The organism is Streptomyces sp. NPDC004732, from assembly GCF_040609235.1.
GTDB lineage: Bacteria > Actinomycetota > Actinomycetes > Streptomycetales > Streptomycetaceae > Streptomyces.
The window spans coordinates 1-55,971 of sequence record NZ_JBEXJR010000001.1 but is presented as its reverse complement, the minus strand read 5'-3'; the positions used below and the strand labels follow the sequence as shown (position 1 = coordinate 55,971).

At 70.9% G+C, this 55,971-nt stretch carries 55 protein-coding genes and 2 pseudogenes (1 of these 57 only partly in view); 33 read left to right on the top strand and 24 right to left on the bottom strand.

Annotated elements, in window-relative coordinates:
• From ABZV77_RS00285 to ABZV77_RS00260, 6 genes and pseudogenes are all read right to left on the bottom strand, one after another.
• Positions 1-588: the 5' portion of an MOSC domain-containing protein gene (locus ABZV77_RS00285; RefSeq protein WP_356248685.1), read on the bottom strand. 81 nt of this gene lie to the left of the window's left edge; the window shows 588 of its 669 coding nt (coding positions 1-588); its start codon is at positions 586-588; its stop codon lies off the left edge, out of view.
• Positions 589-665: 77 nt separating this feature from the next.
• A complete protein-coding gene (locus ABZV77_RS00280; protein WP_356248683.1) occupies positions 666-1,286 on the bottom strand; it encodes an urease accessory protein UreD in 621 nt (206 codons plus the stop codon).
• A 125-nt stretch (positions 1,287-1,411) separates the two neighbouring features.
• Complete coding sequence (gene ureG / locus ABZV77_RS00275) at positions 1,412-2,095, bottom strand: urease accessory protein UreG (RefSeq protein WP_356248681.1); 684 nt, start codon at positions 2,093-2,095, stop codon at positions 1,412-1,414.
• Between the two features lie 103 nt (positions 2,096-2,198).
• Positions 2,199-2,955: pseudogene (locus ABZV77_RS00270) on the bottom strand (urease accessory UreF family protein).
• The gene (locus ABZV77_RS00265; protein ID WP_356250216.1) at positions 2,846-3,328 is read right to left on the bottom strand and encodes a hypothetical protein; all 483 of its coding nucleotides are present in this window, start codon (positions 3,326-3,328) and stop codon (positions 2,846-2,848) included. The pseudogene ABZV77_RS00270 and the gene ABZV77_RS00265 overlap by 110 nt, the downstream one beginning before the upstream one ends.
• A gap of 160 nt (positions 3,329-3,488) precedes the next feature.
• Positions 3,489-4,415 carry a serine protease gene (locus ABZV77_RS00260; protein ID WP_356248679.1) on the bottom strand — a complete coding sequence of 309 codons (927 nt, stop codon included), beginning with the start codon at positions 4,413-4,415 and terminating at the stop codon, positions 3,489-3,491.
• 1,008 nt (positions 4,416-5,423) lie between these two features.
• Between ABZV77_RS00260 and ABZV77_RS00255 the strand changes: the two genes are divergently transcribed.
• Complete coding sequence (locus ABZV77_RS00255; RefSeq protein ID WP_356248678.1) at positions 5,424-5,840, top strand: hypothetical protein; 417 nt, start codon at positions 5,424-5,426, stop codon at positions 5,838-5,840.
• Between the two features lie 69 nt (positions 5,841-5,909).
• Here ABZV77_RS00255 and ABZV77_RS00250 read toward each other — a convergent pair.
• Positions 5,910-6,233: pseudogene (locus ABZV77_RS00250) on the bottom strand (transposase); the annotation flags it as partial.
• A 434-nt stretch (positions 6,234-6,667) separates the two neighbouring features.
• On the opposite strand from ABZV77_RS00250, the gene pcaC reads away from it, so the two are divergent.
• The 3 genes from pcaC to ABZV77_RS00235 are packed head-to-tail and all read left to right on the top strand — an operon-like array spanning position 6,668 to position 9,473.
• A complete protein-coding gene (pcaC, locus tag ABZV77_RS00245; RefSeq protein ID WP_356248676.1) occupies positions 6,668-7,975 on the top strand; it encodes a 4-carboxymuconolactone decarboxylase in 1,308 nt (435 codons plus the stop codon).
• Positions 7,976-8,030: 55 nt separating this feature from the next.
• Positions 8,031-8,663 carry an MBL fold metallo-hydrolase gene (locus tag ABZV77_RS00240; RefSeq protein WP_356250089.1) on the top strand — a complete coding sequence of 211 codons (633 nt, stop codon included), beginning with the start codon at positions 8,031-8,033 and terminating at the stop codon, positions 8,661-8,663.
• A 30-nt stretch (positions 8,664-8,693) separates the two neighbouring features.
• Entirely contained in the window at positions 8,694-9,473 is a 780-nt protein-coding gene (locus ABZV77_RS00235; protein WP_356248674.1) for an exodeoxyribonuclease III, read from the top strand.
• A gap of 20 nt (positions 9,474-9,493) precedes the next feature.
• Here the strand turns inward: ABZV77_RS00235 and ABZV77_RS00230 are convergent, their stop codons facing one another.
• The 3 genes from ABZV77_RS00230 to ABZV77_RS00220 form a co-directional block, all read right to left on the bottom strand.
• Positions 9,494-11,299 carry an SGNH/GDSL hydrolase family protein gene (locus tag ABZV77_RS00230; protein WP_356248672.1) on the bottom strand — a complete coding sequence of 602 codons (1,806 nt, stop codon included), beginning with the start codon at positions 11,297-11,299 and terminating at the stop codon, positions 9,494-9,496.
• Between the two features lie 81 nt (positions 11,300-11,380).
• Positions 11,381-12,040 (bottom strand): response regulator transcription factor, encoded by a 660-nt coding sequence (locus ABZV77_RS00225; protein WP_356248670.1) that lies wholly within the window; start codon positions 12,038-12,040, stop codon positions 11,381-11,383.
• Positions 12,037-13,269, bottom strand: a complete 1,233-nt coding sequence (locus ABZV77_RS00220; protein WP_356248668.1) for a sensor histidine kinase — start codon at positions 13,267-13,269, stop codon at positions 12,037-12,039. The genes ABZV77_RS00225 and ABZV77_RS00220 overlap by 4 nt, the downstream gene beginning before the upstream one ends.
• A 133-nt stretch (positions 13,270-13,402) precedes the next feature.
• Here ABZV77_RS00220 and ABZV77_RS00215 point away from each other — a divergent pair, with 133 nt between their 5' ends.
• Positions 13,403-14,359, top strand: coding sequence for an ATP-binding cassette domain-containing protein (locus ABZV77_RS00215; protein WP_356248666.1), 957 nt, complete (start codon positions 13,403-13,405; stop codon positions 14,357-14,359).
• Positions 14,356-15,168 (top strand): ABC transporter permease, encoded by an 813-nt coding sequence (locus ABZV77_RS00210; protein WP_356248664.1) that lies wholly within the window; start codon positions 14,356-14,358, stop codon positions 15,166-15,168. Before ABZV77_RS00215 ends, ABZV77_RS00210 begins: the two co-directional genes overlap by 4 nt.
• Positions 15,169-15,198: 30 nt before the next feature.
• Here ABZV77_RS00210 and ABZV77_RS00205 read toward each other — a convergent pair whose 3' ends face one another.
• From ABZV77_RS00205 to ABZV77_RS00185, 5 genes are all read right to left on the bottom strand, one after another.
• Positions 15,199-15,624, bottom strand: coding sequence for a hypothetical protein (locus ABZV77_RS00205; protein WP_356248662.1), 426 nt, complete (start codon positions 15,622-15,624; stop codon positions 15,199-15,201).
• Positions 15,621-16,232, bottom strand: a complete 612-nt coding sequence (locus ABZV77_RS00200) for a PRC-barrel domain-containing protein (protein ID WP_356248660.1) — start codon at positions 16,230-16,232, stop codon at positions 15,621-15,623. The genes ABZV77_RS00205 and ABZV77_RS00200 overlap by 4 nt, the downstream gene beginning before the upstream one ends.
• On the bottom strand, positions 16,229-16,375 hold the full coding sequence (locus ABZV77_RS00195; protein ID WP_356248658.1) for a hypothetical protein: 147 nt from the start codon (positions 16,373-16,375) through the stop codon (positions 16,229-16,231). The genes ABZV77_RS00200 and ABZV77_RS00195 overlap by 4 nt, the downstream gene beginning before the upstream one ends.
• Positions 16,376-16,486: 111 nt before the next feature.
• On the bottom strand, positions 16,487-16,897 hold the full coding sequence (locus ABZV77_RS00190) for an ATP-binding protein (protein WP_356248656.1): 411 nt from the start codon (positions 16,895-16,897) through the stop codon (positions 16,487-16,489).
• A gap of 102 nt (positions 16,898-16,999) precedes the next feature.
• The gene (locus ABZV77_RS00185) at positions 17,000-18,166 is read right to left on the bottom strand and encodes a PP2C family protein-serine/threonine phosphatase (RefSeq protein WP_356248654.1); all 1,167 of its coding nucleotides are present in this window, start codon (positions 18,164-18,166) and stop codon (positions 17,000-17,002) included.
• Positions 18,167-18,275: 109 nt separating this feature from the next.
• Between ABZV77_RS00185 and ABZV77_RS00180 the strand changes: the two genes are divergently transcribed.
• From ABZV77_RS00180 to ABZV77_RS00130, 11 genes are all read left to right on the top strand, one after another.
• The gene (locus ABZV77_RS00180) at positions 18,276-18,782 is read left to right on the top strand and encodes a MarR family transcriptional regulator (RefSeq protein WP_356248652.1); all 507 of its coding nucleotides are present in this window, start codon (positions 18,276-18,278) and stop codon (positions 18,780-18,782) included.
• 184 nt (positions 18,783-18,966) lie between these two features.
• A complete protein-coding gene (locus tag ABZV77_RS00175; RefSeq protein WP_356248650.1) occupies positions 18,967-19,848 on the top strand; it encodes an STAS domain-containing protein in 882 nt (293 codons plus the stop codon).
• Positions 19,845-20,252 (top strand): STAS domain-containing protein, encoded by a 408-nt coding sequence (locus ABZV77_RS00170; RefSeq protein WP_356248648.1) that lies wholly within the window; start codon positions 19,845-19,847, stop codon positions 20,250-20,252. Before ABZV77_RS00175 ends, ABZV77_RS00170 begins: the two co-directional genes overlap by 4 nt.
• A 19-nt stretch (positions 20,253-20,271) precedes the next feature.
• On the top strand, positions 20,272-20,715 hold the full coding sequence (locus ABZV77_RS00165) for an anti-sigma regulatory factor (protein WP_356250087.1): 444 nt from the start codon (positions 20,272-20,274) through the stop codon (positions 20,713-20,715).
• Positions 20,712-21,722: a SpoIIE family protein phosphatase gene (locus ABZV77_RS00160; protein WP_356248646.1), complete on the top strand. Its 1,011-nt coding sequence runs from the start codon at positions 20,712-20,714 to the stop codon at positions 21,720-21,722. Before ABZV77_RS00165 ends, ABZV77_RS00160 begins: the two co-directional genes overlap by 4 nt.
• A complete protein-coding gene (locus tag ABZV77_RS00155; RefSeq protein ID WP_356248644.1) occupies positions 21,719-23,005 on the top strand; it encodes a PP2C family protein-serine/threonine phosphatase in 1,287 nt (428 codons plus the stop codon). Before ABZV77_RS00160 ends, ABZV77_RS00155 begins: the two co-directional genes overlap by 4 nt.
• 72 nt (positions 23,006-23,077) lie before the next feature.
• Positions 23,078-23,521 (top strand): DUF6278 family protein, encoded by a 444-nt coding sequence (locus ABZV77_RS00150; RefSeq protein WP_356248643.1) that lies wholly within the window; start codon positions 23,078-23,080, stop codon positions 23,519-23,521.
• 114 nt (positions 23,522-23,635) lie between these two features.
• Positions 23,636-24,379, top strand: a complete 744-nt coding sequence (locus tag ABZV77_RS00145) for an amino acid ABC transporter ATP-binding protein (RefSeq protein ID WP_356248641.1) — start codon at positions 23,636-23,638, stop codon at positions 24,377-24,379.
• 13 nt (positions 24,380-24,392) lie between these two features.
• Entirely contained in the window at positions 24,393-25,301 is a 909-nt protein-coding gene (locus ABZV77_RS00140; RefSeq protein ID WP_356248639.1) for a glutamate ABC transporter substrate-binding protein, read from the top strand.
• 9 nt (positions 25,302-25,310) lie between these two features.
• Positions 25,311-25,955: an amino acid ABC transporter permease gene (locus tag ABZV77_RS00135; RefSeq protein ID WP_356248637.1), complete on the top strand. Its 645-nt coding sequence runs from the start codon at positions 25,311-25,313 to the stop codon at positions 25,953-25,955.
• Positions 25,952-26,821, top strand: coding sequence for an amino acid ABC transporter permease (locus ABZV77_RS00130; RefSeq protein ID WP_356248635.1), 870 nt, complete (start codon positions 25,952-25,954; stop codon positions 26,819-26,821). Before ABZV77_RS00135 ends, ABZV77_RS00130 begins: the two co-directional genes overlap by 4 nt.
• Before the next feature lie 36 nt (positions 26,822-26,857).
• On the opposite strand, the gene ABZV77_RS00125 is transcribed toward ABZV77_RS00130, so the two are convergent.
• The 3 genes from ABZV77_RS00125 to ABZV77_RS00115 all read right to left on the bottom strand — a co-directional run bounded on the left by ABZV77_RS00125 (position 26,858) and on the right by ABZV77_RS00115 (position 30,668).
• Complete coding sequence (locus ABZV77_RS00125) at positions 26,858-28,474, bottom strand: CocE/NonD family hydrolase (RefSeq protein ID WP_356248633.1); 1,617 nt, start codon at positions 28,472-28,474, stop codon at positions 26,858-26,860.
• Between the two features lie 116 nt (positions 28,475-28,590).
• On the bottom strand, positions 28,591-29,706 hold the full coding sequence (locus ABZV77_RS00120) for an Ig-like domain-containing protein (RefSeq protein ID WP_356250085.1): 1,116 nt from the start codon (positions 29,704-29,706) through the stop codon (positions 28,591-28,593).
• A gap of 206 nt (positions 29,707-29,912) precedes the next feature.
• Entirely contained in the window at positions 29,913-30,668 is a 756-nt protein-coding gene (locus ABZV77_RS00115) for a hypothetical protein (RefSeq protein ID WP_356248631.1), read from the bottom strand.
• 104 nt (positions 30,669-30,772) lie between these two features.
• On the opposite strand from ABZV77_RS00115, the gene ggt reads away from it, so the two are divergent.
• Positions 30,773-32,602, top strand: coding sequence for a gamma-glutamyltransferase (gene ggt, locus ABZV77_RS00110; RefSeq protein ID WP_356248629.1), 1,830 nt, complete (start codon positions 30,773-30,775; stop codon positions 32,600-32,602).
• Between the two features lie 56 nt (positions 32,603-32,658).
• On the opposite strand, the gene ABZV77_RS00105 is transcribed toward ggt, so the two are convergent.
• Both ABZV77_RS00105 and map read right to left on the bottom strand, forming a co-directional pair.
• The gene (locus ABZV77_RS00105; protein ID WP_356248627.1) at positions 32,659-34,533 is read right to left on the bottom strand and encodes a hypothetical protein; all 1,875 of its coding nucleotides are present in this window, start codon (positions 34,531-34,533) and stop codon (positions 32,659-32,661) included.
• 46 nt (positions 34,534-34,579) lie between these two features.
• On the bottom strand, positions 34,580-35,347 hold the full coding sequence (gene map, locus ABZV77_RS00100) for a type I methionyl aminopeptidase (protein WP_356248625.1): 768 nt from the start codon (positions 35,345-35,347) through the stop codon (positions 34,580-34,582).
• Positions 35,348-35,409: 62 nt separating this feature from the next.
• Here map and ABZV77_RS00095 point away from each other — a divergent pair, with 62 nt between their 5' ends.
• From ABZV77_RS00095 to aroC, 15 genes are all read left to right on the top strand, one after another.
• Positions 35,410-35,661, top strand: coding sequence for a helix-turn-helix transcriptional regulator (locus ABZV77_RS00095; RefSeq protein WP_356248623.1), 252 nt, complete (start codon positions 35,410-35,412; stop codon positions 35,659-35,661).
• A 153-nt stretch (positions 35,662-35,814) separates the two neighbouring features.
• Positions 35,815-37,134, top strand: coding sequence for a hypothetical protein (locus ABZV77_RS00090; protein WP_356248621.1), 1,320 nt, complete (start codon positions 35,815-35,817; stop codon positions 37,132-37,134).
• 216 nt (positions 37,135-37,350) lie between these two features.
• The gene (locus ABZV77_RS00085) at positions 37,351-38,193 is read left to right on the top strand and encodes a nitrilase-related carbon-nitrogen hydrolase (RefSeq protein WP_356248619.1); all 843 of its coding nucleotides are present in this window, start codon (positions 37,351-37,353) and stop codon (positions 38,191-38,193) included.
• On the top strand, positions 38,190-39,473 hold the full coding sequence (locus ABZV77_RS00080) for an aspartate aminotransferase family protein (protein WP_356248617.1): 1,284 nt from the start codon (positions 38,190-38,192) through the stop codon (positions 39,471-39,473). The genes ABZV77_RS00085 and ABZV77_RS00080 overlap by 4 nt, the downstream gene beginning before the upstream one ends.
• 67 nt (positions 39,474-39,540) lie before the next feature.
• Entirely contained in the window at positions 39,541-40,932 is a 1,392-nt protein-coding gene (hydA, locus tag ABZV77_RS00075) for a dihydropyrimidinase (RefSeq protein WP_356248615.1), read from the top strand.
• 472 nt (positions 40,933-41,404) lie between these two features.
• On the top strand, positions 41,405-42,313 hold the full coding sequence (locus ABZV77_RS00070; RefSeq protein WP_356248613.1) for an aromatic prenyltransferase: 909 nt from the start codon (positions 41,405-41,407) through the stop codon (positions 42,311-42,313).
• Between the two features lie 152 nt (positions 42,314-42,465).
• A complete protein-coding gene (gene mvk / locus ABZV77_RS00065) occupies positions 42,466-43,503 on the top strand; it encodes a mevalonate kinase (RefSeq protein WP_356248611.1) in 1,038 nt (345 codons plus the stop codon).
• On the top strand, positions 43,493-44,548 hold the full coding sequence (mvaD, locus tag ABZV77_RS00060; protein ID WP_356248609.1) for a diphosphomevalonate decarboxylase: 1,056 nt from the start codon (positions 43,493-43,495) through the stop codon (positions 44,546-44,548). Before mvk ends, mvaD begins: the two co-directional genes overlap by 11 nt.
• Positions 44,545-45,660 (top strand): phosphomevalonate kinase, encoded by a 1,116-nt coding sequence (locus ABZV77_RS00055; protein WP_356248607.1) that lies wholly within the window; start codon positions 44,545-44,547, stop codon positions 45,658-45,660. Before mvaD ends, ABZV77_RS00055 begins: the two co-directional genes overlap by 4 nt.
• Positions 45,657-46,748, top strand: a complete 1,092-nt coding sequence (gene fni / locus ABZV77_RS00050) for a type 2 isopentenyl-diphosphate Delta-isomerase (protein ID WP_356248605.1) — start codon at positions 45,657-45,659, stop codon at positions 46,746-46,748. Before ABZV77_RS00055 ends, fni begins: the two co-directional genes overlap by 4 nt.
• Positions 46,745-47,803: a hydroxymethylglutaryl-CoA reductase gene (locus ABZV77_RS00045; RefSeq protein ID WP_356248603.1), complete on the top strand. Its 1,059-nt coding sequence runs from the start codon at positions 46,745-46,747 to the stop codon at positions 47,801-47,803. The genes fni and ABZV77_RS00045 overlap by 4 nt, the downstream gene beginning before the upstream one ends.
• A gap of 3 nt (positions 47,804-47,806) precedes the next feature.
• Positions 47,807-48,982 carry a hydroxymethylglutaryl-CoA synthase gene (locus tag ABZV77_RS00040; protein ID WP_356248601.1) on the top strand — a complete coding sequence of 392 codons (1,176 nt, stop codon included), beginning with the start codon at positions 47,807-47,809 and terminating at the stop codon, positions 48,980-48,982.
• Positions 48,983-48,986: 4 nt separating this feature from the next.
• Positions 48,987-49,982 carry a ketoacyl-ACP synthase III gene (locus tag ABZV77_RS00035; protein WP_356248599.1) on the top strand — a complete coding sequence of 332 codons (996 nt, stop codon included), beginning with the start codon at positions 48,987-48,989 and terminating at the stop codon, positions 49,980-49,982.
• A gap of 132 nt (positions 49,983-50,114) precedes the next feature.
• The gene (aroA, locus tag ABZV77_RS00030; protein ID WP_356248597.1) at positions 50,115-51,389 is read left to right on the top strand and encodes a 3-phosphoshikimate 1-carboxyvinyltransferase; all 1,275 of its coding nucleotides are present in this window, start codon (positions 50,115-50,117) and stop codon (positions 51,387-51,389) included.
• Between the two features lie 29 nt (positions 51,390-51,418).
• The gene (gene aroC, locus ABZV77_RS00025) at positions 51,419-52,603 is read left to right on the top strand and encodes a chorismate synthase (protein WP_356248595.1); all 1,185 of its coding nucleotides are present in this window, start codon (positions 51,419-51,421) and stop codon (positions 52,601-52,603) included.
• Between the two features lie 217 nt (positions 52,604-52,820).
• Here aroC and ABZV77_RS00020 read toward each other — a convergent pair whose 3' ends face one another.
• The 4 genes from ABZV77_RS00020 to ABZV77_RS00005 form a co-directional block, all read right to left on the bottom strand.
• Positions 52,821-53,450, bottom strand: coding sequence for a hypothetical protein (locus ABZV77_RS00020; protein WP_356248593.1), 630 nt, complete (start codon positions 53,448-53,450; stop codon positions 52,821-52,823).
• A gap of 47 nt (positions 53,451-53,497) precedes the next feature.
• Entirely contained in the window at positions 53,498-54,727 is a 1,230-nt protein-coding gene (locus ABZV77_RS00015; RefSeq protein WP_356248591.1) for a phage tail sheath C-terminal domain-containing protein, read from the bottom strand.
• Positions 54,728-54,797: 70 nt separating this feature from the next.
• Positions 54,798-55,823 carry a methyltransferase gene (locus tag ABZV77_RS00010; RefSeq protein ID WP_356248589.1) on the bottom strand — a complete coding sequence of 342 codons (1,026 nt, stop codon included), beginning with the start codon at positions 55,821-55,823 and terminating at the stop codon, positions 54,798-54,800.
• A gap of 56 nt (positions 55,824-55,879) precedes the next feature.
• Positions 55,880-55,971, bottom strand: a 92-nt coding sequence (locus ABZV77_RS00005; protein ID WP_356250083.1) for a PhzA/PhzB family protein, incomplete at its 5' end; no start/stop codon positions are given.

Sequence of the window (55,971 nt, the reverse complement as noted above, 5' to 3'; positions counted from 1 at the left end):
GGGAAGCTCGGTCCGCTCCACCGTCAGCGCACGGAACAGCCGGGAGACGGTGACGTCGTGAGAGGGGCGGTGCACGACATCGACGGGGTCCCCCGCACGGATCTCGCCCGGCTCGATCACCCGCAGCATCACCCCGGGGGACGCGGCGCGGGTGAAGCGCGGCAGCCACCGTCGCTCGCCCAGCCAGGCGCCGAAGGTCCGGCACGGGAGGCGCCCTCCGGTCACTTCGAGCACGGCCTCGCGGCCGATGCGCCAGCGCTCGCCGACCAGGGCGTCGCGCAGCTCGATGCCGACAGTGGTGAGGTTCTCGCCGAACGCCCCGTGCGTGAGCCCGCGGCCCAGCTCGCGTCCCCAGCCGTCCAGGTCCTCGCGCGCGAAGGCATAGACGGCGCGGTCGTCGCCGCCGTGGAAGCGCAGGTCGCACACCGTGTCGCCGGACACTCCGCTCGCGCCGACCCCCGCGGGGCCGGGGCGCTCGACCCGTACGGGACCGTCGACCGGCCGCTTGTCGATGCCCGTGGTCCCGGACGGGGCATCGGTGTAGTCGACCGGCCTGGCCCGGCCGACGTTGACGCTCAAGATCTTCATGACGCCGCATCGTACGTCCGCCGGAAGGCACCGCAGGAGCCCGCGGCGCCTCGGGGCGGTTCCGCCCGGCGACCGCTTCAGCCGAGCCGCCGCAGCGCCTCGTCCATGGCCCGGCGCACCAGGAGCGCGGGCTGCGGTTTGTCGTGCGTGAACTCCTGTCGTACGACAATGAGTTGACCCACGGCACGGTGACCGGCGAGTACGGCGGGGCCGTCCCAGCCGCCGGGGGCGCCGGGACCGCAGGACAGCTCCTGGTCGAGCAGGAGCAGGCCCGCGCGGCGCACGGTGAGGCGGCTGGTGAGGTGGCCGGGGGCTTCGCCCGTGCGGCCCAGGACCTGTTCCTCGCGCAGGACGAGGCGGGCGTCGGCGGCCAGGTCGGCGCGGGTGGTCACGCGCAGGTCGCTCTCCCGCACGGAGATCAACTGCTCGGGCAGCCAGCGCAGTTCGGCGCCGCCCGCGACGGTGAGGCGCACGTCGTAATGGGCCGTCGGCTCGGTCTGGCCCGGCAGCGCGATGGTGGCCGCCGCCGAGTCGACGTGGAGCATCGCGCCCTCGTGGGCCGTGGCCTCGACGGTGAGGTGATCACCGCCCAGGGGGCCGCTCATCGCGCCGACGAGTGTCACGCGTGCCGCGGGGCCGCCGGAGCGGGTGCGGCGCAGGGCCAGTGGCCCCTCGCCGTCGAGGACGGGCAGGGCCATGCGGCCGCGGCCGTCGACCCGCGCCTCGATCCGGGAGGTGGCGCGGATGCCCGCGCCACCTGTTCGGGGGGCGGCCCGCCGGGGGTGGCCCGGTTCCGCGCCGGCCCGCTAGGCCAGGTCCACGCTCATTCCGACGCGGTCCACGCCGCGTACTGCTCGCGCACCCACGCGGCGACCGGTCCGACGCCCTCGGTGGAGCGCAGCGACTGGAAGGCGACGGGGAGTTCGGCGCGCTGGTCCTTCGCGTCGGCGGCCATCCGGGCGAGGTCGGAGCCGACGTGCGGGGCGAGGTCGGTCTTGTTCACGACGAGCAGGTCCGCCGTGGAGACGCCGGGGCCGCCCTTGCGCGGGATGTCGTCGCCGCCCGCGACGTCGATGACGAAGATCTGCGCGTCGACGAGGCCCTTGGAGAAGGTCGCCGTGAGGTTGTCGCCGCCGGACTCGACGAGGATGAGGTCGAGCGGTCCCACCTCGTCCTCCAGGTCCTCCACGGCCTCCAGGTTGGCGGAGATGTCGTCGCGGATCGCGGTGTGCGGGCAGGCGCCGGTCTCGACCGCGGTGATGCGCTCGGGCGGCAGGACGGCCTCGCGGAGCAGGAACTCGGCGTCCTCGCGGGTGTAGATGTCGTTGGTGACGACGGCGAGGGACAGTTCGTCGCGCAGGTCGCGGCAGAGCGCGGCGACGGTCGCGGTCTTGCCGGAACCGACCGGGCCGCCGAGCCCTATGCGCAGGGCGCGGCGGCTTCCGTTGGGACGGTGGGCGTCGGCGGACACGGCGGCGGGGCCGTCGTGGGAGTGGTCGAGGTGCATGCTTCTGCTCCTTCAGGTGGTGCCGGTGGTGCGGGTCGTGCGGAAAGAGGGTGTGGTGCGGACAGAAGGTGGGGTGCGGAAACCCGTACGGGTCGCCGTCCCGCTAGGAGGCGAAGAGCCGCACGGGCCACGCCGCGTGGGCCTCCGCGCTGATCTCCAGGAGCGGGGGGCGGACGCCGCGGGCAGCGCGTCGACGCCCTCGTCGACGACGCGTCTCGCGGTCTCGGCGGCCCGGTGCGCCACCTCGTCGACGTCCGGGGCGAGCCGGGCGAGGACCGCCGTGGCATCGAAGGGGTCGAGGCTGAGGAGCCGGACGGTGGCGGTCGCGGGACCGCTGATCCCTTCGTACGCCGAGCAGTACGCGGCGTCCTCTGGGCCGAGTCCGGCGGCGCGGGCGGCGAGCCCGAGCACCACCGGCTGGTGGGCCCCTTGGGGAACTACCGGGCCAGTGCGTCGAGTTCGGGGTGCGGCCAGGTCGCGCGGGCGGCCCGCATCATCTGCCGGCCGAGGCGCCGCGCGGCGGAGCGCAGGGCCGGTGACGGCGTGCGGGCGTCCGCCGCCGCGTCCAGGGCGATCGGGTCTACGCCGAGGGCGGCGGCCGCCGCGAGGGCGGCCGCCACGGGAACGGCCCGGTGATGCCGGGTGGTTGAGGCAGGTCGGGGAGGTAGCCGAGCTGGCGCAGCGCGTCGAGAGTTGAAGACGCGGCGCGTTCGATGTCGCTGGCGCGCAGGTCGGTTCCTGGGGAGCGCTTCACCTTGCTGGCCTTGTCGGGGGCGGGCAGCACGGGGCGCATGCACTGCACGCGGCGTGCCAGGGTTCGATGACCGCGGCCCGCACGCTGGTGGCGGGCGGTACGTGATCGCGGATCTGCTGGGCGTGGGAGGCGCGGGCCCGGTCGTCTTCGGCACGGCGCTCGGCACGGTCGGCATGGGCGGAGCGGGGGACGCCGCCGGTCAGGCTTTCGGGGTCGTATGGGTACACGGTGAGGCTGTAGTCCTCGCCGTTGTAGGTGGCCGGTCCGTCGGGGCTGTCGCCGGGCTCGGGGTGAGGGCGAGGTGGAGGGCTTGGCGGGTGCGGGGTGCGGGGTGCTGTGGTCCAGTGCTCCAGGTGGTAGTGCGGGCGGGGGCCGGCTGGGACGTGCGCGGCGGGTGGTGGGAAGCTGCGGGTGCGTGCGGGGGCCTTGTGCGTGATGATGACCGGGATCAGGCCGAGCGGGGCGAGGGCGTCGAACACCTCGACCGCTCGGGCGCGGTCGCATGACGGCCCGTCACAGTCCGTCTCTCCCTGCGGAGTTCGAGCCCCGGGCAGCGCGGAAGAGGGCTCCCGGCCCGTTCGGGTTCCGGGAGCCCTCACTCATGTGCGGTCGCCAGGGCGGCCTTGGCGAGCGGACCTGCTACTTCGTGCCGACGGGCGAGCGGTGCTTCTGTGTCAGGGTGGGCTTGGGCAGGGTGCAGCCGGGGCGGTTCAGGTCGATCTTGTTGCCGGCGCCGACGCAGGCAACGATGATGTAGGTCTGCTGGGCGTAGCCGATGCTGGGCCGGACGGTGACCTTGCCGTTCTCGTCGACCTCGCACGGGTTGTTGTCCGTGCAGCGCTGGCCGCTCTCATTGATGGTGTTGTTGACGGCGACGACCTTGCCGGTGGCGTCGTCGATCACCGGCGATCCCGAGGTGCCGCCGATGACCTGGCAGGGCTGGGTGTAGCGGAGCGAGTCCTTCCAGGTCCACTGGCCTTCCTTCAGGCGGTACGCGAAGCCGTCCGTGCTGCACCGGTACATCCGCTTCCAGTAGCCGGAGGCGACCGTGATGGCCCGGCCCGTCTGCGGGTGCGCGGCGTCCAGGTCGAGGGCCTTGATGCCGTAGCGGCTCTCGATGTCGCTGTAGGTGCTGGTCAGTTCGTACACGGAGACGTCGGTGTCGGTCATCGTGCCGTACGCGATCTTGCTGGCGCGAACGGTGCCGAGGCTGCCGCCGCTGGCGTTCAGGAGCGTGAAGCTACGGCTCGAGGCCCGGTTGACGATGACCTGCCCGGCGCTGGGGAAGCCTGTCTCCAGGCAGTGGCCGTTGGAGAGCACGAGCGCCTTGTCCGTGGGCTGCGAGCTGGGCACGCGCACCACGGAGCCCGAGCAGTTGCTCAGAGCCACAGTACCCGCGAAGGTCACAGCCTTCGCCTTCACCTTCGCCTGGGTCACCGCGGCGGGTTGCGCCGCGGCCGTACCTTTACCGGACACCGGCGCCTCGGTGCTCACGGCGGACGCGGGTATCGCCGTCGCACCGAGGAGCAGCGCGGTGAAGACGGCACCAACGAGAGGCTTGCTCATGTGGGGTTCCCCTCTGATGACTGTGTGACCGAAGGTCCTTCGGTTTTGTCATGCGCATTTTTGGGGCAACCCACTGCCAGGAGCAAGACCGCGTGCTCTCAAGTACGCGTGTGACGCACCCTCTTGGGCGCACGGCCGCCGGACGCGGCCCCCACGAGTCCCCTCCGCGATCCCCAGCTCCGACGCCGCCCCCTTCCGCCACGGCCACGCGCGAAAGGGCCGCGCGGGGCGCTCCACCCGGCGGGCTCGATGGCTCTCCACCGATCGTCGGTGAACCGGGTGCCGCAGCCCCCTGGAATGGGCCGAGACCCACCTCGGGGCCTTCACCGACGCTCGCAGCATGTCCGTCCTACGGCGCACCACCTCCAGAAGGGTCTGGCTGCGCGGCCAGCCGAAGCGCCGGAAGACCGCTCCGGCCGGACCGTGCTCCTTCAGAAGAGGGTTGTGGCGGTGCGGTTTTCGCGCGGATTGCGACCCTGACAAGGGGCTTTCCTCCGGCCTCGGATGCCGGGCACCAAAGGGCGTTCCTAACGACTCGTAACGAAATAAGCGCGGCATTGCTGTGCAGCATCACGAGGTTTCGCGACCACCTGTGGCTCCCAGCTGCGCATGGTACCCAGGGCGAAAATCCTGTGGCCCCGTAAGGCGTAGCTGGCAGAGTGCCGAAGTGGACGATCAAGAACCTGGCCTCGACACCGGAGCTGCTCAGGATGCTGTCACCGCCGAGCGATCGATGATGGCTGACACGACGCGCGCAGCTCGCCGGATGTCGTTCAACGCTGATGCGCTGACCTATAAACGAGGCAGACCACGGTACCCGGACGCAGTCTTCGACCTGTTGGCAGAGCGCTGCGGGCTGCGGCCCGGTGCGCGGGTGCTCGAGATCGGTGCCGGTACGGGGCCTGGCCACCGAGCCGCTGCTGGCGGCCAGGCGGGTTCGACCTCGCGGCGGCGGCGACAGCGCTGCATTGGCTCGACCCGGCCACATCGACCGCGAAGATCGCCCGGTTGGTGCGTCCGGGCGGCTGGCTGGCGGCGTGGTGGAACGACTTCGGCGACGCCAAGCGGCCGACGCTCTTCCGCGACCGGCTCGACGAGGTCTACCATGACCTGCTGCCCGCCGAGACCGGCTACCGGGACAGCCGCTCGCACGTCCTCGACACCGACCGGTGGCGCAGCCAGTTGACCACGGGCGGCTACTTCGACAATGTCTCCGTCGAGATCATCGAATGGGAGCAGATCCTGACCGCGCAGACCGCACGGGATCAGTGGTCCACGTTCCCGAACATCGCGGAACTCTCCGCGCCCGACTGCGAAGAGTTCCTCACTCGCCTCGGTTCGCTCGTCGACGAGCTCGGCGGCCAGGTCGCAGACCCGCGCCTAACGGTCACCTATACCGCTCAACGCGTCCGAGGCTCGCCGTGACCCACATCCGCAGCGGTCCAGCAGAACACCATGACGAACGCGAAGACCTGTGGGCCACGGCGACACGAGTCACAGCGACAATTTCAGCCGTCGCCAGTAGATGAGGGCACAGCCGAGGGCGACGAAGGCATGGTGGATGTCGTCGCGGATCTCCCAGCGGATGCGCAAGCGGCGAAACCAGTGCAGCAGCGCGATCGTGCCCTCCACGACCCAGCGGTAGACGCCCAGGTCGGAGCCGTGTTCGATGCCGCGCCGGGCGATATGCGGGGTGATCTCAAACCTGCGCACCCGGTCGCGGTAGAGGTCGTGATCGTAGCCGCGGTCGGCATACAGATGCCTGGGCCGCCGTAGCGGTTGGCCGCGCTTGCTGCGGATCGGCGGCACGGCCTCCACGGGGTGCCAGATGTTCCAGAGCGTGGTCTCGGTGGGCCCGCCCACGCTCACCACCCCTTCGCGGAGCCGCCACGACCTGGGAGGGCTTGCACGGGGTTGTGGCGGAGGAGTGAGCGTGATCCTCGTGGTCCATCAGCCGAGCGATGTGCCCCGCCCCATGGTCAATGGGATTGAGGTGCATGCAGAGTCCGTCTTCTGGCTGTGGACCGGTAGCAGGAACCGGAGGATCCACCAGGCCCTGGCCAAGTCTTCCAACCGGGCAAGGGCGGGATCTTGGAAGGTCTCCAGGTGGTCCCGCCGAGCCTCGTCCGGGCCGCCACACCCCCCCCCGCAAGGGTTCCGACAGCGACGGACCCGCCGTCGCGAGAGGGCCGAGTCCCGCTAGATTCACCCCGGCGATGTGACTTTTCGCGATTGATGAGAGGGTCGGGCGGGTGAGCGAGACACCGAAGAACACCCTGCAGTACCGCTTCGACGGGCCGGAGGACGCCCCAGTCCTGATCCTGGGTGCCTCACTCGGTACCACCTGGCACATGTGGGACCGGCAGATCCCCGACCTGATCCGGCACTGGCGGGTGTTCCGCTTCGACATGCCCGGGCACGGCGGCGCGCCCGCGCACCCGTGCGGCTCCGTCGGAGAGCTCGCCGACCGGCTGCTCGCGACGCTCGACGAGCTCGGCGTGCACCGCTTCGGCTACGCGGGCTGCGCCTTCGGCGGCGCCATCGGCGCGGAGCTCGCCCTGCGGCACCCGCACCGCGTCGCCTCGCTCGGGCTCATCGCCGCCTCCCCGCGGTTCGGCACCGCCGACGAGTTCCGCCAGCGCGGCGTCATCGTGCGCAGCAACGGGCTCGACCCCATCGCCCGCGCCGCCCCCGACCGCTGGTTCACGCCCGGTTTCGCCGCCGCCCAGCCCGCGATCACCGACTGGGCCGTGCAGATGGTGCGCACCACCGACCCCGGCTGCTACATCGCAGCCTGCGAGGCCCTCGCCGCCTTCGACGTGCGCGCCGAGCTCGGCAGGATAGGCGTCCCCACCCTCGTGCTCGTCGGGTCGGAGGACCAGGTCACCGGCCAGGGCGAGGCCCGCACGCTCGTCGCGGGGATCCCCGACGCGCGGCTCGCCGTCGTGCCGGGCGCCTCGCACCTCGCGCCCGTCGAGCAGCCAGGCGCCGTCACCGACCTCCTGGTCCGGCACTTCTCCTCGGCCTGGCAGCCCGCCCCCGACGCGACCTCGGGGGGCCAGTCGGCCATCTCCGCGCCGCCCCTCAAGCCCGTGCTCGCCCCGCCGCCCGTGCCCGTCGCGCCTGTCGCCGAGATCGGCCCCGCGGAGCAGCCCGAGGCCGTGCCGGGCAGCGTGGGAGCGAATCTGTACGACGCGGGGATGAAGGTGCGCCGCGACGTCCTCGGCGATGCGCACGTCGACCGGGTGCTCGCCGCGGCCGACGACTTCTCCGGGGACTTCCAGGAACTCGTCACGCGCTACGCCTGGGGCGAGATCTGGAACCGGCCCGGCCTGGACCGCCGCTCCCGCAGCTGCGTCACGCTCACCGCGCTCGTCGCGGGCGGCCACCTGGACGAGCTGGCCTTCCACACCAAGGCGGCGCTGCGCAACGGCCTCACCCCGGCCGAGATCAAGGAGGTGCTGCTCCAGGCCGCCGTCTACTGCGGCGTCCCTGCGGCCAACTCCGCCTTCAAGGTCGCGCAGGCAGTGATCCGTGAGGAAACCACGCCGCAGGAGTAGCAGGATGGGAGACATGACGACATCTCCCGAGAACAGGGCCGGGCGCGCGCCGCGCATGACGTTCACGAAGAAGTCCCACGCGTGTGTGCGCCTCGAAAAGGACGGGCGCACGCTCGTCGTCGACCCCGGCGGCTTCAGCGAGGAGGACGCCGCGCTCGGCGCCGACGCCATCCTCGTCACGCACGAGCACCCGGACCACTTCAACGAGGACCGGCTGCGGGCTGCCATGGAGGCCCGCCCCGGAACCGAGATCTGGACCCTCAGGTCCGTCGCGGACCAGATCTCGGCCGCCTTCCCCGGACGTGTGCACACCGTCGGGCACGGCGACACGTTCACGGCCGCCGGATTCGACGTCCAGGTGCACGGCGAACTGCACGCGGTCATCCACCCCGACATCCCGCGGATCACCAACGTCGGATATCTGGTCGACGGCTCGGTCTTCCACCCCGGCGACGCGCTCACCGTCCCCGACCAGCCCGTCGAGACGCTGATGCTGCCCGTCATGGCCCCCTGGAACAAGATCTCCGAGGTGATCGACTACGTACGCGAGGTCAAGCCGCAGCGCGCCTTCGACATCCACGACGCGCTCCTCACCGACCTCGCCCGGCCGATCTACGACAACCAGATCGGTGGCCTCGGCGGGGCCGAGCACCTGCGTCTGACACCCGGGCAGTCGGCGGACCTGTGACTGTCAGTGCCGCCCGGTAGGTTGTGAGGCATGCGCATTGCGACCTGGAACGTGAACTCGATCACCGCTCGGCTGCCGAGGCTCCTGGCCTGGCTGGAGGCCACCGGCACGGACGTGCTGTGCATCCAGGAGACCAAGACGACGGCCGAGCAGTTCCCCGCCGACGAGCTCCGCGAGCTGGGTTACGAATCGGCGGTGAACGCGACAGGGCGGTGGAACGGCGTCGCGCTGGTCTCCAAGGTCGGCCTCGAAGACGTGGTCAAGGGCCTCCCGGGCGGCCCGGAGTATGACGGGGCGGAGGAGCCCCGCGCGGTCTCCGCGACCTGCGGCCCCCTCCGCCTCTGGTCGGTGTACGTGCCGAACGGCCGCGAGGTGGACCACGCCCACTATGCCTACAAGCTGCAGTGGTTCGAGGCCCTGAAGGCGGCGGTCGCCACGGATGCGGCGGGCCCCCGCCCCTTCGCGGTCCTCGGCGACTTCAACGTGGCACCGACCGACGACGACGTCTGGGACCCGGCGCTCTTCGTCGGCGCCACCCACGTCTCCGAGCCCGAGCGCGCCGCCCTGACGGCCCTGCGCGAGACGGGCCTGACGGACGTCATGCCCCGCCCCTTGAAGTACGCCCACCCGTTCACGTACTGGGACTACCGTCAGCTCGGTTTCCCGAAGAACAGGGGCATGCGCATCGACCTCGTCTATGGGAACGAGCCGTTCGCGAAGGCGGTCTCCGATGCGTACGTGGACCGTGAGGAGCGCAAGGGCAAGGGTGCCTCCGACCACGCCCCCGTCGTGGTCGACCTCGACGTCTGAGGCGGAGCGGCCCCGAGACCTCAGGGCACGAGCAGGCGCAGGTCCACGGACTCCGCCAGTGCGGCCAGGCCCGTGTCGCCCGGATGCAGATGGTCCCCGCTGTCGTAGGCGGGGAGGATCCGCGCCGGGTGCGCGGGATCCCGCAGCACCGCGTCGAAGTCGAGCACGGCGTCGAAGTCGTCCCCGCCCCGCAGATAGGCGTTGACGGCCTCGCGCTGTGCATTCGCGGCCGCCGTGCACAGGGACTCGCCCTCGCACGGCGCGATCGTCGCCGCCACGGTCCGCAGCCCGCGCGCCCGTGCGCGGTCCGCGACCTCCCGGAGTCCGGCGATCACCTGGTCCGCCGAGGCGCCCCAGCGCACGTCGTTGATCCCCTCGAAGACGACGACGGTCCGCGCCGACGTCTGGGCGAGGACGTCGCGGTCCAGGCGGTGCAGGGCGCTCACGCCGCCCGTGTCGGTGGAGACGCCGTCCCCGGGGTAGCGGTCGGCGACCACGCGGTTCGCGGAGATGCCCTGGTTGAGCACGCCGTACCGAGGGACTTCCGACTGGTTCAGGAGCCGCGTCGCAAGGACGTTGGGCCAGCGCCGATTGGCGTCCTGCGTCGACTTCACGCCGTCGGTGATCGAGTCGCCGAGCAGCACCACGGACCCGGGCCCGCCGCTGACGTCGACGCCCGTGAGCAGCGGCCATGTGGTGATCGTCGAGGTGTACGCCGCCGGGGAGCCGTCCGCCGCGTGGTCGCCGGGGCCGCTGACGTACGACTGCTGGATGGCCTGGCTGTGCACGGGCGCCGCCACCACGGGGTCGGGCAGGTGGAAGCTGACCAGGAGATTCGCGTTGGCCGGGACGTCGAAGTCGAGGGGGTCGCTGAATGCCTGGGCGCCCGCCGGGAGCTCCGTGCCTTGTGCGCCGCCGAAGGACAGCCGCCGCGGCTCGCCCCGCGCCCCCGCCCCCGACTCCTGCACCGCCACCGTCGAGCCGCCGATCCGCACCGGGGCCGCCGCGAAGGTGTTGTCGAGCCGGATGCGCACCCGCGGCCCGCCCGTGCTCGTGTGCACGACGAGCCGCACCGTCCGGTCGGCCCAGGGCCCCACCGCCGTGTACCCCGCGGTCGACGCCGACCAGGTGCCCGTCCAGCCCTTCGTCCCGGCCCGCACCGACAGGGCGAACACATGCAGATCCGCGGCGCCCGGGTCGCGCGGCAGGTACACCGATGCGACCTCGCGCCCGCGGGCCAGCGGCACCGTCACCACGTACAGCCGTGCCTTCTCGGCGAGTTGGCCGCCGGGCGTGTTGATGTGCGGCAGGGCGACGGACTTCGTGGCGAGCGGGCCGGAGCGCCAGTCCGGCGCGCTGAGCCGGTAGCTGCCGCGTGAGCCGTCCCGGTAGTGGACCGTTCCCGTGCCGCTCGCGTCGCCGCCCGTGCCTGCGACCAGGAAGGCGAGGGCGTCGCCGCGGCCGCGCACCCGCACCGGCTGACCGTCGGCGCGCACGTTGTCCGGCGTGCCCGGCGCGGTGCGCGGCCAGGTGAGGCGGGCCCCGTCAACGGCAAGGGACCGCCCGGGAGTCCAGCCCGCGGCGTCGAGGTCCCGGGCGGACAGGGAGCCGCCCGTTCCGTCGAAGTCCGCGTCGGCGGGACGGGTGTCGTCGCTGACCGCGCGGTTGTCGAAGAGCCGCTCCAGGGGGAGCGGCCCGGGTCTGTGCGGCGCCGCGGCCTGCGCCGAGGGCACCGGTACCAGGCCCGTGAACAGGGCGAGCGCGGCGGCCGCCCCCCAGATACGTCGGCGCACGACAGTCCCCTCCCGCGTTGGCAGATGCGCCATGAAGCTAAGGAGGCGCGGGAGGCGAGTCAATGAGGGACGCGTGAACACGACGCGAACTCACCGGAAGGGAAGAGGGGGCCGTCAGCGATCCGCCGACACGAGCCCCTTCTCGTACGCGATGATCACCAGCTGCACCCGGTCCCTGGCGTCGAGCTTCGCCAGCAGCCGGGTCAGATACGTCTTCGCGGTGGCGACGCTCAGACAGAGCTCCGCGGCTATCTCGGTGTTCGAGAGGCCGCGGCCCACCAGGGTGAGCACCTCGCGCTCGCGGTCCGTGATGCCGGAGATCGCCGCCCCGCGCGGCGGCGCGGACTCGGGGCGTCCCGCGAACTCCTTGATGAGGCGGCGCGTGACGCTCGGCGCGATCAGTCCGTCGCCGGTCGCGACGGTGCGCACCGCCGCCAGGATGTCGTCCAGGGCCATGTCCTTGACGAGGAATCCGGCGGCGCCCGCGCGCAGCGCCCCGTACACGTAATCGTCGTCGTCGAACGTGGTCAGGATGACGACGTGCGCGGGCGCGGCGCCCGACGTGATCTGCCGGGTCGCCTCGATGCCGTCCGTGCCCGGCATCCGGATGTCCATCACCACGACGTCCGGGCGCAGTTCGGCGCAGCGCCGGACCGCCTCGTCGCCCGAGGCGGCCTCGCCCGCGACCTCGATGTCCGGGGCCTCGGTGATGACCATGCTCAGGGCGGTGCGGACGAGGGGCTGGTCGTCGACCAGCAGGACGCGGATCGTCACCGGGCACCCGCCGTGGCCGGTACCGGCAGCCGGGCGCTCACCAGGAAGCCCCCGCCGGTGCGCGGAGCGGCGCTGAACTCGCCGTGCAGCAGTGCGACTCGCTCGCCCATGCCGACCAGGCCGAATCCGGTGCCGTGGGCGGGCGCGGCGCCGCCCCTTCCGCTGTCCTCGATCTCGATGGTGAGCTCCTCTTCGCGGCAGTCCACGGACACGGTGCAGGACGTGACGCCCGCGTGCCGCACCACATTGGTGACGGATTCCTGGATGATGCGGAACGCCGACAGGTCGATGTCCGCGGGCAGCGGCCGCCGTTCGCCCCGCCACACCACGTCCACGCGCACCCCGGCGGCCGTCGTCGACGCGGCCAGCCTGTCGACGTCCGCGAGCCCTTCGGCCGGTCCGCGCGGCACCGGCTCCCGGTCCGGGCCCCGGCCGGGCTCCGTCTCCCGCAGCGCGACCAGCATCCGCCGCAGCCCGGCCAGTGTGTCCCGGCCCGCCTTCTCCACGGCGGTCATCGCCTCGCGCGCACCGGCAGGCTGGGTCTCGACGACCCGGGCGGCCGCGCCCGCCTGGAGGGCGATGATGCCGATGCTGTGGGCCACCGTGTCGTGCATCTCCCGGGCGATGCGCAGCCGTTCGGCGGTGACGGCCTGCGCGGCGGCCTGCGCGCCGAGCCGCTCCGTGTAGGCGCGGGTCCTGCTCACCGAGTTGCCGACCAGCCAGGCGACGGCGGCCGTCAGTACGAAGATCTGCCAGTCCGACCAGCTGGAGGTGATGGTGTGTTCGAGGCGCAGGGGGAGTCCGAGCGCCTGGCGCAGGAACGCGTAGCCCGGCAGGACGCAGAGGGCCAGGGCGACGGCGGCGATGTGGTCCCGGCGCGTGCCGGTCGCCACGACGTAGCCCATGGCGATGTCGACCGCCGCATACTGCAGGAACCCGATGTTCGTCTCGCCGATCGCGAGGGTCGCGGCGAACGAGGCGACGATCAGCAGCCCCAGACAGACCAGGGGGCGGCGGCTCAGCAGCCGCCCCGCGGACAGCGCCGTCCCGACGGCCGCGGCCACGAGCAGCCACTCCCACGGCCCGGGCTCCGGCTCCGCGCTCGTCGGCAGCCACGAGACCCCGAAGTCGTCACGCGCGCCGAAAGCCATGCCGAGGCACCAGGACACGGCCACCCACACACCGGGCGGCGCGTGCTTGAGCAGGGGGAACGACGGGGTGGCTGACATGCGCCGATCGTAGCCAGGGGGACTCGTACAGGGAATCGACCCACGGTTGTACAACCACGGTCGACAGCCGCCCCGGCAAGTGTCGGCGCAGGGCCGACGACGCGCGGGGGCCGCGCACGGCACCGTGGTCCTCGTGATCGAAGTCAATGAACTGACGAAGCGATACGGCACCCGGAGTGCGGTGAACTCCCTTACGTTCCAGGTGCGTTCGGGTCTGGTGACCGGTTTTCTCGGCCCGAACGGCGCCGGGAAGTCCACGACTCTGCGCCTGATCCTGGGCCTCGACGGCCCCACCGGCGGCTCCGTCACCGTCGCGGGGCGGCCGTTCCGGGAACGGGCGCGCGGCCTGCGCCACGTCGGTGCGCTCCTCGACGCGGGCGACGTGCACGGCGGCCACACCGCGCACGCCCACCTCCGCGTCCTCGCCCGCAGCAACCGCATCCCGCGCACCCGGGTCGACGAGGTCCTCGCGGAGGTCGGCCTCACGGATGCCGCACGGCGCCGTGTCGCGGGCTTCTCCCTCGGCATGCGGCAACGCCTCGGCATCGCCGCCGCGCTGCTCGGCGACCCTCCGGTCCTGCTCTTCGACGAACCGCTCAACGGCCTGGACCCCGAGGGCGTGCAGTGGGTCCGCGGGCTGTTCCGGCGCCTTGCCGCCGAGGGCCGCACCGTGTTCGTCTCCAGCCACCTCATGTCCGAGATGGAGCACACCGCCGACGACCTGGTCGTCATCGGCCGCGGCGAGCTCATCGCCGCGGAGAGCCTCGACGCGTTCGCGGGCCGCTCCGGCCGCCGCACCGTGACCGTGCGGACGCCTGACGCGCCCACGCTGACACCGCTGCTGACCGCCGAGGGCGCCTCGGTGGGCGCCGACGGCGACGGGCGGCTCGTCGTGAGCGGCCTCGACGCGCCCCGCATCGGCGAACTCGCCCTCCACCACCGGATCCCGCTGCACGAACTGACCACGCGCACGGCCTCCTTGGAGGAGGCGTTCATGGAACTGACCGCCGACAGCCTCGAATACCCGACACTCGATCGCCCGACAATCGAGCACCCGGCACTCAAGTACCCGACAGGAGAACCCCGATGACCCGGTCGGCCGATGCCCGGTTCGGCGACCTCGTCGCCGCCGAGTGGCTCAAGCTCCGTTCGCTGCGTTCCACCGGCTGGTCGCTGCTGATCGCCGGGCTCGCCGTCCTGGCCCTCAACGCCGGTACGGCGTACGACACGTACCGCTACTGGTCGGAGAACAGTGCGGCCGACGGGGCCCGCTTCGTTCGCGACGGCATACCGCTGCAGGAAGCCTTCACCGTCAACTCCGCGCTGGTCCTGATGCTCTCGGCCGGGGCCGTCGGCGCCCTCTCGCTGGTCGCGGAGTTCCGGACCGGGCTGATCCGCACGACGTTCGCGGCCGTACCCGCCCGACGCCAGCTGATGGCGGCCAAGGTCACGGTGGTCGCCGCGGTCATGACCGTCTTCGGCGCGGTCGTCGCGGGCTGCTCCTTCTGGCTGACCCAGGCCATCCTGTCCGGCAGGGGAGTCGGCGTCCCGATCGGCCACCCCGGCGCGTGGCGGCTCGTCATCGCGTCCGGGCTGCTCGCACCGGTGTCCGCGCTGGCCGGAATGGCGCTCGCCGCGCTCCTGAGGCACGGCGGCACCACGCTGGTCGTCACCTTCGTGCTGCTGCTCCTGCTGCCCATCGCGCTCAGCGACGACCGGTACTGGACGGCGGTCCTCGACCACACGATGCCGTACGAGGCGTGGCTGCGGCTCGCCGAGGGCGGCGCCGTCGACTCCCGTCACCCGTGGACGTCCACGGGTGCGTGGCTGGTCCTTGCCGTCTGGCCACTGGCCGCGGCGACGGCCGCCGTCCTCACGGTGGACCGCCGCGACGTCTGAGGGACCCGCTCCGGCATCCGATCGGAAGGGTCAGACGCGGACCACCACGGCGTACGAGCCGACGCCGAGCAGCCGGTGACCGGGGATGCGTTCGCCGCGCGAGCTGTGGAGGGTGTCGATGCGGCCGGAATCCGGGTCGAAGGCGACGTCGGCGAGGGTCCCGACGGCGTCGCCGAGCTCCGTCAACAGGCGCTTGCCGAGCAGCTCCTGGCTCTCGGAGGAGTCCGTGGAGGCGAACCGGGCCGCCGAGGCCGCCCCGATGACCACCGCGTCCGGCCCCACCGCGTGCACGTCCGCCCAGGCGACGACGTCGGCGCCGCCCTTGACCCCGTCCAGCCGGACAGCGGTGATCAGGGCCTCTTCCGGCGCGAGGACCAGACCGGCCACCGTGCCGACCTGAGCGGCGTCCGCCGAGCTGACGACCGGGCGGCCCACGGCCTGGCTGAGCAGCATCATGAGGTCCGCTCCTCACCCGTGACACGGGGTCCGCCCGGACCGGTGAGCCGCTTGCGCCACAACGCCGTGGCCAGTTGGCCGAGTTCCTCGACGACGTGCTCGGTGTCCTGCGCGGGGACCAGCAACGTGTCGCCGGTCAGGGCGGGGCGGCCGCCGAGCGGCAGGAACACCTTGCGCCCGTGCCTGCCCAGCGCCTCCGTGGAGGTCATCGCGACGCCGACCACCCGCCCCTCGGGGCCCGCCTCGACCACCACGTCCAGCACGGTGCCCACCTGCACCCCACGGTCCGTCAGCACGCGCGCCCCGCGGACCAGGCTGCCGGAGGCCTCCTCCCAGGAGGCGACGGCGGCCTTGCCCTCCAGCGCCTCGGCCGAGGTGATCATCACGGCGTCCACGCCCAGGGCGTGCACCGCGGACCACGGCAGGCTCTTGCGCAGCGGGCCGGACAGCAGCCCCCGCCCGGCCAGCGTGAACCCGGCGATCCGGCCGCCCGCGCCGTCGAGCACGACATCCTTGACCTGGGCCACCGCCTCGCCGCCCAACGTGACCACGGGACGCTTGGTGAGGTCACCGGCCGGCATCAACGCCGCCGGGACGGAGGCCGTCACCGGACCCTCCCCCGCCCGGGCCGCCGACCGCGCCGCACCACGATCACGCCCCCGCTGCGCCGCCGGGCCTGCACGCCGACCAACGCGGCGACCAGCAGACCCACCACGACGACCGCGGCGATCACATACGCCCACCAGACCATCGTCCACCTCCCGGAGTGACCAGGAACGAACCCATGGGGACCGGATACCCCGTGCCGGTCCACAGTCACCTGTGTCCTGAGGCGGCCCGCCCGCCGTGCGCAGTCGGCCCGCTACCGCGCGAGCTCCGCCCGGATGGTCTTGCTGGTCGCGTCGAGGCTGACGGTCACCACCCGCGCCAGGTGCTGGACCATCGGCCAGCCGAACCCGCCCGCATCGCCCGCGAGATCGGGCTCGCGCGCCTGCGGGAGCCGTGGGTCGGCGTCGGAGACCGCGACCGTGATGACGTCCCTGCGGGCCTGCAGGCGCAGGGAACAGAGGGTGCCGCGGGCATGCCGGACCACGTTGGTGACGAGCTCGGAGACGACGAGCTCGACGCTCGACGCGTTCTGGTCGCCGACCGCCGGATGGAGCCCGGCGACGAAGGCACGGGTGAGGTCCCGTGCGTCGGCGACCGCTTCGGGTCTCTTGTCGAACGTGGCCGTTTCCGGCGGTCGGGTGAGCGGTGCGCGCTGCGTCCGCATGAGACTCCTCCTTGCTCGGGACGGCCGTCCCGAAAGGAACGCCTGCCCGAACAATGGCGGATTCAACTCCCTCATTCCTGGCCGGTATGTGTCACGCCCGCCTCAGGGGCGTCCCCGCCAGTCCATGCACACGATCATGGCGTCGTCGTCGGCGTCGATGGGGCCGCGGTGGCCGGAGAGCTCATGGAGCACCGCGCGCGGAACCTGCGAGGGCGGCAGGAGACGGGTGCTCGTCATCGCCCGGGTGAGGGCGCGCTCGCTGTAGCGCTCGCCCGTCGGCGACGCCACGTCGTAGACACCGTCGCTGACGAACAGCAGCCGGTCGCCGGGCTCGACGCGGAAGCGCTCCACGGCGTAGGGCGTGTCCTCGGACATGCCGAGCGGCAGCTGCCCGTCCAGCTCTATGGGCTCGGCCTTGCCGCCGCGCACGCGCCACATCCGCGGGGAGCCCGCGTCGATGATCTGCGTTTCTCCCGTGGCGAGGTCGAAGCACAGGAGCAGCGTGGAGAGGTGCACGGCGCCTTGGTAGTGGCCGTAGACGGCCTGGTCGGCCAGGCAGGCCTGGTCGCTGAGCGACAGTCCGGCCCGGCGGGCGTTGCGCAGTGCGTTGACGGCCAGGTTGGTGAGGAGCGCGGCCTCGATGCCCTCGCCCATGCCGTTGGTGACGGTGAGGGTGAGCTGGTCGGCGGAGGTCGACCAGTCGAAGTTGTCGCCGTGGATCGCGTACGCCGGTTCGAGCTGGGCGCCGATGTCGTACTCGGGACGGGAGCAGGACCGGCCGGGCAGCAGCTGCCACTGCATCTCGGCGGCGAGGGTGAGCCGGTCGGCGCGGCGCGCCTGGAGGTAGAGGTCGGTGTCCCGCTCGGCCACGACGATCTCGTGACCGAGGACCTCGGCGACGTCACCGAGTTCGCGTACGACCGCGGTGTCGCAGGCATCCGCGGGGAGGCGGACGCTGAGGATGCCGATGCGGTCGCCGCGCACGCTCACCGGGAGGTGGACGGTGGCCGGAGCCCCGTGGGGGCCGGGCTCGATGTGCGGTTCCTGTGCGCCGAAGGCGCGTCCGGCCGGGCTGGTGTGGACCGCCACGGGTGCTGCCGTGTGCGGGAGCGCGTTGACCGGTTGGAGTATGGTCATCGCGTAGTCGGCCATGAGCAGGTCGACCGAGCAGGCTGTGTACTGCCCGATGAGCGCGTCCCGCACTGTTTCGAGAAGAGCGTGCGGTGCGGATTTGCGCAGGGCGCGTTCCACAGCCGTGAATCTGTCCACTTGTTGGGTACCACCTGTTCCGGTTCGGGTCGGGAGTGCGGGAAGGGGCCGAGCGTCCGCCATGCCTCAGCGACTGACAGGGCCATTGCGAAGTGTCACAGTTGAGGGCATGAACTCCGAAACTTCCGTCAGGGTCGACCAGGATGCGGCCGCGCATGCTGCCCGGGAAGTCATCGAATTGCTAGAGGTGCTGTGGAGCAGGGGCAGGGACATCGCCCCGACGGCACCCGTGTCGTCGTCACAGCTGCGGGTGCTTTACGTCCTGGACGGCGCTCAGGGCATCAATCTGCGGACGCTCGGTGAGTCCCTGGGGTCCGCGCCGTCTTCGGTGAGTCGTATGTGTGACCGCCTTCATGCCCTGGGCTTCATTGAGCGATCCCTCAGTTCAGCCAGCCGCCGCGAGCTCGAGCTGCGCTTGTCGAGCCGGGGAGAAAATTACCTCAACGAACTGAGAGCCCGCCGGGAGAGTGCGTTGCTGGACGCCATTTCGGCGATGCGGCCCGCGGAGCGTACCGCCCTGGTGAAGGGGCTGAGCGGCTTTCACCGGGCCGTGGAGGACACCGCGCCGGGGCGTTCCCGGGCCCAGGCACCCGACGGCGCAGTCGAGTCCGCTTGACGCGCGGCCCGGTCGGGCCGCGCGGTGCGTGCGGTGACGGCTCGTCCCCGCACGTGGGTTTACTCCCGGCACATCCAGGTACCCGCGTACGTCCGGCAGCCGACACAGGCCGGCCGTCCGCCTTCGAAGATCGCATACCTCGGCTAACATTTGCCATGCGACAACAATTGCTAAGGTGGATGGAATGAACTCCAGTGAGTCCGAAGCCCGGTTGCGCGTCGGCGCCGCCCTGCGCGAGCAGGGGGAGAAGGTCGCCGACCGTTGGGTGGCGCTCCAGACGGAACAGGCGGTCCTGGAGACCGGTGTCACCGAGGCCGAGCTGAACGAAGAAGCCGACTCCTTGGTCGACGCGCTGCTCGCCGGTCTCGAAACCGATCTCCCGGTGCAGGACGTGGTGGGCAAGCACCCCGGGCTGCGCCAGTGCGTCACGGATCTGTCGCTGCGCCGGGCGAGAGGCGGCGCGACCCCCACGGCGACCTCGCAGGCCGTGCTGACGCTCAAGGAAGCGCTGTTGGAGGCGGTCCAGCAGGAGACGCGGGACGTGACCGCGCTCTATCACGCCGCGCTGTTCATCAACCGCCTGCTCGACACGGCGGGCGCCCTGTCCTTCGACATCTACGTGGACGGGCGCGAGGAGATCATCCGGCGGCAGAGCCGCCAGCTCCTCGAAGTGTCCACCCCGGTGGTGCGCCTCTGGGACCACGTGCTCGCCGTGCCGCTGATCGGGACGCTCGACACCACCCGCACCCAGGTGGTGATGGAGAACCTGCTGGAGGCCATCGAGCGGGACGAGGCGCAGGTCGCGATCATCGACATCACCGGTGTGCCGACGGTGGACACCGCGGTGGCACACCACCTGATGCAGACGGTCAACGCCGTACGGCTGATGGGCGCCGACTGTGTGATCAGCGGCATCCGCCCGCCGATCGCCCAGATCATCGCCCAGCTCGGCATCGACCTGTCGGCCATCCTGACGCGGGCGACGCTGGCGGACGCACTCGCCGCCGCCATCCCGCTGCTCACGGACCACCCCACCCAGCGTGCCTCGCTCGCGGATGCGCGGTGAACGGGGGCTTGAGCGGTGTTCCGATCCTGCGCCTCGGTGACGTCCTGGTCACGGGCCTGCTCAACGAACTCGACGACAAGGCGGCCATCGCCTTCACCGAGGAGCTGACCGAGCGCATCGTCGCAGACCGTGCGCGGGCGATCCTCATCGACATCTCACGGCTCGAGATCATCGACTCGTTCGTGGCCCGCACGCTGATGGAACTGACCACCACGGCCCGGCTGCTCGGCGCCCGGGTGATCGTGGCCGGCATGCGGCCGGCCGTCGCCATCACTCTGGTGGAACTGGGCCTGCAGCTGTCCGGTGTGGAGACCACCCTCAACGCGGAGCAGGGAATGATCGCGTTGGGGTGGCAACCGGCTCCTCAACCCCCAAAGGGGGCCCCTGTTGTCCCTCTACGGTGACCTCGACAAGACGACCACCCTGCCCGCCCCCACGCGTTCAGGAAGCACCCCGGAAAGCGACGTCCGCACCGTCCACGCCATCCGCTCGGAGGAGGACCTGCTCACCGTGCGGCACGCGGTGCGGGACGCGACGCAGCGGGCAGGCTTCGGGCTCGTGGACCAGACGCGCATCGTCACCGCCGCCAGCGAACTGGCCCGCAATGCCTACGTGCACGGCGGGGGCGGCACCCTGTCCCTGGAGAACGTCCGGCAGGGCGACCGGCGAGGGCTGCGGCTCGCGGTGAGCGACCAAGGACCGGGCATCGCCGACGTCGACCAGGCGTTCGCCGACGGGTACACCACCGGTGCCGGACTGGGACACGGCCTGGGCGGCGCCCGCCGTCTCATGCACGAGTTCCAGGTGCAGACATCGCCGGGCCTCGGCACCACCATCACGGCCCTGCGCTGGAACGAACGGCGATGAACACCGGCTCGACGGCACGGACTCTGCACATCGACATAGACCACCCGAGCGCTGTGCAGAGCGCTGCCGACCACGCCCGCTCCCTCGCGACCGCCTGTGAGATGCCCGGGGCGCTGCCCGACCAGGCGGCCGTCCTCGCGAGCGAGCTGGCCAGCAACATCATCAAGCACGCCCGCAACGGCGCCCTGTTCGTCCAGCGCTCGCCCCTCGTCGGCGGCATGGACGTCATCGCCGTCGACAGCGGACCCGGCATGCCCGACATCGGACTGAGCCTCAGGGACGGGTACAGCACCACCAGAACGATGGGTGCGGGCCTCGGCGCCGCACGCCGGATCGCCACGGACTTCGCCATCCGCTCCGACGCGAGTCTCGGCACGCTCGCCCACGCCCGCCTGGCCCCGCCGGAGGCCCCACGCTCCCCGGCCGCCACGGGCGCACTGTGCCTGCCCGCCGACGGGGAGCAGACCAGCGGCGACGGATACGCCGTCGCCGAACAGGACGGCGTACGCACCGCGTTGGTCGTCGACGGCCTCGGCCACGGACCCGAGGCGGCCGCGGCGACCCAGCGGGCTGAGCGCACCTTCCTGGCCCACCCCCACGCCCCGCTGGCCGACATCCTGACCGCGCTGCACAAGGCGCTGAGGCACACGCGCGGCGCCGCCGTCGCCGTCCTCCGCGTCGCCGCCGGACGCGCCGAATACTGCGGAATCGGCAACGTCCGGGCAGTGACGCTGTCATCCGAAGGCGTCAACCACCAGCTCACGGGGCAGGCGGGGATCGTCGGATACACCCTGCCCACGCCGAGGAGCCGCTTCGTGGACCTGCCTCAGCACACCAGCGTCGTCCTGCACACCGACGGCATCGACCACCGGTGGGCCTACGCCCCCACGGCCGCGCGCCTCGCCCTGCCCCCGGCGCTCCTCGCGGCCTCGCTGGCCCACACGCACCGGCGCCGCCGCGACGATGCCACCGTCCTCGCTCTTGGCCCCCACCTGGGAATGAGATGACCCGCGAAACCGTCCGCACGCTCGCGGCCCTGCGGCACACCGTACGAAGCATCGCCATAGGACACCGGCTGCCCGCCGACGAACGGGCCCGCCTGGTCCAGTCGCTGACCGAAGTGGCCGCCCCGGTCCTCGGCGGCGGCCGTTCCGTCACCCTGCTGAGCGGGCGCGGCACCGACGAGGACGGCGTGCGCCTGCTGACGCTCGCGCTGCGCCTGCCGCGCCAGGGCTCCGGCGCGGCGGTGGCGACGGACCGCCTGCCGCTGCGCGCACAGACCCGGTCCGACGGCACCGTCGTGTGGCACCTGCCCCTGCCCGAGGGGCAGCCCGCGAGCCGTCCGCAGGCCACGCCCGCCGCGGCGACGCGGAACGGCGACGCCGACGTCGCGCTCCTGGAGGAGGAGCTCCGCGCGGCGCTGGCCCGCGCCGACGCCCTCGCCGACGAGCACCGCAGGCTCAAGGACGAGATGGCCGAGACCAACAGCGGGGTCCTTGCCCTGTACGTGCAGCTCGAAGAGCGCGACGAGCAACTGCGCACGGCGCACGGACGCACCCTGCGCGCCCTTGAGGACGCGCTGCGCCCCAGGCCGCTGCACGTCGCCGGTCTCGAGCTCGCGGTGCACTACGCCCCGGCCAGCGACGAGGCGCCGACCGGCGGGGACCTGTACGACTGGTTCACCCTCCCGGACGGCACCGTCCACGTCACCGTCGTCGACGCGCTCGGGCACGGCATCACCAGTACGCGCACCGCGCTGACCGTCACCCACGCGGTGCGCACCCTCGCCCTCGAAGGCCACCCGCTGGAGAGCATCGTGGCCCGCACCGACGGCATCCTGACGCCCTTCGACCAGAGCGTCATGGCCACCTTGCTGCTGGCCCGGCTCAACCCGGCGGACGGGCGGCTCGACCTGGCCAACGGCAGTCACCCGCCGGCCCTCCTCGCGCACGGCGACGGCACCGCGACCTACCTGGAGGTGCGCGGGCGCGGCGTCGGTTTCCCCCTGCCGGGCAGCGAACGCGTCCTGTCCACGCGGCTGGAGCCCGACGACGTGCTGCTGCTCTACACCGACGGCCTCACCGAGAGCCGCAGGGACCCGTGCGAGGGCGAGGCCCGGCTCAAGGACGCCCTGTGCCGCCACCGCGTACAGCCGACCGAGCGGATTCCCGGCCTGGTCGCCGAGGAACTGGTGAGCGAGGTGCTCCACCGGGACGACACCCTGGCGATCGCCGTGCGGCGCACGGGACCGGACCCGCGGCCCCGACAGCCTCCGGAGTCTCCGGAGTAGGGTGATTCGCCTGATTCCGTGATCAACTGATGCAAGATACATTCTTGGAAAAGGGACACGGAGAGGCCGATCATGAACATTCCGTTCCTCGACAACTGGCGCAGGCGGCACTCCGCGACGGACCGGGCCGAGGGGCTCGCGGCCGTGTTCGAGCAGGATCCGGAAGGCGTCGCCGCCCTGTTCTCCGAGTGTGAGCTGCTGCGCTCCCAGGCGAGTGCCGCGGGGCTCGAACTCGATGATTCCCCCGCGTCGTTGGCGGCTCTCGACCAGCTCCTGCCCCGCTGGCGCGACGATCCCGAACTGCTGCCGTGGCTCGGCAACGACGCGGGTCTCTATCTGGGCACCGTCGTGGTGCGGACCGTGCCGGGCGCGACCTGGCACGTGTGGCCCGGCGGCAGTCCCGTCGTGCGGCTGAAGACCGGGCGGGACATCCAGGTCGTCGAGGCGGGACTCGACTGGGCGGTGCACGGAGCGCCCGAGCTTTCGCAGGTCCATGCCGAGGCATCCGAGACGTAACCCGAATTGCCTCAAATACGGTTAATGCCCATAAGTGCGTGTCGTCCAGTAAGTCCCGTTTCCACGTGGATAGTTTGCCCGGACGAACACAGCTGAGAGTGGGCAGGTCTTGCCATGGCCGTCGATCCTTTGATCGAGCTGCGTGATGTGAACAAGTACTACGGAGAGCTGCACGTCCTCCAGGACGTCAACCTCACCGTCGGCAAGGGGGAGGTGGTCGTGGTCATCGGCCCTTCGGGGTCGGGCAAATCAACACTGTGCCGGACGATCAACCGGCTCGAGACCATCCAGTCGGGAGAGATCAGACTCGACGGGCGGCCGCTGCCGGACGAGGGGAAGGCGCTCGCCAGGCTCCGTGCCGAAGTCGGCATGGTCTTCCAGTCCTTCAATCTCTTCGCGCACAAGACCGTCCTCCAGAACGTCGCCCTGGCGCAGATGAAGGTGCGGGGCCGCAAGAAGGACGAGGCGGAGAAGCGCTCCCGTGAACTCCTGGAGCGCGTGGGCCTGTCCGCGCACGCCGAGAAGTACCCGGCGCAGCTCTCCGGCGGCCAGCAGCAGCGCGTGGCCATCGCCCGTGCGCTCGCCATGGACCCCAAGGCGCTCCTCTTCGACGAGCCGACCTCGGCCCTCGACCCCGAGATGATCAACGAGGTCCTCGAAGTCATGCAGCAGCTCGCGCGGGAGGGCATGACCATGGTCGTCGTCACCCACGAGATGGGCTTCGCACGCTCCGCCGCCAACCGCGTGGTCTTCATGGCCGACGGCCGCATCGTCGAGGACCGCACCCCCGAGGACTTCTTCACCCGCCCGGAGAGCGAGCGCGCCAAGGACTTCCTCTCCAAGATCCTCAAGCACTGACGGGGGGCCAGGCATGATGCGTACGACACGTCTGCTCGCGGCGCTCGTCATCGCCGCCTGTGCCGCGACCGCCTGCGGCAAGGAGGGCAGCCCCCCGGTGAAGGGGCCGCAGCCCGACGAACTGCCCAAGTACCAGGTGGCAGCCGGATTCTCACTGCCGGACTCCGGCACCTGGAAGAAGGCCAAGAGGCGCGGCCACCTCGTCGTCGGGGCCAAGGAGGACCAGCCGTTCCTCGGCGAGAAGAACCCCGCGACAGGGGCGTACTCCGGCTTCGACATCGAGATCGCCAAGATGGTCTCGGCCTCGCTCGGTCTTGACCCCAAGGAGATCGAGTACAAGACCATCGCGTCGGCCAACCGCGAAACCGCCCTGCAGAACGGGCAGATCGACTACTACGTCGGCACCTACACCATCAACGACAACCGCAAGAAGCTCGTCGGCTTCGGCGGCCCCTACTACATGGCGGGACAGGGCCTGCTGGTGCGCTCCGACGAGGAGGACATCAAGGGCCCGCAGGACCTGGCGGGCAAACGCGTCTGCTCGGCCGCCGGATCCACCCCGTACCAGCGGATCCAGCAGGACTACTCGAAGGCCACCCTCGTCGCCTACGACACCTACTCCATCTGCGTCGACAACCTGCTGACCTATCAGGTCGACGCCGTCACCACCGACGACGCGATCCTGATCGGCTACGCGGCCAAGGTGCCCGACGAACTCAAGGTGGTCGGCAAGCCGTTCTCCGAGGAGCCGTACGGCATCGGCGTGCCCCGGGGCGACAACGCCCTCCGGTTCGCCGTCGACGACGCCCTCGCCGCCCGCGAGAAGAACGGCGACTGGAAGAAGGCCTACGACGCCACCCTCGGCCTCTCCGGGGTCCCGGCGCCGAAGCCACCCGCCATCGACCGCTACCCGGCGAGCTGAGGAGGCGTCGTGGACGTACTGACAGACAACTTCTCCACGTTCGGCGAGGGCTTCCTCGGCACCGTCGAACTCACCGTCTACGCCTCGCTCCTGGCCCTCGCCCTTGGCTTCGTCATGGCGTCGTTCCGCGTGGCGCCCGTCGGGTCCTTCCGGGCGTTCGGCACGGTGTGGGTCACGGTCCTGCGCAACACCCCGCTGACGCTGCTCTTCTTCGCGGTGCTGCTCGGGCTGCCGCGCTTCGGGCTCGTGCTGCCGTTCAAGGTGTTCGCGGTGCTCGCCCTCGGCTGCTACACCTCCGCCTTCATCTGCGAGGCGCTCAGGTCGGGCATCAACACCGTGCCCAAGGGGCAGGGCGAGGCGGCCAGGAGCCTCGGCATGAGCTTCGGCCAGACCCTGTCGACGGTCGTGCTGCCGCAGGCCTTCCGGTCCGTCATCGCGCCGGTCGGCTCCAACCTCATCGCGCTCGCCAAGAACTCGGCGATCGCGGGCGCGTTCAGCGTCACCGAGCTGCTCGGCACGTACAAGACGCTCAGCGAGCTGGGCTACAACATCATCTGGACGTTCGTCTGGATCGCCCTCGGCTACCTCGTCATCACCCTCGCCATCAGCGCGATCTTCAATGTCCTCGAGAAGCGCTGGGGAGTCGCCCGATGAAAGCCCTCTCCCACGATTCGACCGCCCTCTACGACATCCCCGGCCCGAAAACCGTGCGCAGGCACAAGCTGTACGGGCTGATCTCCACCCTCATCGTGCTCGCACTCATCGGGTGGATCCTGTACCTGCTGTTCGACACCGACCAGTTCACCGCCACGAAGTGGACGCCCTTCGAGTACAAGGGCATCCAGGAGCTCCTGCTGCGCGGCCTCGGCAACACGCTCAAGGCCTTCGCGATCTCCGCGGTCCTCGCGCTCGCGCTCGGCGGACTGCTCGCGATGGGGCGGCTCTCCGACCACCGGCCGGTGCGCTGGGTGGCCACGCTGCTCGTGGAGTTCTTCCGCGCGATGCCGGTCCTGGTGATGATCTTCTTCGTCTTCGTGGCGCTGAAGGTGCAGCCGCTGCCCGCGCTGGTCGCCGGACTCACGCTCTACAACGGCTCCGTACTCGCCGAGGTCTTCCGATCCGGCGTCAACTCCGTCGAGAGGGGGCAGCGGGAGGCGGCCTACGCGCTCGGAATGCGCAAGACACAGGTCATGGGACACGTCCTCGTACCGCAGGCCGTGCGGGCCATGTTGCCCGCCATCATCAGCCAGTTGGTGGTGGCCCTGAAGGACACCTCGCTCGGATATCTGATCACCTACGAGGAGTTCCTCCACGCCGGGAAGCTCATCGCATCGAACCTCGACTACGATTTGCCCTTCATCCCCGTTGTCATGGTGATCTCACCGATCTACATCGGGATGTGCATGTTGCTGTCGTGGTTCGCCCAGTGGGTGTCGAAACGGCAGCGGCGCAATCCCAAGACCGAGGCCGCGGAGGTGGCCCCGGCCGAACCAGGGACGCTGCTGCCGGGTACGCAGTAGCCAGCAGGGCCACGCCCACCCGGCAGCAGCCGGTGATCACTGCTTGCGCAGGGGAACGGACACGTATGACGGGTCCGCCTCCGGCGAGGAGAAGGTCAGCTGCGCGCCGGACGGGTTGTGCTCGATGTAGAGCGGGTCGACCGTGTCGACGACCAGGGCGAGCCTGTGCCCTGCCGGTACGTCGTAGGCCGTGGAGAACAACTCCAGGTCCACGCCGAACGGCTTGCCGGGTGTCTTGCCGTGGAAGGTGTACGGCGCGTTGCTGACCAGCTTGCCGAGGCCGAGCGGGCCCACGTCGTAGAGGTACGCGACGAGGGTGCCGCTCTCCTTGGTGCTGGAGAGCGTGGTGTGCAGCTTCGTCGTCCCGCGCACCTGCTGAGGCTCGTCGTACCGCTCGGACTGCCAGACGCCCGCGTAACGCCGCGGCAGCAGGGGCATCGAGGCCATCGGCGGGAGCTTGAAGAACTGGTCCAGGGCGTTCGACAGGATGGCGATGCCGCCGTTGGCGCCCGAGTCGACGTTCGTGCGGATCGTGGTGGAGCCCGCCATGGCGATCTTCTTGCGGGTGGGGCCGACCGACTTCCAGTCCGGGTAGCCCTCGTAGCCGCCCGTCGAGCGGGACTTGAGCTGGACCGGCTGCTCCTTGTCGATGCCGTTGTCGGCGCCCTTGAGGTAGTGGTCGAACCAGCGCTGGGTGGAGGTCCAGGTGTCGTTGGGCAGGCCGAGCAGGCCCGTCGCCTCCGCCGTCGCGTGGTCGCCCGGCCGGAACTCCAGGCGCTTGGGGCCGGTCAGGCGCTCGTAGAACTTCGCGTACTGGTTGGGCGGGAAGAGCGTGTCGCCCCAGGCGTTGCCGAGCATGATGGCCGCGCCGTTCTCGTTGATCCGGTCGAGGTAGGTCGCGGGGGAGCGCTTCTTGCCCCACGCGATCATCTCGTCCTCCTTGTCCAGGTTGGACCCGAGGAAGTCCTTGAGGGTCTGCTGGAGCTCGGCGCTCGGGCGGCCCGTGAGCGCGCCCGCGCCGCCGAGCAGGGCGGCGGCCTGGAAGTGCTGGGTGCGTCCGCTGTAGATCGAGTCGATCAGGTCGCCCCAGCCGCTCATCGCGGCGACGGCCTTGATCCGCTTGTCGTGCCCGGCGGCCAGCAGGCTGATGCCCGCGCCGTAGGAGACGCCCGCCATGCCGACCTTTTCCGGGTCGGCGGGGGTGTTCTTCAGGGTCCAGTCGATGACTTTGGAGGCGTCCGCGATGTCCTCGGGGCCCGCGGTCTCGATCTTGCCGCCGGACTGCCAGAAGCCGCGCGAGTTGTAACTGACCACGACGTAGCCGGAGTCGGCGAGCTTCTGGGCCTGGGCGACGTACTCGATCTGGGGCATGGCCCAGCTCGTGGGCAGCACGATGGAGGGGTACTGCGCGCCCGCCTTCGCGCCCTTCGGGGTGAAGACGTTGGCCTTGAGGACCGTGCCGCCGTCCCCGGGGATGTCGACGAAGCGCACGTCGGTGGAGCGTGCGTCGGCGGTGCTCGCGGCCCGCGGCCCGGCGGCGGGTGCCGCCTGTGCCGCCGGGGCCAGACCGAAGGCGGCCCCGGCGACGAGGGTGGCCGAGACGGCGCCCACGGTGGTCGTGCGCAGGACGCGGTGCGGGTGCGAGTGGCTCACGGGTCACTTCCTCACTCGTTGAAAGTGCAAAGTGACCCGACGGTAACCGCGAACCTTTACCGGGGGTAACCCGTCGGTAAGTTACGCCCCGGTAACGATCGTTGAAGCGTGCACGGTTACTTCAGCGCGCTCTTCGCCTGCCAGTCCGACCAGGAGATGTTCCACTCGCCGTAGCCGTTGCCCGGGTCCGGGACGCCCTTCGAGCCACTGCCGGTGACCTCGAAGGGGTCGCCTATCTGGGCCTGGTGGTAGAGCCAGCCCGCATCGCCGTCGCTCATGCCGACGCAGCCCGAGCTGTGGTTGGTGTTGCCGAAGTACGAGGCGTTCCAGGGGGCCGCGTGCGCGTACATGCCCGACCAGGTGAGCCGCATCGAGTAGTCGACCATCTTGTCGTAGGCGTCGCCGAGGCCGACGGTCTCGGAGCGCATGTTGATCGTGCCCTCCTTCGACATCAGGACCGAGGTGCCGCCCCAGGACGCCTTGTCGCCGCCCGGGGTGCCCGCCGACATCGGCAGCGACTTGAGGGTCTTGCCGTCGCGCACCAGCGTCGAGGTCTTGCTGTCCAGGTTCACCTTGACGACCTGGTTCTTGCCGACGGTGAAGTTGGTCGCGTAGTCGCGCACGAACCAGTCGTCGCCGCCCGAGTCGATGCCGTTGAGCCGGGCGTCCAGCTTCACCTTCGTGCCGGACTTCCAGTACTCCTTGGGCCGCCAGTCGACGCGGTCCTTGCCGTCGTAGTTCTTGATCCAGCCCCAGGAGCCCTCGGTGTCGTTCGAGGTCGTCACCTTCAGGTGCTTCTCGACCTCGGCCTTGTTGCGGACCGGGTTGTCGAAGGTGATCGACAGGGGCTGGGCGACGCCGACCGTGGTGTTCTTGCCCGGGGCGAGGGTCACCTTGTTGACCTTGTCGGGCGCGGCCGTCTTGAAGGACGACTTCGCGCTACCGCCCTCGGCGGTGGTCGCCTCGACCTTGTAGGCGGTGCCGGGCGCCGCCTTGCGCTCCGAGGTCCAGGTGGTGCCGTTCGCCGACACCTTGCCGGGCAGCGCGGTGCCCTTGTCGTCGGCGACCGTGACCTTCTTCAGCTTGCCGTCGGTCAGGCTGACCTTGACGGGCTTGCCCGCCGCGGCCTGCTGTCCGGAGAGGTTCACCTTGATCTCCGGCTTCTCGGCGGCCTCGGCGGCGGACGAGCCGCTGCCGCCGCCCGAGCAGGCGGTCAGGGCGGCGGCGAGCACCGCAAGGCCCGCGGTCGCCGCGTGGCGGGTGCGAAGGGGGCGTCGGCGGCTCGTGGAGCTCTGGGGGGTCAAGGAACGTACCTCCGTGCGAATGTGGAACTGCACGGAGAGAGTCCTGAAGGCGCCTTCAGGTTGCCCGATGTGCGGAAATTGCCTGCTAGATCACAGAAGGGCCCTGAAGGTGTCGGCGCACGGTGAGTGCGGTGTCACTTGGCGCGATGGGAGTTCCGGGCCGACGGGGTGGGGATCGGGGTCTGGGCGGCGCGCGTCACATCCGCGACGAGCTCGACGACGTCGGGTCCGTACGCCTGCGAATTGACGACCTTCAGGAGCAGCACGAAGGAGTTGTTGCCGTGCTTGCGGGCGAGCTTCTCGTGGTGGCGGGCGAGATAGCGGGTGGCCGCCTGGCTGGTGACCGCGCGCTGGCCGCAGAAGAGGAAGACGGGTCTCGCCTCCTGGCCCTGGTCGGCGGTGAGGCGGGCGAGGAGCACGTACTCCGTGAGACCGGCCTCCAGGCGGTAGCGCTCGCTGCCGATCTGGAAGGCGCCGCGGTCGGGTATCGGCTCCGGTTCCGTGTTCACCCGGACGCCGGGCAGCAGGGAGTGCATGTGCGCGGCCATGCGGCGATTGGCGACCGGGCTGCCCACGCAGAACTCGGTGCGCTCGCCGAAGCCCTGCTGGGCCGCGTCGTGCGCGACGACCTGGGCGTGCGCCCCGCACTCCTTGATCACCGCGGCCAGCTCGATGAGGGCGAACACGTCCTGGCGCACCACGGTCAGCTCGGGGCCGCCCGCGTCGCGGTTCACCACCAGCAGCGACTCGGAGTTGTCGGGCAGCCCGAAGAAGGCCTGCTTGCGGCGGAGCCTGCGCTTCCACACGTAGCTGCGGGCGAGCCAGCCAAGGACGGCACTGATGCCGACCGCGATCAGGCCGAGGACGAGGTTGCGCACGTCTTCAGTCATGGGGGCGCATGCTAGCGGGCCGCCGGACCCGTGTTCGAAGAGGTCCTGACGCGGCGGGCGACTCGAAGTTACGCTGCGCAGACGGTTGTTGACAGGAGGTACGAATGCGTCGCGCTGTCGTACGGAATCTGACGCTATTGGCGGTCGGAGGGGTATTGGTGTCGGTCGGTGCGGCCGCGCCCCCTTCGCCTACGCGCTCAGCGGAACCGGCGTCCGCACACCCGGCGGGCAAGGCTCCCGACAAGGTGCCGGTCGCCGTCGGCCACGGCGGCGCCGTCGCCAGCGTCGACCCGGACGCCTCGGCGGCCGGTATCGAGGTCCTCAAGAAGGGCGGCAACGCGGTGGACGCGGCCGTCGCCACCGCCGCCGCACTCGGCGTCACCGAGCCGTACTCGGCCGGTGTCGGCGGTGGCGGCTACTTCGTGCACTACAACGCGAAGACCCACAAGGTCAGCACCATCGACGGCCGCGAGACGGCCCCGCGCACCGCCGACTCCGGGCTCTTCCTGGAGAACGGCAAGCCCATCCCCTTCGCCGACGCGGTCACCAGCGGCCTCGGCGTCGGCACCCCCGGCACGCCCGCCACCTGGCAGTCGGCGCTGGACACCTGGGGCAGCAAGAGCCTGCGCAGCCTGCTGAAGCCCGCCGAGCGCCTCGCGCGCGACGGATTCACGGTCGACCCGACCTTCCGCTCGCAGACCGAGTCGAACGAGAAGCGGTTCAAGGACTTCCCCGCCAGCGCGAAGCTGTTCCTGCCCGGCGGCAAGCTGCCGGAGGTCGGCTCGACGTTCAAGAACCCGGACCTGGCGCGCACCTACCAGGAGCTGGGCCGCAAGGGCATCGGGGAGCTGTACCGGGGAGACCTCGCCGAGGAGTTCGTGCGGACGGTGAACAAGCCGCCGGTCGACCCGGCGGCGGACCGGAAGGTGCGGCCCGGCGACCTCTCCCTCAAGGACCTCAGGGCGTACGCGGTCAAGCGCCAGGCCCCCACCAAGGCCTCCTACCGCGGGCTCGACGTGTACTCCATGGCGCCCTCCTCCTCCGGCGGCACGACCGTCGGCGAGGCGCTCAACATCCTTGAGCGCACCGATCTCTCCAAGGCGTCGAAGGCGAAGTACCTGCACCGCTACATCGAGGCCAGCCGCATCGCGTTCGCCGACCGCGGGCGCTGGGTGGGCGACCCCGCCTTCGAGGACGTACCGACGAAGGAACTCCTCTCCCAGCGGTTCGCCGACTCGCGGGAGTGTCTGATCAAGGACACGGCCGTGCTCAAGAGCCCCCTCGCACCCGGCGACCCGCGCCACCCCGAGAAGTGCGGCAAGGGCGACGAGGCGGCCCCGACGACGTACGAGGGTGAGAACACCACGCACCTCACGGCCGCCGACAAGTGGGGCAACGTCGTGGCGTACACCCTCACCATCGAGTCGACGGGCGGCAGCGGCATCACCGTCCCGGGCCGCGGCTTCCTGCTCAACAACGAACTCACCGACTTCTCCTTCGCCCCCGCCGATCCGGCGGTGCACGACCCGAACCTGCCGGGGCCCGGCAAGCGGCCGCGCTCCTCGATCGCCCCGACGATCGTGCTGAAGCACGGCAAGCCGGTGGTGGCCCTCGGCTCGCCGGGCGGCGCGACCATCATCACGACCGTCCTGCAGACCCTGACGGGCTTCGTCGACCGCGGCCTTCCGCTGGTCGACGCGATCGCGGCGCCGCGCGCGAGCCAGCGCAACGCCGCGCAGACGGAGCTCGAACCGGAGCTCTGGAACAGCCCGTTGAAGGGGTCGCTGGAGTCGATCGGGCACTCCTTCAAGCAGAACCCGGAGATCGGCGCGGCGACGGGCGTGCAGCGGCTGCCGGGTGGCAAGTGGCTCGCGGCGGCGGAGAAGGTCCGCCGGGGCGGCGGCTCGGCCATGGTGGTGAGCCCCGAGAAGTGAGGACGGGCCGGGGGCCGCACCCTGCTTAGCTGCGGCCCCCGGCAGTGAAGTCGGAACTATGAGGCGGGCGACGCCGCGCAGTTCTGCTCCAGCTCGTTCGCGGCCCAGCGGATCGGCGACTCCGGGTCGTCGTGCAGATGCCGCAGGGCGGGCAGCGCCTCGCGGACGGCGGCCAGCTGGGCGTCGCCCCGGCCGCCGCGGGCCTGGCGCACGTCGGCGAGGTCCGCGATGAGCAGCAGCAGCGTGCTGCGGGACTTGTTGTCCGGGTCCGTCATCAGGTCGACCAGGAACGGGATCGCGGGGACCGCGGCCGTCGATGAGGCCTCCTTGGAGACCAGGAGCCGGTAGAGGTCGTGGACCGCGTCCATGGCCGTCTTCTTGTCGTCAGACGAGACCTTGCCGATCAGCTCCGGGACCATGTGGCCGGGCCCGCGGGCGGTCCACAGGGACCCCCAGTCGACGCCGTCCAGGCGCAGCTGGAGGTCGCGGTGCGGCCACAGCTTCGTCGTGTCCAGGGCGAGCGTGGAGGTGCCCTCCCCGTCGGTGACGCGCAGGGTGCCGTCCGCGTCGAGTCCCAGGAACCTGATGCCGGTGCCCAGGCGCAGACCGGCCACGGCGTCGGATTCCAGGTCCCAGATGCGGACCAGGCCGTCGGCCCACGCGGCGGCGAGCGCCGGGCCGGTCGCCAGCTGGGCGACGGCGAGGGAGCGGACGGGCGTGGCGCGGCGGTCGAAGGGGATGCGCATCGGCTTGCGGCGGGTGTTCCAGTAGCGGATCACGCCGTGCTCGTCGCCGCTCAGCACTAGGCGCTTGCCGTTGCCCAGTTCGAGGCAGGCGAGTGCGGTGACCGGGGCGCGGTGCAGCGTCAGGGTGATCGTCTCGGGGGACTCGTCGTCGGTCTCCAGGACGTGCACGGAGCCGTCCACGTCACCCGCCACGAGGGTCGTGCCGCTCCGGTTGGAGGCGACCGACCGCAGGGCGCCCGGCGCGGGGACGAGCGCGGCGGCGGCGCCGGGTACCGAGGGCGCTGCGACGTGGCCGCGCATCAGGACGGTCCAGCGTCCCCGGGGATCGGCTTCGCCTGCCGCCAGGGTGACAGGACCGAGGTCCTCCAGGGGTGCGGGCACCTCGGAGGGCGGGCTGATCGCCTTGTCGCCGGACCAGTCGACGCCGAGGGTCTCGGCGACCGCGACGAGCGCCTCGCGCGTACGGGCGTTGATGACGATCGCGAAGTCGGCGCCCGGCCCGCGCCCGTGCCGCACGACCGCGTCGGGGGCGCCGTACGACAGCGCGTCGGTCCCCATCTCCTGCCAGGGCAGCAGGCCGAGTTCACGGTACGAGGCCGTCAGGCGCCGGACGATCTCCGGGTCGGCGTCGACGACCGTCCTGGGCACCCGCAGCGTCCAGCCGTAGTGCGCGGGCAGCCGCTCGAAGGCCAGCTGCGTCAGGAACTCCGAGAGCGACCTGCTCTGCACGACCCACTCGCCGCCGATGCTCACGACGACGCGCGGGTCGGGCAGTTCGGCCTCGGCGGCGAGATAGCCCCATGCGTGGCTGTAGTGGTACTCCGACATGAAGACGCAGACGCGGCGGTCGTCCCCAGGACCCACGAGAGTGCTGTCCGGGGACAGTTCGAGGTCCGAGATCGTCGGCGGCCACTGCGTGTGGACCCAGTACAGGCGCGGCTTGAAGGCGAAGGAGTTGAGCGGGGAGTCCCACCACTCGTTCAGGGCCTGCGGGACGGGCAGCGTCCAGTCGATGCCGTCGGTGCGGTTCTCGCCGCCCCACCGGGAGTGTCCTGGCTCGCCGCCCGGGTCCTCGTAACCCCACTCCTGCTGCACCGCGTGGAGCAACTCCCAGCGGGGGCCGCCCTGTTGCTGCACCCGCAGCCGCTCTGCGAACTGTCCGTAGTCAATGATCTCTCGTGTCACCGGAGAATCGTACGGATGATCTACGCCGGGGAGTGTCCCTGCGGGGTCACAGTGCCGTGAGGATCCTGGGACCGTCCTCGGTGATCGCGACGGAGTGCTCGGCGTGCGCCGCGCGGCTGCCGTCGTTCGTGCGCAGCGTCCAGCCGTCCGGGGCGGGGTGGTAGCCGTCGCCGCCGCCCGCGATCACCATCGGCTCGATGGCGAGGGCCATGCCGACGCGCAGGGGCATGCCGCGGCCGGGGCGGCCCTCGTTCGGGACGCCGGGGTCCTCGTGCATCTGGCGGCCGATGCCGTGGCCGCCGAAGTCCTCCGGGATGCCGTACCCCGCCTTGCGGCAGACGGTGCCGATGGCGTGGGCGATGTCGCCGATGCGGTTGCCGACGACCGCCGCCGCGATGCCCGCCTCCAGCGCGCTCTCCGCCGTCCTGATCAGGCGCTCGTCCTCGGGGCGCGGGGTGCCGACGATGAAGCTGATCGCCGAGTCGCCGGCCCAGCCCGCGAGCTGGGCGCCGCAGTCGAGGGAGACGAGGTCGCCGTCGCGCAGGCGGTAGGCGTTCGGGATGCCGTGGACGATCGCTTCGTTGACCGAGGCGCACAGGACGGCGGGGAAGGGGGTGGGGGCGAAGTGCGGGCGGTAGCCGAGGAAGGGGGAGGAGGCGCCCGCCTCGCGGAGGACGTCGTGCGCCACCTGGTCCAGGTCGAGCAGGGACACGCCGACGGCCGCGGCCTCGCGGGCGGCGGTGAGGGCTTGCGCCACGATGCGGCCTGCTTCACGCATCGCGTCGATCGATTGTGCTGTCTTGAGTTCCACCATGCCAATTACTATACCGGTATTTCAATGCCGGTATTCAAATCGGGGTCGGCTAGGATGGGTGCATGGTGCGGACTCCTTTGACCCCAGAAGAGCGTGAGCGCGGCGAGCGTCTCGGGGCGCTCCTCCGCGAGGCCCGCGCGGAGCGGAGCATGGTCTCCGTCGCCGCGGAGGCGGGCCTTTCCGCGGAGACGCTGCGCAAGATCGAGACGGGGCGCGCGCCGACGCCCGCGCTGTTCACGGTGGCGGCGCTGGCGTCCGCGCTGGGGCTCTCGCTGGACGAGCTGGTGGTCCGGTGCGAGCTGGCCGTGGTCTAGACGGCGGTCCGAACCGGTCGTGTGCGGAGTCGTCCGAGCAGTCCGTATCGGCCCGTAATGCCCGCCGAAAACTGCATGTAGTCGTCCCGTAACACGTCTGGTGTTATCTTCCCGACCGGAAGACTCCAGGCTTCACGGGACGGTGCTGGTCAGATGGCAGTGGGACAACTCCCGGATCAGGTCAGGGAGTTCGCGAGATACTTGAGGGATCTGCTGGGTCGGCTCGACCAGTCGGCAGGCTGGTGCGGCGTGTTCTGGCAGCGGGATCCGGACGGCATGCGGGCCTGCCTGGACGGCGCCGAGGTGCCGCCCTGGGACGTCGTGCAGGCGCTGCTCCACGACCTCGCGGCGGACCGCGGCATCCCGGCGGCCGAGCGCGAGACGGACACGGCACGCGCGCTGCACCGGGCCTCGATCGCCGCGTACGATGCCAGACCCGGTGGCCATGGGCTCCTCAGCGACCGGCTCGACATGATGCTCACGGAGCAGCGGATCGCCCTGGAGCGGCAGGCCGACCTCACGCGCCAGCTGACCGCGGCGGTCGACGCCGAGGACGTGGACCGCATCAATCTCGATCTCGCCTGGGTGCGCGACGACCACGACCGCGCGACGGCCCGCTGCGTCGAGATCCAGGAGCGGATGGACCGCCTCGTCGAGGCGGACCGCCCGTCGTGGGTCGACCTCGGCACGGCGGCTTCGGGCGACGGCTTCGGGGTGTTTCCGGGTGACTCCGCCGCCCCGGATCCGGCCCCCGCCCCGTTTCCGGCGCTGGACGACGAGCTGCGCGTACCCCGACAGGACGCCGCGCCCGCCGCGGAGGCCCTGCACGGCGGGTTCGACGGGTTCGACGGCGATACTTTCGGCGGGGTCGGCGCGTTCGGCGGGGGAGGCTACGAGGCCGCCCCTGGCCCCGTACCGGAAGCTCCCCAGGACCCCGCCGACGAGCCCGCGGCCCACACCACGTCCGACGCCGTGCGGGAGCTCGTCCGGCTGCGCGGCGAGGGCCGCAGCGGCGAGGCGCACGGGGTGCTAGTGGAGGCCGCGGGCTGGCCCGCGGACCGGCTGCCGGGGTTCGCCGCCGAGCTGCACCGCGCGGGTCTCGCCGCGGACTGGGCGACCCTGCTGTGGGAGGCCGCGTCGCTGCCGCCGGACCGGCTCGTCGCGCTTGCGGACTCGCTGGCCGGGTCCGGCCGCGCCGACGACTGCAGGAAGCTGCTGCGCCAAGGGGTCGCGCGCCCCGCGCCGGAGATCGCCGAGGCGATCATCGCGCTGATCGACGCGGGCCGGGAGCGCGAGGCCCGCGCCCTCCTCGACTCCTATCTCCGCGTCCGCACCCCCGAGGACGTGGCCCGCTGCGCACACACCGACCCTCGTCGGCTCATACCCTTGCTCCTGGAGACGGCACGCGGAGTCTCCGAGGAACACCACTGGGATCTGGTGCACGCCCTGCGCGTCGCCGGATTCAGCGCCTGATCCGGACCGCCCCGCACCGGCTCCACGGCCCGGCCGCTGCCGCTTTGCGCCCGTTTCTCGCCCGCTCGGGTGCGAAACATGATCGACTCCGCCGGTTGACGACGATGGTCTTGCTCCGCCCCTCGGAGGAGGCTTACGTTCTCCTAATCCACGCAGCAGATCTACGTGCGTAGAGGCTCTCTGACGTCCTCTCAAGGGCATACGAAGGAGCAGCTCATGGCCAACGTCGTACGCGCCGCACTGGTCCAGGCGACCTGGACAGGCGACACCGAATCCATGATCGCCAAGCATGAGGAACACGCCCGCGAGGCGGCCCGACAGGGCGCGAAGGTGATCGGTTTCCAGGAAGTCTTCAACGCCCCCTACTTCTGCCAGGTCCAGGAGACCGAGCACTACCGCTGGGCCGAGCCCGTGCCGGACGGGCCCACCGTCACCCGCATGCAGGAACTCGCGCGCGAGACCGGCATGGTGATCGTCGTCCCCGTCTTCGAGGTCGAGCAGTCCGGCTTCTACTTCAACACCGCCGCCGTCATCGACGCCGACGGCAGCTACCTCGGCAAGTACCGCAAGCACCACATCCCCCAGGTCAAGGGCTTCTGGGAGAAGTACTACTTCAAGCCGGGGAACCTGGGCTGGCCCGTCTTCGACACCGCGGTCGGCAAGGTCGGCGTCTACATCTGCTACGACCGCCACTTCCCCGAGGGCTGGCGGCAGTTGGGCCTGAACGGCGCCCAGCTCGTCTACAACCCCTCCGCCACCTCGCGCGGCCTCTCCGCCTACCTCTGGCAGCTCGAACAGCCCGCGGCCGCCGTCGCCAACGAGTACTTCATCGCCGCGATCAACCGCGTCGGCCAGGAGGAGTACGGCGACAACGACTTCTACGGAACCTCGTACTTCGTCGACCCGCGCGGCCAGTTCGTCGGCGAGCCCGCGAGCGACAAGGCCGAAGAACTCATCGTCAGGGACCTCGACTTCGGCCTCATCGAGGAAGTACGCCAGCAGTGGGCGTTCTACCGCGACCGCCGTCCCGACGCCTACGAAGGACTGGTGCAGCCGTGACCGATCTGTACGACCGCCACCGGGCCGTGCTGCCCGACTGGCTCGCGCTCTACTACGAGCGGCCCATGGAGCTCACCCACGGGGAGGGCCGCCACGTCTGGGGCGCCGACGGCAGGAAGTACCTCGACTTCTTCGGCGGCATCCTCACCACCATGACGGCCCACGCCCTGCCCGAGGTCACCAAGGCGGTGAGCGAGCAGGCGGGCCGGATCATCCACTCCTCGACGCTCTACCTCAACCGCCCGATGGTCGAACTCGCCGAGCGGATCGCGGCGCTGTCCGGCATCCCCGACGCCCGCGTCTTCTTCACCACATCGGGCACCGAGGCCAACGACGCGGCCCTGCTGCTCGCCACCGCCCACCGCCGCTCCAACCAGATCCTGGCGATGCGCAACAGCTACCACGGCCGGTCCTTCACGACCGTCGGCATCACCGGCAACCAGTCGTGGTCGCCGACCAGCCTCTCGCCGCTCCAGACGCTGTACGTCCACGGGGGCGGCCGCAGCCGCGGACCGTACGCGGAGCTGAGCGACGCCGAGTTCACCGCGGCCTGCGTCGCCGACCTGCGGGACATGCTCGGGCAGGGCCGCGGGGGAGTGGCCGCGCTGATCGCCGAGCCGATCCAGGGCGTCGGCGGCTTCACCTCGCCGCCCGACGGTCTGTACGCCGCCTTCAAGGAGGTCCTGGACGAGCACGGCATCCTGTGGATCGCCGACGAGGTGCAGACCGGCTGGGGCCGCACCGGCGAACACTTCTGGGGCTGGCAGGCCCACGCGGAGAACGGCTCGCCGGACATCCTGACCTTCGCCAAGGGCATCGGCAACGGCATGGCGATCGGCGGCGTCGTGGCCCGCGCCGAGGTCATGAACTCCCTCGACGCCAACTCCATCTCGACCTTCGGCGGCTCCCCGGTCACCATGGCGGCAGGCCTCGCCAACCTCACGTACCTCCTGGAGCACGACCTCCAGGGCAACGCGCGGCGCGTCGGCGGGCTCCTCATCGAGCGGCTGCGCGCGCTCTGCGCCCAACTGCCCGTCGTACGCGAGGTGCGCGGCCGCGGCCTGATGATCGGCATCGAGCTGGTCGAGCCCGGCACGGGCAGGCCGAACCCACAGGCGGCCGCGGCCGTGCTCGAAGCGGCCCGCGAGGGCGGACTGCTCATCGGCAAGGGCGGCGGGCACGACACCAGCGTGCTGCGCGTGGCCCCACCGCTCTCGCTGACCGTCGCGGAGGCCGAGGAGGGCGCCGCGATCCTCGGACGGGCCCTGCAGAGCGCCTAGGGTCGGTCTGCAGACTCCTCCCCGTACGCACGGCCCGCGCAGGATCGCAGGAAAGGGAGCGCACCACATGAGCAACCGCACTCTGATCACCGGCGGCCTGGTCATCACGGCCTCCGACGAACTGCCCGTCGACGTACTGGTGGAGGGCGGCCGCGTCGCGGCGCTGGCCACCCGCGACAGCCACGGCTGGACGGCCGACCACGTGATCGACGCGTCCGGGAAGTACGTGATCCCGGGCGGCGTCGACGCGCACACGCACATGGAGATGCCCTTCGGCGGCACCCTCGCCGCGGACACCTTCGAGACCGGCACCCGCGCCGCGGCCTGGGGCGGCACGACCACCATCATCGACTTCGCGATCCAGCCCAAGGGCGGCACGCTCGCGCAGGGGCTCGACACGTGGCACGAGAAGGCGGCCGGGAAGTGCGCGGTCGACTACGGATTCCACATGATCATGTCCGATGTGAACGAGTCCTCGCTCAAGGAGATGGACACGCTCGTCGCGTCCGGGATCACCTCGTTCAAGCTGTTCACCGCCTATCCCGGCGTCTTCTTCTCCGACGACGGGCAGATCCTGCGGGCGATGCAGCGCGCGGGTTCCAACGGCGGCCTCGTGATGGCGCACGCGGAGAACGGCCTCGCCATCGACGTCCTGGTGGAGCAGGCGCTTGCGCGCGGCGAGCGGGATCCGCGCTACCACGGCGAGGTCCGCAAGGCGCTCCTTGAGGCGGAGGCGACGCACCGGGTGATCCGGCTCAGCCAGGTGGCGGGCGCCCCGCTGTACGTGGTGCACGTGTCGGCGCAGGAGGCCGTCGCCGAACTGACCCGGGCGCGGGACGACGGCCTCCCGGTCTTCGGCGAGACGTGTCCGCAGTACCTCTTCCTGTCGACCGACAACCTGGCGGAGCCGGACTTCGAGGGCGCGAAGTACGTCTGCTCGACCCCGCTGCGCCCGAAGGAGCACCAGGCGGTGCTGTGGCGCGGGCTGCGCACGAACGACCTCCAGGTGGTCTCCACGGACCACTGCCCGTTCTGCTTCAAGGGGCAGAAGGAGATGGGCCGCGAGGACTTCTCGAAGATCCCGAACGGCATGCCGGGCGTCGAGAACCGCATGGACCTGCTCCACCAGGCCGTCGTCGACGGGCACATCAGCCGTCGCCGCTGGATCGAGGTCGCCTGCGCGACACCGGCCCGGATGTTCGGCCTGTATCCGAGGAAGGGCACGATCGCCCCGGGGGCCGACGCCGACATCGTCATCTACGACCCGCACGCCGAGCAGATCATGTCGGCGCAGACGCACCACATGAACGTGGACTACTCGGCCTACGAAGGAAAGCGGGTGACGGGGCGCGTGGAGACGGTGCTGTCCCGCGGTGTCCCGGTGGTCAACAACCGTGTGTACGCGGGGCGTTCGGGGCACGGGTCGTTCCTGCGGCGGGGGATCTGTCAGTACGTGTGAGCTGCGCTGTTCCTGCCGGACGGCAGGAGTTCGGGGGCGAGGACCGCGGTGTGCGGTCCTCGCCCTTTACAACGTCCGTGACCTTGGGGCGACTTCATTCGATGTGACCCGGGTCACTTCGGGTGCCACTTGGCTCGAAGGCGCCACCCGTGTCACTATTTCTGCACGCCGACTCTGCCCAAAAACCGCCGTGAGGCCGTGGGTTGAGCGCCGTAGTCGCCGGTAGGTACAGGCGAGACCGAGTCTCTGCTCGGTGCAGTACCGATACCCCTTCGCATTTCATGCATGCCTCTCATGTTGCTCCTGTTGTTTGCCTTGAGGCATGCCCTGAGTCTGCCCTGAGTCTGACTTGAGCCGGGGCGAAGGGGATTGACGATCCTAAGCCGAACTGCTTGCCGAAATCAGCTTCTGGTGTGCTGCCGATGATGTGCTCGCGTTCAAAGAGACGCCAAGATCGATAAGTGGAGGAAAAATGTCAGAGTTCACCGATTTGGAAGAGCTGTACTCAATCGTCGACAAGACGGCTCAGCTGGTGGACGTCACCGCATCGCGTGACAAGGTCTGGCCCATCCTCAATGCCTACAAGGACGTGGTCGGGCAGTCCGTCATCTCGTTCCGCGCGTCGACCGGCAGCAGCGCCGACGACCTCGACGCCCGCTTCACGATGCTCCCGAAGGACTTCGACCCGTACGCCCGCGCCCTGGAGCACAACCTCACGCCGAAGACGGACCACGCCGTCGGCAGCCTCCTGAAGGAGGTTCACGAGAACCTCCCCATCACCAGCTGCGGCGTCGACTTCGGAGTCGCGGGGGGCTTCACGAAGACCTGGTCGTTCCCGAGCGCCGAGAACCTCGTGAAGGTCTCCGACCTCGTCAAGCTGCCGTCGATCCCGGCCGCTGTCGCCGCCAACCGCGACTTCTTCGAGAAGTGGGGCCTGGCCGACATGGTCAGCACCGTGGGCATCGACTACTCGAAGCGCACGATGAACCTGTACTTCGGCGGCGGCGTGGGCGACCGCGTCCCGGCCGAGGTCTTCGAGGAGAAGGGCGTCAGGGCGATCCTCGGCGAGCTCGGTCTCTCCGAGCCGAGCGAGGAGCTCCTGCGGTTCTGCGAGCGCTCGTTCGTCATCTACGTGACGCTGAGCTGGGACTCCCCGGAGATCAACAGGTTCACCTACTCCGTCATGACGCCGGAGCCGCTGGGCCTCCCGATCACGTTCGCCCCGACCTTCGAGCGCCTCATCAAGGAAGCTCCGTACGACACGTCGGGCCGCAACTACATCTACGGCATCGCGTCGACGCCCAAGGGCGAGTACCACAAGATCGCGTCGTACTACCAGTGGCAGAAGCGCGTCGAGAACCTGCTGCGTTCCGAGTCCTGACGACACCTCGCCCGTCAGGGCCGGTAGTACAAGGGCTTGCGGAGAGGGAAATTCCACCCCTCTCCGCAAGCCCTTTTCTCTGGAACGGCCGGGGTTCTGACGGCGTCCGGCCAGCCTCATTCATTCCTAGAACTCTGGATGATGCGATCTCCATGCAGAAAAGAGAAAGGGAGCTGAGTGCGTTGACGTCACCGAGCTCAGCGGAAGGGGTGTCAGAAATCCGTCGCGCTCGCTCCGTCGGAATCGGCCGCGCCCACGCGAAGGCCATTTTGCTGGGGGAGCACGCGGTCGTTTACGGCGCTCCCGCCCTTGCGCTCCCGGTGCCCCAGCTGGCGGTCACGGCGAGCGCCGGATGGTCCGCCCAGTCGCCGGGTGACGCCGGCGATGTGTCTCTGACAATGACCGGATCTGCCTCCCGACCGGTGGCGACGCAGGCCTCCGACTGGCTCCGGCGACTCAGTGCCGAGTTCCGGACGACCATGCACGTGGCCGACGACGTGCACCTCGACGTCATACTGGACTGCGCCATCCCGCCCGGCCGCGGCCTCGGCTCCAGCGCCGCCTGCGCGCGCGCCGTGGTCTTCGCGCTGGCCGACCTCTTCGACCGCGAGGTCACCCCGCAGACCGCCTTCGACCTGGTGCAGACCGCCGAGAACGTGGCCCACGGCCGCGCCAGCGGCGTCGACGCCACCGCCGTGGGCGCGCCCGGACCCCTGCTGTTCCAGCAGGGCCGCTCCGAGGAACTGCCCGTCGGCTGCGAGGAGTTGTTCATCATCGCCGACAGCGGCGAGGTGGGCAGGACCAAGGACGCGGTCAGCATGCTCCGCGACGGCTTCGAGCGGCACGCCGGAGCGCAGGAACACTTCGTACGCCGCGCGACGGACCTCACCGACGAGGCCCGCCACGCGCTCGCGGACGGAAAGCCCGAGGAGCTCGGCACGCGCATGACGGAGTATCACGAGCTGCTGCGGGCGGCCGGGTTGAGCACCGACCGGATCGACGCACTGGTCGAAGGGGCGCTCTCCGCGGGCAGCCTCGGCGCCAAGATCACCGGCGGTGGCATGGGCGGCTGCGTGCTCGCGCTGACCCAGCCCGAGCGGGCGAGCGCGGTGACCCGGCAGCTGCACGAAGCCGGCGCCGAACAGACATGGGTCGTACCGCTGAGGGGGTTTGCCGGACATGGTCGCTGAACAACAGGCCACGGCGGTGCGCACGGCCCCGGCGGACACGGCGGGCAACGCGACCGCCGTGGCGCACCCGAACATCGCACTGATCAAGTACTGGGGCAAGCGCGACGAGCGGCTCATCCTGCCGCGCACCGACAGCCTCTCGATGACCCTGGACATCTTCCCGACCACCACCCGCGTGCGCCTGGCCCCCGGAGCGGATCACGACGACGTGACGCTCGGCGGCGCTCCCGCGCAGGGTGAGGCCGAGCGGCGCATCGTCACCTTCCTCGACCTGGTGCGCGAGCGCGCCGGAAGCGCCGACCGCGCCGTCGTCGAGACCGAGAACACCGTCCCCACCGGGGCCGGACTCGCCTCCTCCGCCAGCGGATTCGCCGCCCTGGCCGTCGCCGCGGCCGCCGCCTACGGCCTCGACCTGGACGTCACCGCACTCTCCCGCCTGGCCCGCCGCGGCTCCGGCTCCGCCTCCCGGTCCCTCTTCGGGGACTTCGTGGTCTGGCACGCGGGACGCCACACCGGCACGGAGGAGGAGGCGGACCTCAGCTCGTACGCCGAGCCGGTGCCCGCCGGGCCGCTCGACCCCGCACTCGTCGTCGCCGTCGTCAACGCCGGACCCAAGGACGTGTCCAGCAGGGCGGCCATGCGCCGCACCGTCGACACCTCGCCGCTCTTCGAGCCGTGGGCCGAATCCAGCAAGGACGACCTGGTCGACATGCGCAAGGCCCTCGGCCGGGGCGACCTCGAAGCGGTCGGCGAGATCGCGGAACGCAACGCGCTCGGCATGCACGCCACGATGCTGGCGGCCCGCCCCGCGGTGCGCTACATGTCGCCCGCCTCGCTCACCGTGCTCGACAGCGTGCTGCAGCTCAGGCGCGACGGCGTGCCCGCCTACGCGACCATGGACGCCGGGCCCAACGTGAAGGTGCTCTGCCGCAACGCGGACGCCGACCGGGTGGCGGGTGTCGTGCGCAGCGCCGCGCAGGGCGGCGCCATCCACATCGCCCGCCCGGGACCGGGCGCCCGGCTGCTGTCCGGGGACGGGCGGTGACCGGTCGGCCGACGGTCGTCCGGCGCGCGCCGGGCAAGCTGTACGTCGCCGGTGAGTACGCGGTGGTGGAGCCGGGCAACCCGGCGATCCTGATCGCCGTCGACCGGTATGTCACCGTCACCGTGTCCGACCCCGGCGAACCCGGCGTCGTACTCTCCTCCGACCTCGCCGCGCGCACGGCGCACTGCCGATGGCGGGACGGGCGGCTCGGCGGATCGGGACCGCAGGACGAGGAGCTGCTCCGGGAGAGCTTCGCCCATGTGGCGGCGGCCATCGAGATCGTCGGCCGCCTGCTCGCCGAACGGGACCTTCCCGCGCCCGCGCTGGATGTATCGGTCAGCAGCGAACTGCACGACAACGGAACCAAGTTCGGGTTCGGGTCGAGCGGCGCGGTCGTCGTGGCGACCGTCGCCGCCATGGCGGCCCACTGCGGCCTCGACCTGACGCCTGATGCCCGCTACCGCCTCGCGATGCTCGCCACGGCGGGCCTCGAACCCAAGGCGTCCGGCGGCGACCTCGCCGCAGGCACCTGGGGCGGCTGGATCACCTATCGGGCACCCGACCGGGCCGCCGTCCTCGACCTGACCCGGAGAACGGGCGTCGAGGAGGCCCTGCGCGTGCCCTGGCCGGGCCACGAAGTACGCGCACTGCCCGGTCCCGAGGGCCTCTCGCTGGAGGTCGGCTGGACCGGAACGCCCGCCTCCACCTCGTCCCTGGTCTCCGGTCTCGACCGGCGGACCTGGCGGGGCAGCGCCTCCCACCGGAGGTTCGTGGAGACGAGCAACGACTTCGTGCGTGCCTCGGTCGACGCACTGGAGGGCGGCGACCGCGAGGGCCTGCTGCGGCAGATCCGGCGCGCCCGGCAGGAACTGGCCCGCCTCGACGAAGAGGTGGGTCTCGGAATCTTCACGCAGCGGCTGACCGCGCTGTGCGAGGCCGCCGAAGCAGTCGGCGGCGCGGCCAAGCCCTCAGGGGCGGGCGGCGGCGACTGCGGCATCGCACTGCTCGACGCCGAAGCGGCACTGGACATCGCTCAAGTACGGAAACGGTGGACCACGGCGGGCGTGCGGCCCTTGCCGATCCGTCCCGCCATGGAAGGGAACGCAGAATGATCTCTCAACGCAAGGACGACCACGTCCGGCTCGCTGTCGAGCACGCGCGTCAGCACAGCGGACACAACCAGTTCGACGAGGTGTCGTTCGTCCACCACGCCCTGGCCGGTATCGACCGGCCGGACGTGTCCCTGGCCACGAACTTCGCCAAGATCTCCTGGCCGGTGCCCCTCTACATCAACGCGATGACCGGCGGCAGCGTCAGCACCGGCATCATCAACCGCGACCTGGCCATCGCCGCCCGCGAGACCGGCGTGGCCGTCGCCTCCGGCTCCATGAGCGCGTACTTCAAGGACCCGTCGTGCGCCGACACGTTCAGCGTGCTGCGCAAGGAGAACCCGGACGGGTTCGTGCTGGCCAACGTCAACGCGACGGCCTCGGTCGACAAGGTGCAGCGCGCCATCGACCTGGTGCAGGCCAACGCCCTGCAGATCCACATCAACACCGCGCAGGAAACACCGATGCCCGAGGGCGACCGGTCGTTCTCCGCCTGGGTCCCGCAGATCGAGAAGATCGCGGCGGCCGTCGAGGTCCCCGTGATCGTCAAGGAGGTCGGCAACGGCCTCAGCCGTGAGACCGTCCTGCTCATCGAGAGCCTCGGCGTCCAGGTCGCGGACCTCGGCGGCCGCGGCGGCACGGACTTCGCCCGGATCGAGAACGGGCGGCGCGAGCTCGGCGAGTACGCGTTCATGCACGGCTGGGGACAGTCCACCGCGGCCTGCCTCCTGGACGCGCAGGACGTCGGCATCCCGGTCCTCGCCTCCGGCGGGGTACGCAACGCGCTGGACGTGGCCCGCGCGCTGGCGCTCGGCGCGTCCGGCGTCGGAGCCTCCGGCGGATTCCTCCGGACCCTGAAGGACGAGGGCGTCTCCGCGCTGATCGCGCAGATCTCGACGTGGCTCGACCAGCTCGCCGCCCTGCAGACCATGCTCGGCGCGCGCACCCCCGCCGACCTGACGCGCTGCGACCTGCTGATCCACGGTGAACTCCGTGACTTCTGCGCCGACCGAGGCATCGAGACCGGGACGTTCGCGCAGCGCTCCCGTTCCGTCGAGGCCGCCCACCAGCTGACGGGAAGCACCCGATGACCGAGACACACGCAATAGCCGGCGTCCCGATGCGGTGGGTGGGCCCCCTGCGCATCTCCGGGAACGTCGCCACCACCGAGACCCAGGTCCCGCTCGCCACCTACGAGACGCCGCTGTGGCCCTCCGTGGGCCGCGGCGCCAAGGTCTCCAGGCTGGTCGAGGAAGGCATCGTCGCCACCCTCGTCGACGAGCGCATGACCCGCTCGGTGCTCGTGGAGGCGACGGACGCACAGACCGCCTACGTCGCCGCACGGGCCATCGACGCACGGATCGACGAGCTGCGCGAAGTGGTGCGCGGCTGCAGCAGGTTCGCCCAGCTGATCAACATCCGGCACGAGATCAACGCCAACCTGCTCTTCATCCGGTTCGAGTTCACCACCGGCGACGCCTCCGGCCACAACATGGCGACGCTCGCGTCCGACGCGCTCCTGAAGCACCTGCTCGAGACCATCCCGGGGATTTCCTACGGGTCGATCTCGGGCAACTACTGCACGGACAAGAAGGCCACCGCGATCAACGGCATCCTCGGCCGCGGCAAGAACGTGGTCACGGAGCTGCTGATCCCGCGGGACATCGTCACCGACGTCCTGCACACGACGGCCGCGAAGGTCGTCCAGCTGAACATCCGCAAGAACATGCTCGGCACCCTGCTCGCGGGCGGCATCCGCTCGGCGAACGCCCACTACGCCAACATGCTGCTCGGCTTCTACCTCGCGACCGGCCAGGACGCGGCCAACATCGTCGAGGGCTCGCAGGGCGTCACCATGGCCGAGGACCGCGACGGCGACCTCTACTTCGCCTGCACCCTGCCGAACCTGATCGTCGGCACGGTGGGCAACGGCAAGGGCCTCGAGTTCGTCGAGACCAACCTCGCCCGGCTCGGCTGCCGGGTCGACCGCGAGCCCGGCGAGAACGCCCGCCGCCTCGCGGTGATCGGTGCGGCGACGGTCCTGTGCGGAGAGCTCTCGCTCCTCGCGGCACAGACGAACCCCGGCGAACTGATGCGTGCACATGTCCAGTTGGAGCGCGGCAACCAGGAAAAGGTCGGTGTGTAGGGCATGTCCAGTGACTCAGGCATAGGTATTCACGATCTGTCGTTCGCGACCACCGAGTTCGTGCTGCCGCACACGGCGCTCGCCGAGTACAACGGCACGGAGATCGGCAAGTACCACATCGGCATCGGCCAGGAGTCGATGAGCGTTCCGGCGGCCGACGAGGACATCGTGACGCTGGCCGCCGCCGCGGCCGCGCCGATCGTCGAGCGGCACGGCAGCGAGCGGATCCGCACCGTCGTCTTCGCCACCGAGTCCTCCATCGACCAGGCCAAGTCCGGAGGTGTGTACGTCCATTCGCTGCTCGGGCTGCCCTCCGCGGCGCGGGTGGTCGAGCTGAAGCAGGCCTGTTACGGGGCGACCGCGGGCCTCCAGTTCGCACTGGGCCTGGTCGCAAGGGACCCCTCGCAGCAGGTCCTCGTGATCGCCAGCGACGTGTCCAAGTACGAACTGGACAGCCCCGGCGAGGCCACGCAGGGCGCGGCCGCCGTCGCGATGCTGGTCGGCGCGGACCCCGCGCTCATCAGGCTCGACGGCCCCTCCGGACTGTTCACCGCGGACGTGATGGACTTCTGGCGGCCCAACTACCGGGACGCCGCGCTGGTCGACGGGCAGGAGTCCATCTCCGCCTACCTCCAGGCCGTCGAGGGCTGCTGGAAGGACTACACGGAGCAGGGCGGGCACTCGCTCGACGAGTTCGCCGCGTTCTGCTACCACCAGCCCTTCACCAAGATGGCCTACAAGGCCCACCGCCACCTGCTGAACTACTGCGGATACGACACCGACAAGGACGTCATCGAGCAGGGGCTCGGCCAGACCACGGCGTACAACCGGGTCATCGGCAACAGCTACACGGCGTCGGTGTACCTGGGCCTGGCCGCGCTGCTCGACCAGGCCGAGGACCTCACCGGCCGCTCGATCGGCTTCCTGAGCTACGGCTCGGGCAGCGTCGCGGAGTTCTTCGCGGGCCAGGTCGTCCCCGGCTACCGCGACCAGCTGCGCACCGCCGAGCACCAGGAGGCCATCGCGCGCCGCACGGAGCTCGACTACGCGGGCTACAAGGAGCTGCACGAGCGGTCCTTCCCGACCGACGGCGGGGACTACCCCACACCGGTGCAGACCGGCGGGCAGTTCCGTCTCGCCGCCCTGCGCGGCCACAAGCGGATATACGAACGGCGGTAGGCGAATGACGGACATCGCTACCGATATCTCAGTTCTCGGTACCGGTCACTACGTGCCGGACCGCATCGTCTCCAACGACGAGGTCGGGGCTCCGGCGGGCGTCGAGGGCGAGTGGATCGTCCGCAAGACCGCGATCCGGGAACGTCGCTGGGCCGCGCCGGGACAGGCCACCTCGGACCTCGCCGTCGAAGCCGCGCGGTCCGCCCTGGAGTCGGCGGGCATCACCGCCGGTCAGCTGTCGGTGATCGTGGTGGCCACGTCCACCCCGGACCGGCCGCAGCCGCCGACCGCGGTGTACGTGCAGCAGAAGCTCGGCGCGCTGGGCGCGGCCGCGTTCGACGTCAACGCGGTCTGCTCGGGCAGCATGTACGCCCTCTCGGTGGTCGAGGGCATGCTGGCACGGCGGGGCGGCCACGCCCTGGTGATCGGCGCGGACGTGTACTCGCGGATCCTGAACCCGGCCGACCGCAAGACGGTCGTGCTGTTCGGCGACGGGGCAGGGGCGATGGTCCTCGGCGCCGGCACCGGCGGCCCCGGCGCGCGGATACGGCATGTCGCACTGCACACCTTCGGCGAGCTCGCGGACCTCATCCAGGTGCCCGCGGGCGGCAGCAGGACCCCGCCCGACCAGGCCGTCCTCGACGCGGGGCTGCAGTACTTCGCGATGGACGGACGCGAGGTGCGCCGGTTCGTGGTGGAGCAACTGCCGCAGCTGACCAAGCAGTTCCTGCACGAGGCGGGAGTGGCGCCCGACGACATCGCGCACTTCGTGCCGCACCAGGCCAACGGCGTCATGCTCGACACGGTGATCGAGGATCTCTCGCTGTCGCGCGCCACCACGCACCTGACGCTGGAGCAGTACGGCAACACCGGGGCCGCATCCATCCCGATCACGCTGGACGCGGCGGCCCGCGAGGGCGCCTTCAGCCCCGGCGACCTGATCCTGATGGCGGGCTTCGGAGGCGGCATGGCCGCGGGACTCGCCCTGCTCGAATGGTGAGGGGCCCCCGCCCCTGACGGCCGCCCACCCGGCCGTCACCCCCAACCGGGCCGGGGAGCCCACTTCCCCCAAGGGAGCTCCCCGGCCTGAACCCCAGCACTTACCGTCCCCGCGCCGCAGGAGGCACCCCGCGTGATCACGGAGAAGGAGCCCGGCACCGGCCTGGCCGCCCGCATACCGGGATCCAAGAGTCTGACCAACCGGCTGCTGCTGCTGGCCGCCGCGGCCGACGGCACGAGCACGGTCCGCGCTCCGCTCGTGAGCGAGGACACGGTCGCGTTCCGCGAGGCGCTCGACGCGTGCGGCATCCCCGTGAAGACCGGCCCGGGAGACGCGTTCTGGGCAGTGACGGGCACCGGGCGCGGCCCGGCGGGCTCCGCCCGCCCGTGGTGCGCGGACGCCGGAACCGCGGCCCGCTTCCTGCCCCCGTTCGCCGCCACCGGGCACGGCAGCTTCCTCTTCGACGGCTCGTCCCAACTGCGCGCCCGCCCGCAGGGCCCCCTGCTCGACGCGCTCCGCGCCCTGGGCGCCGACCTGGAGCCGGGCCCCGGCAACGGACTTCCCCTGCTGATCCGCGCCCAGGGCATCGAGGGCGGCGAACTCACGGTGGACTCCTCCCTGAGCAGCCAGTACCTCAGCGGCCTCCTGATGGCGGCCCCGCTGATGCGCCGCGGCCTGCGGATCCGGACCGGAAGCCTGGTCAGCCGCCCCTACATCGACATGACCCTGGCGCTGATGCGGCGCTTCGGAGCCCGCGTCGACGAGGGCGCGGACGGCACCCTCAGCGTCGAACCGCGGCCGTACGACGCCACGGACATCGTGGTCGAACCCGACGCGTCCTCCGCCTCGTACGTCTTCGCCGCGGCGGCGGTCACCGGACGCACCGTCACCGTGCCCGGCCTGGGCACCGACAGCCTCCAGGGCGACCTGCGCTTCGTCGAGGTCCTCCGGCACACGGGCGCCGACGTGCACGTGGGCCCGACCGCCACCACCGTGACGGGCAACGGCCCGCTGCGGGGCGGCTTCACCGTCGACATGGGCGAGATCTCGGACACCTTCATGACCCTCGCCGCCATCGCGCCGCTCGCCGACGAGCCCATCACCATCACCGGTGTCGCGCACGCACGGCTCAAGGAGTCCGACCGCGTCGCCGCCATGGCGGAGAACCTGCGGGCCTGCGGCATCGAGATCGCCGAGGGCCCGGACCGGATCACCGTCCACCCCGGGGTGCCGCGCCCCACCCGCATCGCATGCCACCGCGACCACCGGATCGCGATGTCGTTCTCGGTCCTCGGCCTCGCCGTACCGGACACGATCTCGCTGGACGACCCGGAGTGCGTGGCCAAGACGTTCCCAGAGTTCCACGACGAGATGCGGCGCCTGTTCACCGGCCACGCACTCCGTTGAGCACCGAACAGGCAGACAGAGGAGCACCGTTGAGCAGGTTGCGTTGGCTGACCGCGGGGGAGTCGCACGGACCCGCGCTTGTCGCGACGTTGGAGGGTCTTCCCGCCGGCGTGCCGATCACGACGGAGATGGTGGCGGATCATCTGGCGCGGCGGCGGTTGGGGTATGGCCGTGGGGCGCGGATGAAGTTCGAGCGTGATGAGGTCACGTTTTTGGGCGGGGTCCGGCATGGGCTGAGCATGGGTTCGCCGGTTGCGGTGATGGTGGGCAATACGGAGTGGCCCAAGTGGGAGCAGGTGATGTCGGCGGATCCGGTGGATCCGCAGGTGCTTGCTGATCTGGCGCGTAATGCTCCGCTGACGCGGCCGCGGCCTGGGCATGCGGACCTGGCGGGGATGCAGAAGTACGGGTTCGACGAGGCGCGGCCGGTGCTGGAGCGGGCGTCGGCGCGGGAGACCGCGGCGCGGGTGGCGCTGGGTGCGGTGGCGCGGTCGTTCTTGAAGGAGACGGCCGGGATCGAGATCGTCTCGCACGTCACCGAGCTGGCGGCGGCCAAGGCCCCCTACGGGGTCTACCCGACGCCGGCGGACGTCGAGAAGCTGGATGCCGACCCGGTGCGCTGCCTGGATGCGGACGCCTCCAAGGCGATGGTCGCGGAGATCGATCAGGCGCACAAGGACGGCGACACGCTGGGCGGTGTGGTCGAGGTGCTGGCGTACGGAGTGCCGGTGGGTCTGGGCTCGCATGTGCACTGGGACCGGCGGCTGGATGCGCGGCTTGCGGCGGCGTTGATGGGGATTCAGGCGATCAAGGGGGTCGAGGTCGGGGACGGGTTCGATCTGGCGCGGGTGCCGGGCTCCCAGGCGCACGACGAGATCGTCACCACCGAGGACGGGATCCGGCGCACCTCGGGCCGCTCCGGTGGTACCGAGGGTGGCCTGTCCACGGGTGAGCTGTTGCGGGTGCGGGCGGCGATGAAGCCGATTGCGACGGTGCCGCGGGCGTTGGCGACCATCGATGTGGTCACGGGTGAGGCGACCAAGGCGCATCACCAGCGCTCGGATGTGTGTGCGGTTCCGGCGGCGGGGATTGTCGCGGAGGCGATGGTGGCGTTGGTGCTTGCGGATGCGGTGGCGGAGAAGTTCGGTGGGGACAGTGTTCCCGAGACGCGCCGCAATGTGCAGTCCTACCTCGACAACCTGCAGATCCGGTGACGGTGACGAGGCGGCAGACCGGGCGGCAGACCGGTGCCGCCTCGGCCGTCACCGGAAACGGCAGGTGGAGGCGGTCACCGCACGCGTGAGTACCCCGCGTGCGGTGAGCACCTCCACCAGTGGCTCCGTCGCGCCCTACCCTGCTCTCTCCCGCTGAGCAGGCCGAGCGTCCCGCGAAGCCGTTCCCACTACCGGCGCCGGACGGCGCTGTCCGGGCTCAGGCGGCTGCCTTGCGCTGCCGGTCCATGAGGTGGCGCAGGACGAGCCACTCCCGTATCTCCCACGAATGCCCCGACGAGCAGCGGATGCTGCTGTTCTTGGCCGCGGCACCGGAACTGTGCGGCGACGCGTTGATCGTGCCGGGGCAACTGTCCACCACACACCGTCTGGTGAGCGGATCGCGCTCGCCCAGGTCGGGGTCGATGAGACGGAGCAGCTCGACGTGGAGTCCCTGGATCTCGGCCGCGAAATCCTCGGCCGGAGGCTGGGCCGTGAGCCACTCCAGATGGGCCAGGAGGAAGCAGACCAGGTGGGGGACGGAACGGCTCGGGACCGTGGTCTCGAGTTCATCCGCGACATAGCCCGCCCACGATTCCAGAATCGCGACGATGTTGCTCCGGGTGTCGAGCGCGGAGACGTTCAGATGGTCCCGCCTGCGGCTCCCTGACACCTTGGTCGGATTACGCCGCCGGGACGTGGCCATGACGTGGTGCAGGCCCTCCTGATGGAGGCCGGGCAGCGCGCGCAGCTGACGCGCCAGCTTTCCGACGCAGGCGTCGCAGAGCAGTGATTCCGTGGCGTCACGCACCTCCGGCCTGTGGTCCCGCGAGCATGAGTGAATCTCCATAAAGTGACTCCTTGTTGTGGCTGGACGGCCCGGCCGGACCGCCCCTGTCAGATGGTTCTGTTGCCGATGTCGTGCTGAACGCGGAACGTGACGAACTCGGCCGGTCGTACGGCGGCCAGGCCGACGTCGAGGTTCACCCGGCCCCGCGCCACGTCCTCGGCGGTGTTGTTGGTGTCGTCGCAGACGACCTCGAACGCCTCGGCCGCCGACCCGCCGGGCAGCGCCCCGTGACGCCACAGCCCCTTCAGGAACGTCGTCGTGGACTGACGCATCAGCGCCCGCAGTTGAGCCGTGTTCGTGTCGAAGGCCGCCCAGCGGGTGCCCTGTTCGAGCGAGGCCCGGGTGTAGTTCACCAGGCGGCGCACGCCGAGGTCCGACCAGTCGGCCTCGGTCGACAGCGTCTGCGCGCTCAGCGCCCGGACGCCCTGCCCCTGCACGAACCGCAGGCAGTTCACCCCCAGGCCCGTGACCGACTCCCGCTCTGCATCGGTGAGTTCACGCTCCTGCTTCACCACTCCCACCAGCGAACCCACCGGCGTCGTATGGACGCCCTGCTCCGTGTCGGCGCGGCAGCACATCCCCGACACGTGTCCCGAAGGCGGCACCAGACGTTCGTTCCCGCCGACCTCGGTCACGGTGATCCACGGATAGTGGACGGCGACGAACTGGGCGTCCGGCTCCGCCAGCCCGAACGGCCTGCTGTGCACGTCGGCGGGGGCGAGGCCCTGCCGGGTGTGCAGCAGGGCGACCCGGTGCCCCACGCGGGCACAGTGCCCGGCGATCGCCTGCGCGATGCCGTCGGCCTCCTCCTCCACCCGCCACAGATCCGGAGCCACCACGAGGCTTATCTCCGGCAGGCGTTCCAGCCTGGCGAGAGCGGCCCGATAGGCGGCGACGCGGTCCACGTCCCCGGCGCCGCGCGCCCCGCCGTCCCCCGTCCCGAGAATCCACGCCCCGCCACCGCCGTTGCGGAAGTGGCCGAGCACGGCGTCGTGGACGAAGGACGGCGCCTCCCCGTCGGCCGTGCGCGGCGAGAACGCCTCGATGAACTCCAGCGGGTGCCGGACGAAGGCGGGCTTGCCGGGCAGGCCGGGGGCGTCCCCGATGAACGCCGCCACCGAGGTGTGCACGCCGTGGATGAAGGGCGCGCCGTGGCCCGCACCCCGCACGATGTCCGGTTCCCGGAGATCCCTGAGGGGGTCCCGGAGGTCGATGTCCGGGCCGAGCGCCCCGGACGTGCTTGCTGTGCGCGGTTGATCCGGCTGCTGTCGGGGCATGCAGACTCCTCGGTCACGACGGGAAGGCAGATCCGCGACCGGGCCGGCGCGCGGACGGTGCGGCCGGACTTCAGCCTGCCGGAGTGAGCACCAAGGCGGAGGTTTCCATGGGCAGTTGGACACAGCGCTCGATGGACAGACCGGAGCGTGCCGTCAGATTGCGGTACTCGCCGATGGAACGCTGATGACCGCCGTTGACGACCATCAGATGGAGGTCCCACAGCGGGGCCAGCAGGCCGTCCTTGCCGTCCTGGACGACCATTTCGATGACCAGGAGCCGGGAGTTCGGGGCCATGGCCTCGCGTATGGACCGCAGGAGGCGTACGCAGTCGTCCTCCTGCCAGTCGCCGAGCACCCGGGACAGGAGGTACGTGTCGGCCTTCTGCGGGACCGGGGTGGTGAACATGTCCCCGGCGACGAGCTCGGCGCGGTCGGTTCCCACGGTCCGTTCCAGGTGCGCGTGGGCGATGGGGATGTTGTGTTCCAGGTCGATCAGGGTGCCGCGGGCCTCGGGCGCGGCACCGAGGACGGTGGCCAGCAACTGGCCGCTGCCGCCCGCGATGTCGACGATGTGCCGGTCGGCGCTGAAGTCGATGTGCTGGGGGACGGCGTCGAAGGAGAAGTTCTTCGCCTGGGCCTGCATGGCCCGCTGGAAGCGCTCCGCGGCATCGGGGTCCTCGCCCAGATAGCCGAGGAGGGAGCGGCCGTACGCCTTCTCGAAGCCGGTCCCGCCCGTGCGGAAGGTCTCGATCGAGTTACCCCAGGCCTGGTAGAACTCCTCGCCGTAGAGCAGGGACACATCGCGCAGCGAGCCCGGCCTGTCGCGCAGCAGGTCGCCGATGTCGGTGTTGCGGAAGCCGTCGTTCTCGTCACCGTCCACCACGCCAAGACGCAGCAGCAGGCGCAGCAGCCGCCGGACGGCGTCCTGGTTCGCGCCAGCGGCCTCGGCAAGCTCGGCCGGGCCGGTGTGCCCGGCCGCTATGAGGTCGGGCAGGCCCAGTTTGGCCGCCGCGTAGACGGCCTGGGTGTGCCAGGCGGCGGTGATGAGGTCGATGGTGGCGCGGGCTGCCGGTCGGGGGGTGCTTTCCGTGCTCATGACCTGTCTCTCCTCGGACTGATGTAGGGGGGCGTGGGGGGAGTGGCGTGTCGGGGTCAGGAGGGGATCCAGTCGCGTTTGATGTGGGGGGTGTCGATGCTGAGGGCGCGCATGTGTTCGATGGGGTTGGTGTATTCGCGGCTGGCGG

Coding starts and splice junctions, on each gene's coding strand:
- ABZV77_RS00280 (WP_356248683.1), bottom strand. CDS start 1,286: ATGGCCCTGCCCGTCCTCGACGGCGAGGGGCCACTGGCCCTGCGCCGC.
- ureG (WP_356248681.1), bottom strand. CDS start 2,095: ATGCACCTCGACCACTCCCACGACGGCCCCGCCGCCGTGTCCGCCGAC.
- ABZV77_RS00260 (WP_356248679.1), bottom strand. CDS start 4,415: ATGAGCAAGCCTCTCGTTGGTGCCGTCTTCACCGCGCTGCTCCTCGGT.
- ABZV77_RS00240 (WP_356250089.1), top strand. CDS start 8,031: ATGACGTTCACGAAGAAGTCCCACGCGTGTGTGCGCCTCGAAAAGGAC.
- ABZV77_RS00235 (WP_356248674.1), top strand. CDS start 8,694: ATGCGCATTGCGACCTGGAACGTGAACTCGATCACCGCTCGGCTGCCG.
- ABZV77_RS00230 (WP_356248672.1), bottom strand. CDS start 11,299: ATGGCGCATCTGCCAACGCGGGAGGGGACTGTCGTGCGCCGACGTATC.
- ABZV77_RS00220 (WP_356248668.1), bottom strand. CDS start 13,269: ATGTCAGCCACCCCGTCGTTCCCCCTGCTCAAGCACGCGCCGCCCGGT.
- ABZV77_RS00210 (WP_356248664.1), top strand. CDS start 14,356: ATGACCCGGTCGGCCGATGCCCGGTTCGGCGACCTCGTCGCCGCCGAG.
- ABZV77_RS00205 (WP_356248662.1), bottom strand. CDS start 15,624: ATGATGCTGCTCAGCCAGGCCGTGGGCCGCCCGGTCGTCAGCTCGGCG.
- ABZV77_RS00195 (WP_356248658.1), bottom strand. CDS start 16,375: ATGGTCTGGTGGGCGTATGTGATCGCCGCGGTCGTCGTGGTGGGTCTG.
- ABZV77_RS00190 (WP_356248656.1), bottom strand. CDS start 16,897: ATGCGGACGCAGCGCGCACCGCTCACCCGACCGCCGGAAACGGCCACG.
- ABZV77_RS00180 (WP_356248652.1), top strand. CDS start 18,276: ATGAACTCCGAAACTTCCGTCAGGGTCGACCAGGATGCGGCCGCGCAT.
- ABZV77_RS00175 (WP_356248650.1), top strand. CDS start 18,967: ATGAACTCCAGTGAGTCCGAAGCCCGGTTGCGCGTCGGCGCCGCCCTG.
- ABZV77_RS00160 (WP_356248646.1), top strand. CDS start 20,712: ATGAACACCGGCTCGACGGCACGGACTCTGCACATCGACATAGACCAC.
- ABZV77_RS00155 (WP_356248644.1), top strand. CDS start 21,719: ATGACCCGCGAAACCGTCCGCACGCTCGCGGCCCTGCGGCACACCGTA.
- ABZV77_RS00150 (WP_356248643.1), top strand. CDS start 23,078: ATGAACATTCCGTTCCTCGACAACTGGCGCAGGCGGCACTCCGCGACG.
- ABZV77_RS00145 (WP_356248641.1), top strand. CDS start 23,636: ATGGCCGTCGATCCTTTGATCGAGCTGCGTGATGTGAACAAGTACTAC.
- ABZV77_RS00140 (WP_356248639.1), top strand. CDS start 24,393: ATGATGCGTACGACACGTCTGCTCGCGGCGCTCGTCATCGCCGCCTGT.
- ABZV77_RS00130 (WP_356248635.1), top strand. CDS start 25,952: ATGAAAGCCCTCTCCCACGATTCGACCGCCCTCTACGACATCCCCGGC.
- ABZV77_RS00115 (WP_356248631.1), bottom strand. CDS start 30,668: ATGACTGAAGACGTGCGCAACCTCGTCCTCGGCCTGATCGCGGTCGGC.
- ggt (WP_356248629.1), top strand. CDS start 30,773: ATGCGTCGCGCTGTCGTACGGAATCTGACGCTATTGGCGGTCGGAGGG.
- map (WP_356248625.1), bottom strand. CDS start 35,347: ATGGTGGAACTCAAGACAGCACAATCGATCGACGCGATGCGTGAAGCA.
- ABZV77_RS00095 (WP_356248623.1), top strand. CDS start 35,410: ATGGTGCGGACTCCTTTGACCCCAGAAGAGCGTGAGCGCGGCGAGCGT.
- ABZV77_RS00090 (WP_356248621.1), top strand. CDS start 35,815: ATGGCAGTGGGACAACTCCCGGATCAGGTCAGGGAGTTCGCGAGATAC.
- ABZV77_RS00085 (WP_356248619.1), top strand. CDS start 37,351: ATGGCCAACGTCGTACGCGCCGCACTGGTCCAGGCGACCTGGACAGGC.
- hydA (WP_356248615.1), top strand. CDS start 39,541: ATGAGCAACCGCACTCTGATCACCGGCGGCCTGGTCATCACGGCCTCC.
- ABZV77_RS00070 (WP_356248613.1), top strand. CDS start 41,405: ATGTCAGAGTTCACCGATTTGGAAGAGCTGTACTCAATCGTCGACAAG.
- mvk (WP_356248611.1), top strand. CDS start 42,466: ATGCAGAAAAGAGAAAGGGAGCTGAGTGCGTTGACGTCACCGAGCTCA.
- mvaD (WP_356248609.1), top strand. CDS start 43,493: ATGGTCGCTGAACAACAGGCCACGGCGGTGCGCACGGCCCCGGCGGAC.
- fni (WP_356248605.1), top strand. CDS start 45,657: ATGATCTCTCAACGCAAGGACGACCACGTCCGGCTCGCTGTCGAGCAC.
- ABZV77_RS00045 (WP_356248603.1), top strand. CDS start 46,745: ATGACCGAGACACACGCAATAGCCGGCGTCCCGATGCGGTGGGTGGGC.
- ABZV77_RS00040 (WP_356248601.1), top strand. CDS start 47,807: ATGTCCAGTGACTCAGGCATAGGTATTCACGATCTGTCGTTCGCGACC.
- ABZV77_RS00035 (WP_356248599.1), top strand. CDS start 48,987: ATGACGGACATCGCTACCGATATCTCAGTTCTCGGTACCGGTCACTAC.
- ABZV77_RS00020 (WP_356248593.1), bottom strand. CDS start 53,450: ATGGAGATTCACTCATGCTCGCGGGACCACAGGCCGGAGGTGCGTGAC.
- ABZV77_RS00015 (WP_356248591.1), bottom strand. CDS start 54,727: ATGCCCCGACAGCAGCCGGATCAACCGCGCACAGCAAGCACGTCCGGG.
- ABZV77_RS00010 (WP_356248589.1), bottom strand. CDS start 55,823: ATGAGCACGGAAAGCACCCCCCGACCGGCAGCCCGCGCCACCATCGAC.